We start from the raw sequence: 56,781 nt of genomic DNA, 5'->3' as shown, positions 1-56,781 counted from the left end.
ACCCCGTAGGACAACAGGCACAGGCCCATCACCACCTGGAATGTCCGGGGGCGCAGGATCAGCCAGACGCCCGAGGCCGCCAGGACCCCAATGGCAATTGCGATGACTTCTTCCATCAGGCGGCTCCTTCCGTTGCGGCAACCACTTTGGCCTGGTTGCTCGGTTTATGGGCACGTACTGACTGGTGACCGAGGGCGGTAAGCATCAGCAGGGTGGAACCGACCACCATGGCATAGACGCCGACGTCGAAGAACAACGCACTGGCGACATGAATATCGCCCAAAACCGGCAGGCTGAAATGCCAGGTGTGGGTGGTCAGGAACGGGTGCCCGGCAAACAGCGCGCCGAGGCCGGTGAGCGTGGCCGAGAACAGCCCGAAGCCCATCCAGCGCATCGGCCGCAGGCTCATCTGCGCCTCGACCCACTGCGTACCCGCCACCATGTATTGCAGGATGAACGCCACCGACATCACCAGCCCGGCGACAAACCCGCCGCCTGGCTGGTTGTGGCCGCGCATGAAGAGGTAGAACGACACCACCAGCGCAATCGGCAGCAGCAGGCGCACCAGCACCGCCGGCACCATCATGAAGCCCAGCGCGGTGTCGCTGGCCTGGCGCGGGTTCACCAGGTCGGTGGCCACGTCTGGCGCCAACTGGCGCTGTTGCGCGGGCAGTTGCATGCTTTCTTTCGAGGGGCGGAAGCGCCGCAGCAAGGCATACACCGTCAGCGCCACGGCGCCGAGCACGGTGATTTCGCCCAAGGTGTCGAAGCCACGGAAGTCCACCAGCATCACGTTTACCACATTGCTGCCGCCGCCTTCTGGCAGGGCGCGGCTGAGGTAGAACGAGGAGATGTCATTGGGGGTCTGGCGGGTCAGCATGGCATAGGACAGCAACGCCATCCCGCCACCCACCACGGTGGACAGCAGGAAGTCGCGCACCCGGCGAATCCGCGCCTTGCGCAGCGAGCCTGGCAGCGGCGAGACCTCTTCGATCCGCCGTGGCAGCCAGCGCAGGCCGAGCAGGATCAGCACGGTAGTCACCACTTCGACCACCAGTTGGGTCAGGGCCAGGTCCGGCGCCGAGAACCACACGAAGGTGATGCAGGTCATCAGGCCACACACACTGACCATGGTCAGGGCCGCCAGCCGGTGATACTTGGCTTGCCAGGCGGCGCCAAGGGCACAGGCGATCGCTAGCAGCCACAGGGTCACGAACACGATGGAGCCCGGGATTTTCGGCCGGTCGCCCCAACTGAGGCTGCTGTTGAGCATCGGGATCACACCGGCAATGACCGCCGCGAGCACCAGCAGGAACAATTGGGTCTGCAGGCGCTTGGTGCTGATGCGTTTTTCGATGCGGCGCACGCCGCGCATCATCACCACCAGGCTGCGCTCGAAACCGCGCTTGCCGTTGAAGTAGCTGATGAGCGGCGGGTACTTGAAGCGGCCGCGCTTGAGTTGCTTGCGCAGCAGCAGGTAGAGCACCACGCCGCCGGACATCGCCACCAGGCTCATGATCATCGGCGCGTTCCAGCCGTGCCAGATCGCCAGACTGTATTCCGGCAGCACGCCACCGACGATCGGCAGGGCCGCTGCGGCAAGGATCGAGCCGACGACCTGCGCGGGGAAAATCCCCACCAGCAGGCAGGTGAATACCAGCAGCTCAACCGGTGCGCGCATCCAGCGCGGCGGCTCGTGAGGTGTGTGCGGCAGGTTGGTGGCCGTGGGGCCGAAGAACACATCCACGGTAAAGCGCAGGGCATAGACCACGCTGAACGTGCCCGCAATGGTCGCGATCACGGGCAGGGCGAATTCCACCCAGGCGGTGGAGGAGATGAACACGGTTTCGGCGAAGAACATTTCCTTGGACAGGAAACCGTTGAGTAACGGCACCCCGGCCATGGACGCACTGGCGACCATCGCCAGGGTGGCGGTGAACGGAATCAGCCGAACCAGGCCGCTGAGCTTGCGAATATCGCGGGTGCCGCTTTCGTGGTCGATGATCCCGGCCGCCATGAACAGCGAAGCCTTGAAGGTGGCGTGGTTGAGGATATGGAACACCGCCGCGACCGCCGCCAGCGGGCTGTTGAGGCCGAGCAGCAGGGTGATCAAGCCCAGGTGGCTGATGGTGGAATAGGCCAGCAGGCCCTTGAGGTCGTTCTGGAAGATGGCGCAATACGCGCCGAGGATAAGGGTGATGGCGCCGGCACCGCCGACGATATAGAACCATTCTTCGCTGCCCGACAGCGATGGCCACAGGCGGGCCAGCAGGAACACGCCGGCTTTCACCATCGTGGCCGAGTGCAGGTACGCCGAGACCGGCGTAGGGGCCGCCATGGCGTGGGGCAACCAGAAATGGAACGGGAACTGCGCGCTCTTGCTCAGGGCGCCGATCAGCACCAGGGCCAGCATCGCCGGGTACAAGGCGTGGGCGCGGATCTGGTCACCCGCTGCGAGTACCTGGTCCAGGTCATAACTGCCGACGATATGCCCCAGCAACATCACGCCCGCCAGCAGGCACAAGCCGCCGGCACCGGTAACCATCAACGCCATGTAGGCGCCGCGTCGCGCATCGGCGCGGTGGTGCCAATAGCCGATGAGCAGGAACGAGAACAGGCTGGTCAGTTCCCAGAAGAACACGATCTGGACCAGGTTGCCGGAGATCACCAGCCCGAGCATCGCGCCCATGAACGCCAGGAAGAACGCAAAGAAGCGCGGCACCGGATCGTCCGGCGACATGTAATAGCGCGCATACAGCGACACCAGCGTGCCGATGCCCAGCACCAGCATCGAGAACAGCCAGGCGAAACCATCCATGCGCAACACGAAGTTCAAGCCCAGGCTGGGCAACCACATGAATTCTTCGCGGATCACGCCACCATGGGCGATCTGGGGGTAGAGCAGGGCGACTTGAATGGTGCCGACCAAGGCCACAAGGCCGGCCAACAGGGATTCGGTGTTGCGTGCGTTATGCGGCAGCAAGGCCGCCAGACAGCTGCCAAGAAACGGCAGAAGCAGTAGAACTATCAGGGACATAGGCTTCTAATCTGCGGGAGTTTGGGATGCATCATACGTGCCGCTTTCTCGATCACCAAACGGCAAGATGTGGCAGGATCCTACAAAGTAAGCCGAAAGCTCCCATTTAGCACGCTTGCAACCAGGCCAATGTTGGAATGCGGCCCCTGTGGGCGCCGGGCTTGCCCGCGATAGCGAGGTCAAAGGCGACGCATCACTGGGATTTTACCCCCTGACGTTCCAACTCATTCTCCAGTTCAACCGCCTTCTGCCTCTTGGTCTTCATCTCACTCACAATCACCGCCACCACAATCAACGCCGCCCCCAGCATCGCAATCGGCGGGAAACGCTCCCCGGCAATTCGCCCAACCACGCCTGCCCAGACCGGTTCGCCGGCGTAGATCAACGTGGCCCGGGTCGGCGAAACGCTCTGTTGCGCCCAGTTCATCGCGACCTGGATCACCGCGCTGGTCAAGCCCAACCCCACCGCGCTGAACAGCAGCAGCCAGGAGAACCCCGGCAGCGCCTCGCCCATCGGCACCACCATCATGAACGACAGCACCGACGCGGTGGCCAACTGCACCACGGTTACCCGACGTACATCCACTTGCCCGGCATAGGCGCCGATCAAGATGATTTCAGCCGCTATGGCGATCGCACCAATCAGGGTGGCGATTTCACCGGGACTGAAATTCAGCGAAGCGCCCGCCGGCCCGGTCAGCAGCATCAGCCCGGCAAACGCCAGCATGATGCCAATGCTCGGCATCAACCCCGGACGGCGCCCCAGCACCAGCCATTGCAGCAGTGGCACGAAAGGCACGTATAGCGCGGTGATAAACGCCGACTGGCTGCTCAGGATGGTTTGCAGGCCGATGGTCTGCAAACCGTAACCAAACATGATCGCAACGCCGATAAACACCCCGGCCTTGAATTCGAACAGGGTCAGGTCGCGCAGGGTCCGCAGGGAAAAGAAGCCCACGACAAGCGTGGCCGCGGCGAAGCGTAGGCCCACGAAAAACATCGGGCCGCTGACGCTCATGGCGTGCTGCACCAGCAAAAAGGTACCGCCCCAGATCATGGTGATGACCACCAGGATGCATTCGGCTTTGCTGAAACGGTTGAATCGCGAAGGGGAGGTGGAGGTGGTCATGGCGGCTCGGTCTTGCAAGGGAAGGGTACGGACCGCACAATGCGCCGCACGCTGGGCAGTATACTGCGCACACCCACCCATTGAGCAATATAGTGCACAAAGAAAATCCACAACGCGCTTCGGTCCTGCAGCACGTCAGCCAGAACGTTCGTCGTCTGCGTCACGCCGCCGACCTGAGCCAGACCGCACTCTCGGAAAAATCCGGGGTCAGCCGGCGCATGCTGGTGGCCATCGAGGCGGGGGAGAAGAACGTCAGCCTGTCCACCCTCGACCGCGTTGCCGAAGCACTCGATGTGGCGTTCAGCGACCTGATCCAGGCGCCTGAGGTGCGCGACCACAGCCGCATCAACGAACTGGCCTGGGCGGGGGAAATTGACGGCAGCAAGGCGGTTTTGCTCGCCAAGGCCAGCGCGCGTCGTGAAGTGGAACTGTGGGAGTGGCGCCTGGAACCCGGTGACCGCTATTGCCCCGACCCCGACCTGGAAGGGTGGAGTGAGCAACTGTTTGTGTTCGAAGGCAGCCTGACCCTGGTGGTGGCGGGTGTGGAAAATGTCATTGGTGCCGGCGAGTTCTTCATGTTCGCCAGCCATCAGCACCATATCTATCGCAATGACGCTGACGTGGCCGTGCGCTTTATTCGCAACGTGGTGATCTAACTGTTCGCCCGGCAACAGTGGATCGACACTTTGCTGGATTAAAACCGCCCGTCACCGCAAATTTATCAGCAACGTGCTGATTTTAATGATGATTACGTTCAGGCACGACTCCTGCAAACACTCCGTTATCCCCTCGGAGCCTGGAGTCGGCCCATGTCAGCCCACCCTCAACACCCTGCCCATATCATCCTCTCGGACGCGGAAGCCATCGAGGTCGCCACTCGCCTGGCCGCACGCTTTGCTGTCGAAGCCAGTGAGCGTGACCGTGAGCGGCGCCTGCCAGTGGCCGAACTCGACGAATTCTCCGCCAGCGGCCTCTGGGGCATCACCGTGCCCAAAGCCTACGGCGGTGCCGAGGTGTCCTATGTGACGGTGGCCGAGGTGATCAAACTCATCTCCGCCGCCGACCCGTCACTGGGGCAGATCCCGCAGAACCATTTGGGCGTGGTGGACATCCTGCTGCAGACCGCCACCGAAGAACAAAAACGCCACTACTTCGGCAAGGTGTTGGCGGGCTATCGCTTTGGCAACGCTTTTTCTGAGGCAAAGAGCAAAAACGCCGGCACCTTCGACACGCAGATCCGCTTGCATGGCGACACTGCGCGCATCAACGGCGAGAAGTTCTACTGCACCGGCGCGTTGTTCGCCCATATCGTGCCCACGGTGGGCAACAACGAAAAGGACCAGGCGTTTATCGCCTTCGTCGAGCGCGATGCCCATGGCTTGAGCGTGATCGACAGCTGGGACGGTTTCGGCCAGCGCACCACCGCCAGTGGCGGCGTGATCCTCGACGGTGTCAGCGTGCCGCTGAACGCGGTGATCCCGGCGCACCAGGCGTTCGACCAACCCACCGCCAACGGCCCGATCTCGCAGATCATCCAGGCCGCCGTCGACACCGGCATCGCCCTCGGCGCCCTTGAACAAGCCAAGCGCTTTGCGCGTCAAGCACGGCCCTGGATCGACAGCCAGCAGGATCACGGCTGGCAAGACCCGTTCACCATCGCCGCCATCGGCGATCTGGAATGGCGCGTGCACGGCACCGAGGCGATCCTGGCCAAGGCCGGTAAAGCGGTGGACCAGGCCCTCGCCGAGCCGAGTGAAGACACCGTCGCCCACGCCTCGCTGGTCGTTGCCCAGGCCAAGGTGCTGTCGGCCGAAACCGCCTTGCTCGCCAGCAGCAAATTGTTCGAGTTGGCCGGCACCCGCTCGGTCACCGGCAAGCACAACCTCGACCGTTTCTGGCGCAACGCCCGTACCCACACCCTGCACGACCCGGCGCGCTGGAAATACCACCTGATCGGCAACTTCGTGCTCAACGGCGTGAAGCCTGCGCGCCACGCCTGGAACTGAGGAACCGTACGCCATGACCGCATTGAACCTTGCACGCCAACTGCTGGACAGCACCCGCCGCCATGTCGGCAGCAGCGATGACCCTTACGTGATCAGCCGCTTCGGCGACTTGCAGATTCGCATCGACGTGGCCGACGCCTTGCTGGAGCGGGCTGACACCCACCCCAGCCCAGTGGCCGCCACCGAAGCGCAGATTGCTGCTGCCGAAGCGCTGATCGCGGCGAGCAACGCCGAATTCGAACTGACCGGCCAACGCACCGCACTGCCCTCGACCCTCAATGACCCGCTGCGCGCCAAATACCGGACCGTCGGCAACTACCACCTCAACGGAGTGCTCTGATGTCCCGTGAAATTCGCTTGAACGCTTTCGACATGAACTGCGTCGGCCACCAATCCCCCGGCCTGTGGGCTCACCCGCGTGACCGTTCATGGCAGTACAAGGACCTCGAATACTGGACAGACCTGGCTAAAATCCTTGAACGCGGCAAGTTCGACGGGCTGTTCATCGCCGACGTCCTGGGCATCTATGACGTGTACAACGGCAGCGGCGATGCCGCGATTCGCCAGGCCACACAGGTGCCGGTCAACGATCCGTTGTCGCTGATCGCGCCGATGGCACTGGTGACCGAGCACCTGGGCTTCGGGCTCACGGCTTCGTTGTCGTTTGAGCACCCGTACCCCTTCGCGCGCCGGCTCTCGACCCTGGACCATCTGACGAAGGGCCGCATTGGCTGGAACATCGTCACGTCCTATCTGGAAAGCGGCGCCAAGAACCTCGGCCAGAAGGCCCAGACCGAACACGATGCGCGCTATGACTACGCCGAGGAATACCTGGAGGTTTGCTACAAACTCTGGGAAGGCAGCTGGGAGGAGGGCGCCGTGCTGCGTGACCGCGAGCGCCGGGTGTTCAGCGACCCGAGCAAGATCCACGAGATCCAGCACGTCGGCACACACTTCCAGGTGCCCGGCATTCACCTGTGCGAGCCGTCGCCGCAGCGAACGCCGGTGCTGTATCAGGCCGGGGCGTCCAGCCGGGGCAAGCAGTTTGCTGCCGAGCAGGCCGAGTGTGTGTTCGTCGCTGCGCCCTCCAAGGTGCTGCTGAAAAAGACCGTGGCCGACATCCGCCGGCGTGCCGCCGAGGCTGGGCGGGACCCGAAGAAAATCCTGATCTTTAACCTGCAGACGGTGATCGTTGACGAAACTGACGCGAAGGCCAAGGCCAAGTTCGACGATTACAAATCCTACGTCAGCTACGAAGGCGCCATGGCGCTGATCTCCGGCTGGACCGGCATCGACTTCAGCCAGTTCAAGCCCGACGAGCCGCTCAAGCATGTGCACACCAATGCCATCCAATCGGCGGTGGAGGCCTTCTCCACGGCGGACCCGAACAAGGTCTGGACGCCCAATGAACTGGCGGAATGGGTTGGCATCGGCGGCTTTGGCCCGCTGTTCGTCGGCGGCCCGGAAACCGTGGCCGACCTGTTGCAGGAGTGGGTGGAAGAGACCGACGTGGACGGCTTCAACCTGGCGTATGCGCTGACCCATGAAACCTTTGTCGACGCCGTGGAATGGCTGGTGCCGGAATTGCAGAAGCGCGGCGTGTACAAGACCGAATATGCCCAGGGCACGTTGCGCGAGAAGCTGTTCGGCGACGGCGCTCGCCTGGGTGCCAACCACCCTGGTGCCAGCTATCGCGATTTATCGACCTTGCGTCATTCCAAGGTGGAAACGGGCTTGCCCCCCATAGCGGTGGGTCAGCAGAAGGTGGGCACCTGACACCCTGCCATCAGGATCAACCCCTCCCACAGGTTGATCAGCAGTGTCTGATCGAATAGGAGACTCACCCCTATGAGCGTGCACGCACTCGAACAACCACGGGTCCTGGAATGGCCCGCCGAACGGCTCGACTACCCGCCCACCGCCCTGGCGCAGTTGCATCATTGGGCGCAAGCCACGCCGCTGCACACGGCCTTGCGCCACAAGCGCCAGGGTCAGTGGCATGCCTGGCGGTGGATCGACGTCTCCAGGGACGTGGGGCGCGTGGCCGATGGTTTGCGCCAGCACGGTTTCAGCGAGGTGTCGCGGCTGCTGCTCAGCGGGGTGTTCGAGCCTAATCTATTGTTGCTGGCGTTGGCCGCCCAGTCAGTCGGCGGCCAGGTGTTGACCGTGGCCGATGAGGTGGCCGACGACGACCTGCTTCAGTCACTGGAACGCATTCAACCCACGCACGTTTATACGTACAAGGGCGCGCATTGGCCGGGCCAGCGTCTGGATTTCGCCGAACTGCTCGGCCCTGCGGAGCCGGCCGACCACCTGACGCGCTGGTGGCAACCTGTTGGGGAAACCGCGCTGTGGAGCGACCAGACGACGGGCTGTCGAGGCGCGCTGGCGCTGCTGTTGGAACAGTGGCTCAGCAGCGGGCAAGGCCTGGCGTTTCCCGAAAGCCCGGCTTCGGCCGAGCGTGACCGCCGTGAAGTTGCACCCCTCGACACGTGGCGCCGATTATGTGACTGGGCCACGGCCAAGCGCTGAGGTACCGTCCTACTTTGGTACTGTTCGACGCGCCATCCATGGGTTTGGGGCCTATGATCGGGCATGACATTTATTCGGATAAACCGTAAAGGCGAACTTGCATGACTGACTCCATCCGCAACGCTGATGTCTTGATCGTCGGCGGCGGGCTAAGCGGCACAATGCTGGCGGTGCAGTTGCTGCGCCAGCCCGGCGAGCGACACATTCTGGTGATCGAACCGCGCGCCGAACTGGGCCGTGGCGAGGCCTACAGCGCCGTCGAGCTGGGCCATACGTTGAACGGCAATGCCGCGCGCATGAGCGTCGACCCGGACAACGCCGATGACCTGACCCAATGGCTCACCGATTACATCGGCGCTGGCGGCTGGCCGGAGTCGGGCCAGCAGCACGTGCCGATCAGTGAGCTGTTCCCGCCGCGCGGCATTTTCGGCCTGTATGCGCAGCAACGGCTGGCGCAGGCCAAGGTGCAGTCGGCGTCCACGTTAGAGCATGTTCGCGGTGAAGTGATCGACCTGCAGGTGCAGCACGATGCCACGTTGTTGACCCTCGACAACGGCCAGCAACTGAGGGGCGCCTGTGCCGTACTGGCCACCGGCATGTTCCCGGCGGCACGCACACCACAGACCGAGTCCAGCGGTTTGAACGCCGCAGCCGTCGACCCTTGGGACGTGCAAGCCATGACCCTTATCGACCCGCAAGGCACCGTGCTGATCGTCGGCTCAGGCCTGACCATGGTCGATGCCGTGGTGTCCCTGGAACTGGCCGGCCATCGCGGGCCCATCGATATTTTTTCGCGCCATGGCCTGTTGCCCCATGTTCGGCGACAGCCGCCGGGCTGGGTCGATTTCCTGGCCGAAGACCACCGGCTGCGCAGCCCCCGACAGTTGTTGCGCGAGCTGCGGCGTCAGTGCCAGGTCGCGCAGGCCGAGGGCGTCGACTGGCAAGCGCCGCTGGATACGGTGCGGGCGCATATCCCGCGGTTGTGGAGCCAGGCCAGCGAGCGCGAAAAACGTCAGTTCGTGCGGCATGTGCGGCCGTGGTGGGAAAGCCATCACCACCGCTCACCGCCGCTCAGTGCGCAGTTGGTGGCGCGGTTGCACGCAGAGGGCCGATTGCGGATTCGGGCGGCGTCCTTCAAGGGGCTGGAGCCGGCGGCCGACGGCGTGACGATTCGCTTGCGTGCGCGAGGCGAGCAGGTGCTGAGCCAGGTCTCGGGCGCAGCGTTGATCAATTCCAGTGGCATCGAATACGACTGGCGCCGCGTGGCCCGGCCGTTGCCGCAGCAATTGCTCAAACGTGGGTTGATCAAGCCTGGGCCATTGGCGTTGGGGATTGCGGCGGACAAGTCAGGGGCTGTGGTGGATTCGCAGGGGCAGGTCAGCCAGCGATTGTTTGCCATGGGCCCACCTTTGCGGGGCATGTGGTGGGAAAGCACGGCGGTCACGGACGTGGCGTTGCAAGCCAAGGCGCTGGCCTTAAAACTGACCACACTCTAAATGTGGGAGGCTTGCCTGCGATAGCGGTAGGTCAGCCATTGAAATGTTGACTGATACACCGTCTTCGCGGGCAAGCCTGCACACATTTGGGTCTCCATTTATCTTGAGGTTTTTACAAACCCGGGCTTCAGGCCGAAGACTTCCACGCCCTGCGCCGTCGATTGCCCGGTCGTCACCTTCACTCGCTCCACCGGTTTGTCCATCGCCTCGCGATACGCCACTTCACCGCCCTTGATCGCCTGCGCCGGCACCACCATCGCCTGCGCATTGCTGTAGGTGACGATGGTCAACCGTGCACTCATCCCCAGCCGCACCCGCTGCAACTGCTGGGGGGTGAGCTTGGGAATCGACAGGGTCACCGGAAACTGCGCGCTGCCCTGACTGTCGCTGGCAATCGCCAAGCCGCTCACCACGCTGACCGACCCGCTCAGCCGTTCGCCGTCGAATCCATCCCCCAGCACTTCCACGGCCTGGCCCTGGTGCAACTGATTGATGTCCAGTTCCGAGACCCTGGCGACGATCTTCAGCCGTTCGATATTCGCCAGCCCGAACAACACCTGGCCCTGGCTGACCTTGCTGCCGGCCTGTATGGGCACGTTGTTGCTGGCGCTGCCAGGAGGGGCGTTGTTGCCGGGGGCGGGTACCACAATGCCGGAGAACGGCGCCTTGACCTCGCGGCCCTCGAGCAATGTGTTCAGGGCCTCGTACTTCACCGTGGCGTTGGTCAGTTCCATGTCGGCGATCTGGCGGTATTCGCCCTGGCCCTGGCTCAGCGCCTGTTGCAGTTCGCTGCGGGCGGCGGCGAGGTCGAGCTGTTGTTGCCGGACCTGCTGCTTGAGATCGTCCAGCTCATTGCGCGGGATGATGCCGCGCTGGAACAGCGTTTCGCTCTCGGTCAGCTTGCGCTGGGTGTTGCCGGCGCTCATTTCAGTGGTGCGCAGGCTGCGGCGCGCGCGGCTGACGGCGGGGCTGCTGTCCCAGTCCTGCATCTCTTGCACCGTGCGCCGCGCCTTGAGCTGGGCAGACAGCGCGTCGCGCAGTTGCACCTGCAGGGTTGATGGGTCCATGCGCAGCAACACCTGGCCGGCTTCGACGCGCTGGCCTTGCTCCACCTGGTTGACCTCGACATTGCCGTCAAAGGGCGCGGTGAGGGTGAGGGTGGTGTCGGGCTCGATCTTGCCCACCAGCCCGATCTCGTGCACCAGCGGGTCGGGCTTGATCGCCAGCCACTGTTCAGCATCGCTGGCGGGCGCCTTTGCGGGCCAGCGCCAGCCGAGCCCCGCGCCGATCAGCAGCAGGATCACCACGGCACCGAGCAGGCGTTTCGTGTTAATAGTCATTGAGGGCGATTTCCCAACTTTCCAGCGTCATGCCCAGGGTCAAGTCGAGTTGCGTCTGGGCGTTCAGGTAAGCGATCAGCGCATTCAGCTGCGCGTTTTCGGCGTTGCGCAAATCGGTCTCGAAACTCAGCACCTGGAAGTTGGTGGAGCGCCCGGCGCTGAGTTTTTCCCGCTCGATCTCGATCTTGCGCCGCGACAGCTCCACGGCGCGCTGGGAAATTTCATATTGACGCCAGCGCGTGCCGAGGTCGCGCACCACGTCGTTCACGCTGCGCTCCAGCGCCTGGCGCGCATCGGTGATGCGGATCTGCTGGTCTTCGACGTTCACCCGCGCCCGCACTTCGGCCTGGCGCGTGCTGATGTCACCGATGGGGATTTGCACCTGCACCCCGGCGTAGCTGTCCCACGTGCGATTGTTGCTGCGGCCGGCGTCATTGTTGTAGGCATCGCGGACCTGGTTGGCACCGGCCACCAGGTCAACCTGCCAGCGCCCGGAGTCTTTGGCGATGACCAGGTTGAGGTCGGCCTGCTGGCTGCCCAGCAGGGCGGCGAGGTATTCGGGTTGCTGGTTTTGCGCCAGGTTGAAGGCCTGGCGCTTGTCGATCTGCATGGGCCGGGCCTCCAGGGCTTCGGTGGCGCGAATCGGCGTGGACAGGTCCAGGGCCAGCAAGCGCAGCAGCGCCAGGCGGCTGCTGTCGAGTTGGTTCTGGGCTTCTTCCACGCCCAATTGCTGGGTGGCGATGTCGGCTTCGGTCTGCACGATCTCGAATTCGGCCATGCGCCCGGCGTTGATCAAGGCCTTGTTGACTTCCAGCAAGGTGCCGGAGCGCTTGAGGGCCTCTTGCACGATGGTCAGTTGCTCCTGGGCGCGCAGCAGCTCGCGGTAGGTGGCGATGACCTGGCTGATGGTCTGTGCCACGGTGGCCTTGAGGTTCAGGCGGTTGGCCTGTTCGGAAAGACGCGACAGGCGCAGCGGCGCGGTGGTGGCGTCCCAGCCGGCGCCGCGCAGCAGCGGCTGGATGATCGCCAGGTCCAGGCCGTCGCTGCGGTAGCGCCCGGCGCGGTCGGCGGTGTTCAGTTGCTGGGTCCAGGCCATGCTCAGGCGCGTGCCGTATTCGCCGAGCAGGCTGGTGGCCGGGGCGACGTTGGCGTTGCGCGCATTGTCGGCAGAGCCCCGTGTGCTGCGGTAATAGCTGTTGAGGGTGAGCTTGGGGTTGAACACGTCTTCGGCTACGCGCAGGTCGAACTTCTGCGCCACCCGTTGCAGGTACGCGCTGCGGATCGCCGGGTTGTTGCGCAGGCCCAGATAGACCGCATCGCCGAGGGTCAGGGTGGTGGCCTGGGCGTTGAGCGACACGCTGCGGGAGGTGTTCGGCGCGGACGGATCGATGACGATGTTCGCCGCCGTGCCGGGCAGGCTCACCAGGGCGAGTAGCAGCAGCCATTTATTCATCGCGCAGGGCCTCCACCGGTTGCAACCGCGAGGCCGAGATTGCCGGGTAGAGGCCAAAGAACAAGCCCACCAGCAAGGTGCTGCCCACGCCCAGCGGCAGGGCCGCGGTGGCCAGGGCGAAGGTCCAGTCCGACAGCCATGCGTACAGCCAGGCGGCGGTCATGCCCAGCCACGCGCCACACAGTGCGCCGACGGCAGTGAGCGTCACCGCTTCGAGCAGGAACAGGTTGCGGATGTCCCGCTGGCGCGCGCCCAGGGCCATGCGGATGCCGATCTCGCGGCGGCGCTCGGAGACGTTCATCAGCATCACATTCATCACCCCGACGCCGCCGCCCACCAGGGAAATTGCGCCGAGTGCCAGCAGCAGGTACGCAAAGGTGCGACTCTGGCGCGTCATGCCGTCGATCATTTGCTGGGGCACCTGGATGTCGACCTTGTGCTCGCTCAGTTGGGCTTGCAGGGCGGCGGCGGCTTGAAGGGCGATGCGCTCCATGTCCTGGTCGGGCGCGGCGCGGATGATCACGTTGTTGACCTGCGGCGCGGCATAGATGCGGCGCATGCCTTCAGCAGGGATGAACAGCGACTCGCCGCCCTGGATCGGCATCAGCAGCGCGCGGGGCTGGTTGTGCAGGATGCCGACGATGAGGAACAGGTAGTCGTTGATGCGCACCCGGTCGCCCACCTGCACCGGGTCGCCGGGCGCGCTGAGGGCCTGGGCGACCTGATCGCCGATCACGGCGTAGGTTTCGTTGGCATCGAAGTCGGAAAGAAAACGCCCTTCGCGCAGGCTCAGGCGCATGGCGTTGTCGATGTCGGCGGTGCTGCCGACAAAGTTCGCGTTGGTGGTGCGGCCGTGGAATACCACGGGTCCGCTGAACAGGCTGAGGGCGCCGATATGGGCGATACCAGGGAGCGTCTGTCGCAGGGGCGCGAGGTCCACGCGCGCTCGGGCGTTGAGGTCACTGCCGGGCTTTTGGGCAATTTGTGCCACCAGGGTGTCGGTGCCCATGTCCTTGAAAATCAGCGCCGCTTCCACCGCTGCGTTATGGCCGATATTGATCAGCGCCACCACCGACGAGCTGCCGATGACGATGCCCAGCAGCGCCAGCATCGAGCGTTTGCCCAGGGTGCGCAGGCTGACGAGTGCCTCGTGCAGCAACTGGCTCAGGCTCTGCTCGACGCGCAGGCTCATGGGCGTGCGACCTCGTGCACCGCGCCGTTGCGCACCAGGATCTTGCGGTCCAGGCGGTCGGCGATGTGCGGGTCGTGGGTGACGATGATCAGCGTGACTTGTTGCTCGCGGTTGAGCGCCAGGAGCAGGTCCATGATGTCCTGGGCGGTGTGGCTGTCGAGGTTGCCGGTGGGTTCGTCGGCCAGGATCACCGAGGGTTTGCCCACCAGCGCACGGGCAATCGCCACACGCTGGCGCTGGCCGCCGGAGAGGTCGGCGGGGCGGTGGTGGGCGCGCTCGGCCAGGCCGACTTGCGCAAGCATGCGCAGGGCCTGTTCCACCGATTCATGGCGTGACAGCCCGCGATAACTCAGGGGCAGGGCGACATTGTCCAGGGCGCTGAGGCGCGGCAGCAGGTTGAAGCTCTGGAATACGAAGCCGATTTGCTGGTTGCGGATCGCCGCCAGTTCATCCGGGGTGGCGTTGAAAATATCGTGACCGGCGAAGTGGTACCGGCCGCAATTGGGCAGGTCCAGCAACCCGAGGATATTGAGCAGGGTGCTTTTGCCGGAACCGGACGCACCGAGGATGCCGCAGCTGTCGCCACGGTCGATGGACAGGCAGACATCATCGAGAATGGGCAGGTGTTGCCCGGCCAACTGATAGCGTTTGCCGATGCCTTGCAGTGAGATCAGGCCTGGATGCGCGGGAGTATCTGTCGTCATGACTACGCCTTCAGCCTCGACGCTGCCGCTCCACCCCCGGTAAATCCTTGTAACAAGTTCGGGAACGGCCTGTTCAGCGTCACGGACTGGTTTGATTTCTTATTTTTAAAATATTGTTTGAATACTAACCGCCTTACCCGCGCTTCGCCAGCCGTGGCGGTAGAGCGGTTTCACCCTTGGAAACGATTGTCCCAAGCCCCCTGATCCTAACGCAGAACCACCCCGATCTGCGCCGACAAGCCCGTGATGCAAGGCTTTGGATCATATGGCGGTGTGTCACTACTTGCTTTAAACCGACGCTCCCGGTATAAAAAATCAAATTATTTTTTAAAACAATATTTCCGTCGTGGAACCCATATGGCTGCGAAGAAGCTCAGCGCTCCAAACATTACCAAGACTCGATTGCTGGATGCGACAGAGGCGCTCTTCATTAAGTACGGATACGACGCGGTTTTGTTACGTCAGATTACCGAGCGCGCCCAGGTCAACCTGGCGGCAGTGAATTATCACTTCGGGGACAAGGATTCCCTGATGAAAACCCTGCTGATGCAGCGCCTTGAGCCGCTCAACGAGCAGCGTCTTGAGCTGTTGGCACGGTGTGAGGCCGAGTCTGACGGCCCGCTGGACTGCGACACCTTGCTCGGCGTGCTGTTCGCCCCGGCCATGGGCCTGGAGCGCAGCGATCCGGCGAGCGCCACTGGGGAAGGGCGTTCGTTCATTCGCTTCCTCGGCCGGGTGTACAGCGACACGTCGCCGTTTATTCAGGAATACCTCAAGGTGCACTACCAGCCGGTGTTCCAGCGCTTCTTCGAAGCCTTCGCCCTGGCGCTGCCGGACCTGCCGCGCAACGAACTGGGCGTGCGCCTGCAATTTGCCCTCAAGGCGATTTCCGGGGTAATGGCCGGTACCGAATTGCGCCTGCTGATGAATTCCATGAGCCTGGGCCGTCCGGCCACGGATGCGGAGGTGATGGCCAAGCTGATCACGTTGGTGTCGGCGGCCATTCGTGTGCCACAGCAAAGCCCGGAGGCGGAGAACGCCCTGGCCAAGGTGCTGGACACCCAGCGGGCAATACGCGAGCAGACGTCGCATTGATCACCCGTACGCGCGCGTTCCTTCGGGCAAAAAAAAGCCCGCTGGGGCGGCGGGCTTGATATGCAACATTTGTAACGGATGAGGCTTTACCTTACGTTTCGCCTTGTGAATAAATCGTGAAAACTTTGTAAGGAAAAGTGTGAAAATCGGCTTATTCCGAACTTTCATTTTTTTCTTCTACATTCAGATTTTCCAATGGGTGGCGCTCCTGGCCAGCCGCTGACGCATCGCGTCGACGTTCTGCGCCAGTTGCGACGTCAGCAATCGGTACCCATCCAGGGCACTGTAGACCGGTGTCTCCATTGCGGGCTCGACGCTACCGGCCTGGCCCGACCGCTCCAACCGCTCCGTCACCCCCGATTTCAACGCCCGCGCCATCCCCACCAACTGCACACGAATCTGCCGATGCTCGGACTTCAGCATCACCTGCATGCGCGCCATCGCTTGCTCGTCCCGAGGATCGGGCCGAGTGTTGCCGAGGATCTCCAACGTGCTGATGCACATGCGCAAGTGCCGCTGGATTGCGTCCAGCTCGGTCATGGAGATGCGCACTTCCTTGGACACTGAGGGCATCAGCGAACGCAGCTGCACCATCGATGCATTCAAGCGGTTGAGCAGCTTCAGGTGCTGGTCATCGGTCACCGACTCACCGTTGATGATCCGGCTGTAGATCGTGGCGCAGTCGCGCAACGCACTGGCCAGGTTGTAGCGCCAGGAATACACGGCGTACAGCGGCAGGGCGAAGGAAAAGGCCAGGGCCAGCACAATGCCGATGAGGATATCCACGGTGCGCCACAAGCCATCCGACACCGGGTTGTCGCCATGCCCAGCGACGATAAACACGGTGATCGCCGACAGCAGCGCGATGTAACCGCCTTTGCCGATGGCGTGATAGGAAAAGAACCCACATACCACTGACATCAGCAGGTACGTCAGCAACGGCTGGCCCAGCCACGCCTGCTGCAGCACCAGTGCCAGGCCGACACTGGCGCCGATCAAGGTGCCGTAGGCGCGCTCCACGGCTTTCTTGCCGATATTGCCGTGATGCTGCAGGCCGCCGATCACGATCAGCATGGTCACCGATGCCCACTCACCGTGGGGCAGGTTGATGCCGGTGGTCAGCAGGATGGTGGCCAGCAAGCCGATGGACACGCGCACGGCATGGATCAGCTTGGCGTGGCGAAAGCGCCGATACGGGTCGAGCAAGGGGCGCAGCAGGCGCCGGGCGAAGAGGGGCAGGTTCATCGGGAGTAAAGGGGCCTAATAGTCAGAAGTCACGCGCTAATGTCAGAAAATGTAATCGGTGGTTAAAAAGCTTGAGTCACGGTTTTTCAGGATGTCGCTGACCAGCGCCTTGTTGCTCTCCTGGAACTTGGTCGCCACCAACGTGCGGATCGAGAACACGCGCAGCGCATCATGCACCGACAGCGTGCCCTCGGCCGAGTTCTTGCGCCCGTTGAACGGAAACGTATCCGGCCCGCGCTGGCACTGGGCGTTGATGTTGATCCGTCCGACCTGGTTGGCGAACGTGTCCACCAGCTTGCCGACCTCTGCGGCGTTGGTACCGAAGATACTCAGCTGTTGGCCGAAATCCGAGTCCAGCACGTAGTCGATCACGGTCTCCAGGTCGCGGTAGGGCACGATCGGCACGACTGGGCCGAACTGTTCCTCGTGGTACACACGCATCTGCGGATTCACCGGGTACAGCACCGCCGGGTAGAAAAACGAGCCGCGACTTTCCCCGCCGTGGTCGTTCACCACTTGTGCACCGTGTTGCGCGGCATCGGCCACCAGGCCGTTGAGGTAATCCACCTTGCCCACTTCCGGCAGGGGCGTCAGCGCAACGCCGTCGTCCCAGGGCATGCCGGGCTTGAGCGTGGCCAGTTTGTGGTTGAATTTGTCGATGAAGCCTTGCACCACATCCTCATGCACAAACAGTATTTTCAGTGCCGTGCAGCGCTGGCCATTGAACGACAGCGAGCCGGTGACGGCTTCGTTCACGGCATTGTCCAGGTCCACCTCTGGCAACACGATGCCCGGGTTTTTCGCATCCAGGCCCAGGGCCGCGCGCAGGCGGTGCGGCTTGGGGTGCAGTTTCTTCAGGTCGCTGGCGGCCTTGTTGGTGCCGATAAACGCAAAGATGTCGATCTTGCCGCTGGCCATCAGCGCACTGACGGTCTCGCGGCCGCTGCCGTAGATCACATTGATGACGCCAGCGGGAAAGCTGTCGCGGAACGCCTCCAGCAGCGGGCGGATCAGCAGCACACCGAGCTTGGCCGGCTTGAACACCACGGTGTTGCCCATGATCAACGCCGGGATCAGGGTGGTGAACGTCTCGTTCAGCGGATAGTTGTAGGGGCCCATGCACAGGGCCACGCCCAGCGGCACGCGGCGGATCTGGCCGAGCGTGTCCTGCTCCAGCTCGAAGCGGCTGGAGCGACGGTCCAGCTCCTTGAGGGCGTTGATGGTGTCGGTGATGTAGTCGCAGGTGCGGTCGAACTCTTTCTGCGAGTCCTTGAGGTTCTTGCCGATTTCCCACATCAGCAGCTTGACCACGGCCTCGCGCTGGTCGCGCATGCGCCGCAGGAACGCTTCGACGTGCTGGATACGATCAGCAACGCGCATCGTCGGCCATTCGCCCTGGCCACGGTCGTAGGCACGCACGGCGGCATCAAGGGCGGTGAGGGCGGTGTCGGCGTCCAGCAGCGGTGTGCTGCCGATGTGCACGCGCTCATCACCGAATTGCACCGGGCTTTGGACTTTTGCGAGGGGGCCATTCCATCGTTGCAATTGGCCGTCCACCAGGTAATCGCGCTGTTCAATGGGCGCTCCCAGTCGGTATGGCTCGGGGACCTCGGCGGCAGAGGCGGGAAACAGCTGGGCGAGCAGGTGGCGGGTGGTCATATCGCTATCCCTGGAATAGTTGCAAAACATGACTAGAGAGTCACCCAACAACAGGCTTCATGGCAAGGCTTGCGCGCTTTCTTGTACGCAGGGTGGCGTCCGGGAGGTAAACTGCGCGGCTTTCTTGAAGGAGTTCACATGAGTCAGTACCAGCCGGGCATTCTTGCCGCACCGGTGCCGTTGCAGGCACGCCATCTGTTTTTTGCCTTGGATTCGTCGGCAGCCGTGCCCGCTGCGCTGGACGCACTGGTGCAGTTGACCGATTCCGCGGCAGTGGTGGGTTTTGGTGAACCGCTGGTAAAAACGTTAGGCGCGCGCATTGACGGCCTGCGCAGCTTTCCCGAAGTCAGCGGGCCGGGCGCGCACAACCCGTCCACCCAGCACGCGCTGTGGGTGTGGCTGCACGGCGTGGATCGCGGTGAGTTGTTGTTGCGCAGCCGCGCCTTCGAAAAAGCCCTGGCCCCGGCGTTCAACCTGGTGCAGATGACTGAAGGCTTTCGCTACAAGACCGGCTTTGACCTCACCGACTACGAAGACGGCACCGAAAACCCCCACGACGACGCCGCGGTCGAAGCCGCCCTGACCGACAGCGGCGCCAGTTTCGCCGCCATCCAGCAGTGGCAGCACGACCTCGACGGTTTTGCCGCGCTGCCGGCCCAGGCGCGCGACCACATCATCGGCCGGCGCCATGGCGACAACGAGGAGCTGGACGACGCCCCCGCGTCTGCCCACACCAAACGCACCGCCCAGGAAAGCTTCACCCCGGAAGCCTTTGTGGTGCGCCGCTCCATGCCGTGGGCCGAGAATGGCCAGGCCGGGTTGATGTTCCTCGCGTTCGGCCATTCCTTCGATGCATTCGAAGCCCAGCTGCGGCGCATGAGCGGTCTGGAAGACGGGATTGTCGATGGCCTCTATCGCATCAGCACGCCGTTGACCGGTGGCTATTACTGGTGCCCGCCCCTCAAGGACGGCCACCTGGAACTGAGCGCGCTGACCCGGCTGGCCGGCTGAGAGCGCTGATCGAGCGCTAGGCGATCCACTCCACCTGGCCGCTGCCAAGGCGGTAGATGCCGCCGACGATGTTCAGTTTTCCATCACGAATGGCATTGCCCAGTACCTTCGATTCACCCCGCAGTCGTGTGACGGAGTCCAGCACATTCTGGGCGATGGCGTTGTCGAGCAGGTCGCCGGGGGTCGTCAAGGCTTTCTTCACAGAGGGCTTGAGGGCCTCCGCCAACCCCTGGATTTTTCCCGGGAAGCGCGCGTCCTCCTGGAGCGCCTTGATCCCGGCTGACACGGCACCGCAACCGTCGTGCCCCAGCACCGCGATCAACGGTGTTCCCAGCACGGCCACCGCGTACTCAAGGCTGGCGAGGCCATCGTCGGTGACGAAGTTGCCGGCGACCCGCACGGCAAAGAGGTCGCCGCGAGTCGTGTCGAACGCGTGCTCCGGTGCGATCCGCGAGTCCGCACAACTCAATACCGCGGCAAACGGATTCTGCCCACCGACCAGCGCTTCTCGCTCTGTCATGAAGTCATGGCGCTTGGTGACACCGGCAACGTAACGTTGATTGCCCTCCTTTAACCGATCCAGTGCCTGCGCGGCATTGATGGCGTTGGCCGGTTTGATCGGCAAGGAAGGCGCCGCCTCAGCGAGGCTGACGGGCAGGGCGCCCGCCAGCAGCATCCCTCCTGCACCCAGCGTGGCGAGTTGCAGGAAACGTCGACGTTCAATCAATGAAGCGGGCGCGGCAGGTTTATGAGCAGTGCACATCGGTTGGATTCTCTGGTGAGTGGAGGAGAACTCAGCCCAACGATGCAAAGATTCGGGAGTAAAATAAGTAGGTGTTTTCCGCTTGTTTGCGTGTTTGTGCCCTGGAATTTGAATAGGCAGAAGACCGGGCCCTGGCTGTGCGGTGTTGTGCTGAAAGGCAACGTGATTCAGCCGCTTTTAAGAACCTCAATCCAGCTGGGATCCAAGCGATTCTGCTCGGTGTCGATTCCCAGTGCCTGCATCCTGGATTCGTGTGCCTCGATCTCGCCGACCAACTGCGCCTGAGCGCTGGAGTTGGCATCCAGCGCGTGCATCTGCGTCAGCCCAAGGTGGTAGAACCGCAGCACCTTGATCGCAATCGGATCGTTGGTCTGAACCCGCTCCGTGACCTTGTGCATCACATTGGTAATGCTCATCAGGCTGCGCTTGAGTTGCCAGCCATAGACCGCTGCCGCCATCCACGGCTGGGTCCAGAAGGGCCCGCGCACCAAGGCGAGGGTGATCAGCACGCCGGCAAACACGCCCCCCACGTTGAAGCGCAGATTGTCACCCCCGGGCTCACCGAACAGCATCACCGCAAGGCTCGACAGCAGCATCGCCAGGGCCAGGAACACCACGGCCACAATCAGCGTGCTGCGTCGGGTTTGCTGGCGGAAAGTCACGGGGTCGCAGGGTTTGAGCTCGAACATCCGGGGCATTTCTCCTGAGGGGGCGGGCATCATCGCACGCCTGGTCGATCCAGTTGAACGATGTTGAGCGGTGTTTTCTCTAAATCTTTACAGGCCACCAACCCCCTGAGGTGAACCATCATGACCGATTACAAACAGCCGCCGCCCGGAACGCCGGACCCCAACCGTACACCGGGTGAAGAAGAACGGGACAACGATGCGTTGCGCCCCAACGACCCCAAGGAGCGTCACGATGACCCGGGATTCGACCCGGAATCCCCTGACGTATCGGATCCACAGGTGGACCCGGTGGGTGCCGCCATCGCCCCGCTGGATAGAAAACCGCAGTCCGAAAACGAAAAAAAGCCGCCCTACGATCCGTTGGGCGACTTGAAGCAGTGACATAGGCCTGAGGCGAGGAGCGATGTCCCTCGCCTCAGCTTATTTGGGTGCCATTTATTTGGGTGCTATCCAGGTCACGTCGGTCACGCCGAATTTCTCGGCCCATGGGCGGGTGGTTTTTTTCACCTGTTCGTGGCCAACACGACCGATGCGGCTGACATGGGCAATGTCGGCATCGACCGCCGCCCAGTGCCATGCTTCGGCGTTGTTCATCACTTCGGCGCGCACCACAAAGGTTTTGGCCTGGCCGTGCAGCTGATAGTGGATGGTGTAGATTTTTGCGGTACTCATGTTGCCTCCCTGTCTTGTTATAGATGGATAGGGCAGCGTTGGAAAAGGTTCATTCAAAATGACAAAGCGCAGGCGCTAACGGCATAGTGAGGCATTCGTCATCTGCCTGAGGAGTGCCCATGGCCCGCCTGACTCATCGCCAGCTGTACCTGCAACGCCTGGGTTACGACACGCCCCCGGTTCCGTCGCTGCACACCTTGCACGATCTCCAATTGCGCCATGTGTGCGCCTTCGCCTTCGAAAGCCTGTCGACGTTTTTGCACCTGCCGGTGCCAATCGATCTGCCGAGCGTTGAGCAAAAGGTCTTGGTGGATGGGCGCGGCGGCTACTGCTATGAGTTGAACCAGATGTTCCTGGCCTTGTTGCAGGACCTGGGCTTCGACGCACGCGGCATCACGGGCCGGGTGGTCATGGGCGGCCCGCCGGATGCCCGGACGGCGCGTACTCACCGCCTGAGCCTGGTGACCCTCGACGGTGTGCGCTACATCACCGACGTCGGCTTTGGCGGCATGGTGCCCAGCAGTCCGTTGCAGCTGGATAGCGAGGCAGTACAGGCCACCACTCACGAACCCTACCGCTTGACCTGTGATGGGCAGGGCAGCTACACCCTGTGGGCCCAGGTCGCCACGCAATGGCGTGGCCTCTACGTGTTCGACCTGCAAGAGCAGGGCGATATCGACTACGAAATCGGCAATTGGTACGTCTCCACCCACCCTCAGTCGCCCTTCGTGGGGCAATTGAAAGTTGCGCGGTTGGCGACGGGTCAACGTCATACCCTGAACAACGCCAACTATGCCGTGCACTACCTGGATCGACCGAGTGACAAGCGGGTAATCGAAAGCGCCGAGGAAGTGTTGGTGCTGTTGAGCGAGACCTTTGGGATTCGCGTGCCTGGGCAATTGGGACCTGCGCTGGATGAGATGTTGGCCGCGAAGACTTGAAAGAAACGCTGCGGTGAACGGGCGTTCGATGAAGCGGACCTTGCTTAATCTTCAAGTGCCCTCAATCACCTGTTCTGAAACGCAAAACGGCGCCCTAAGGCGCCGTTTTGTGTATTCCGTCCCGCTAAGCGATCAAACGCCCAATACCGCGTGCTGCACCAGGGTGAGCAACGGTTGTGGGTACACGCCCAGGAAGAACGCGAGCAGGGCGATGGCCAGCAGCATCACGCCGCCTGCCTTCTGTTCCCAATGCAGCTCGGCGTCGACACGGCGCAGGTTTGGCTCGATCAGGTACAGGGTGACCATCACGCGCAGGTAGTAGAACACGCCGATGGCGCTGCCCAGTACCAGCGAGGCCACCAACCACCATTCATGGGCTTCAACACCGGTAGCGACGATGTAGAACTTGCCGATAAAGCCAGCGGTCAGCGGAATACCGGCCAAGGACAGCATCATCACGGTGAGCACGGCGGTCAGGTACGGACGGCGCCAGAACAGGCCACGGTATTCGTACAGGGCGTCGGCGTCCCGGCCTTTGAACGGCGAGGACATCAGCGTAATCACGCCGAACGCGCCAAGGCTGGTAATTACGTAGGTGACCAGGTACACGCCCATGGCTTCCACGGCCAGGCCTTTGCTCGCCACCAGGGCGATCAGCAGGTAGCCGAAGTGCGCGATGGAGGAATAACCCAGCAGACGCTTCAGGTTGTTCTGCGTCAGGGCCAGCAGGTTGCCGAACAGGATCGACGCAATGGCGATCACGGTCAGCACGTCGTTCAGCACGCCGGTGTTGGCAGCAGGGGAGATCTGGAACAGACGCACCATCACCGCAAACACTGCAACCTTCGACGCAGTGGCCAGGAACGCCGCCACCGGCGCCGGGGCGCCTTCGTATACGTCCGGGGTCCACAGGTGGAACGGCACCAGCGACAGCTTGAACGCCAGGCCGATCAGCATCATCGCCAGGCCCAGTTGGGCAATCGGCGCAGGCATGCTGGTGGCAGCCAGGGCGTGGCCGATACCGGTGAAGCTCAGGCTGCCGGCTTCGGCGTAGAGCAGCGCCATACCGAACAACAGGAACGCGGAACCGGCCGCCGACAGCACCATGTACTTGATGCCGGCTTCCAGGGAGCGTTTGTTGAAGAAGGCATAGGCGACCAGACCGTAGGTCGGGATCGACAGCAGTTCCAGGCCAATGAACAAGCCAGCCAGGTGCTGTGCGCTGACCAGCACGATGCCACCGGCCGCAGCCAGCAGGATCAGCAGGTACAGCTCTTCGCGGTTGCCTGGATAGCCAGTGCCGCCTTCGCCGAGGTAGGCGTGGGCGAGGGTGACGCAGGCCAGTGTGGCCACCAGGATCAGCGCGATGTACAGCAGGGCAAAGTCATCGACCATCATCAATGGCGTGACCGCCAGTGGCGCGACCTTGAGGGCCGGGATGATCGACAGCAGGGCCAGGTTCAGACCGGCACAGGACAGCAGGAACGTTTGCGAGTGATTGCGGCGCCAGGCGATGGCCAGCATCACCACCACGATGGTGAGGCTGGTAATCAGCAGCGGCGCAAGCGCGATAAAGTGTTGGATCGTGAATTCCATAGCGCTCTTACCGGGCCGAAGCGAGTTGAGAGAAGGCGGTGCCGAACCACTGCTGCACGCCATGCATCGTTGCGGCAGAAGTGTCCAGGAACGGTTGCGGGTACACGCCGATGTAGATCAGCAATACCGCAAGGCCGAGCACCATGATCAGTTCGCGAGCATCCATCCCTTGCAGGACGGTGTCGGACTTGGCCGGGCCGAAATAGGCGCGGTGGATCATGATCAGCGAATACACCGAACCGAATACCAGGCCGGAGGTGGCAATGGCGCTGATCCACGGTGTCTGCACGAAGGCGCCCATCAGGATCAGGAACTCGCCGATGAAGTTACCGGTGCCCGGCAAGCCCAGGGACGCGGCGGCGAAGAACAGGCTGATGGCCGGCAGGTACGCGATGCGGGACCACACGCCACCCATTTCACGCATGTCACGGGTGTGCAGGCGCTCGTACAACTGGCCGCTCAGGATAAAGAGCGCAGCGGCCGAGACACCGTGGGCCAACATCTGGATGACCGCGCCTTGCAGCGCCAGTTGGCTGCCGGAGTAGATACCGATCAGTACGAAACCCATGTGGGAAACGGACGAGAAGGCAATCAGACGCTTGATGTCGGTTTGTGCGAAGGCCAGGAACGCACCGTAGAAGATCCCGATCAGACCCAGGGTCATCGCGATCGGCGCGAACTCGGCCGAGGCATTCGGGAACAGCGGCAGGGCAAAACGCAGCAGGCCGTAGGCCGCGGTTTTCAGCAAGATACCGGCCAGGTCGACGGAACCGGCAGTCGGCGCCTGGGCGTGAGCGTCAGGCAGCCAGGAGTGGAAAGGCACCACTGGCAGCTTCACCGCGAACGCGATGAAGAAGCCCAGCATCAGGATGTACTCGGTGGTCATCGACATCTTGGTTTTCAACAGGTCGGCGTAGTTGAAGGTAATCACGCCAGTGTTGTTGAAGTTGACCAGTACCAGACCCAGGATCGCCACCAACATGATCAGGCCGGAAGCCTGGGTGAAGATGAAGAACTTGGTCGCCGCGTAGATCCGGGTTTTCTTGCCGTCCGAAGAACTGTGACCCCAGAGCGCGATGAGGAAGTACATCGGCACCAGCATCATTTCCCAGAAGAAGAAGAACATGAACAGGTCGAGGGCGAGGAACACGCCGACCACGCCGCCCAGGATCCACATCAGGTTCAGGTGGAAGAAGCCCACGTGACGCTGAATCTCTTTCCACGAGCAGAGTACCGAGAGGATACCCAGCAGGCCGGTCAGCAGGATCATCAGCAGCGACAGGCCGTCGAGGGCCAGGTGCACGTTGATGCCGAAGCGCTGGATCCAGACGTGCTTGAACTCGATGGCCCAGGTCGGATCGGCGCCAGGCGCCGGAGCAAATGAATAGTCGCCATGGGCCCACAGCCAGAGGCCGAGTGCGAGTTCCAGGGACATGGTCAGCAACGCAATCCAGCGGGGGAGGGTGGCGCCGAAGCGTTCACCCATCCAGCAGAGCAGGCCGCCGATGAAGGGGATCAGGATTAGCCAGGGCAGAATCATGACAGGCTCGTTTCCTTTCGCAAGTTCGCAAAGTTGGCAGTGTTCATAGTCAGACCGCTACCACGACAATGGCGCCGATCACCAGAACGGCACCGGCAGCCATGGACGCGGCATACCAACGCAATTGGCCAGTCTCGCTGCGGCTCAGGGCGGTGTGACCGGCCTTGGCGGCACGCGGGATCAAACCGATGGTCTGGTCGAGCGGGTCTTTGCGCAGTACGTGGCTGATGGCCAGGTAAGGTTTGACGAACAGTTTGTCGTAGATCCAGTCGAAGCCCCAGGCAGCGAACCACCAGGCCGACAGGAAACGGCCAATGCCACTGTTGGCAACCGCAGTCACGAAGCGACGCTTGCCAAGGAACAGCAGCGCGGCCAGCAGGATACCGGCGATAGCGATGGCGCCCGAGGCGATTTCCAGGCTGTGCTGGGCGGCGCCGCCGGCATGGCCGACGCTTTGTGGCAGTACGCCGTGCAGTGGCGGAGTGATCATGGCACCGACGAAGGTCGACAGCACGATCAGCACCGACAGTGGCAACCAGTGGGAGATGCCGTGACCCGCGTGTGCTTCGGTCTTGGCTTCACCGTGGAAGGTGATGAAGATCAGGCGGAAGGTGTACAGCGAGGTCATGAACGCACCCACCAGGCCTGCGTAGAGCAGGTTCTGGTTACCGCTGGCAAAGGCTTCCCAGAGGATTTCATCCTTCGAGTAGAAACCGGCGGTCACCAGCGGCAGGGCGGCCAGGGCGGCACCACCGACGATGAAGCTGGCGTAGGCCAGTGGCAGTTTCTTCCAAAGGCCGCCCATCTTGAAGATGTTCTGTTCGTGGTGGCAGGCAACGATCACCGCACCGGAAGCGAGGAACAGCAGAGCCTTGAAGAAGGCGTGGGTCATCAGGTGGAAGATCGCCGCGTCCCAGGCGCCAACGCCCAGGGCCAGGAACATGTAGCCGATCTGGCTCATGGTCGAGTAGGCGAGGATTCGCTTGATGTCGGTCTGCACCAGCGCGGCGAAGCCGGCCAGTACCAGGGTCACGCCGCCAACGATGCCCACCAGGTGCAGGATGTCTGGCGCCAGGGTGAACAGGCCGTGGGTACGGGCGATCAGGTAGACACCGGCGGTTACCATGGTTGCGGCGTGAATCAGTGCCGACACCGGGGTAGGACCGGCCATCGCATCCGCCAGCCAGGTTTGCAGCGGCAGTTGCGCGGATTTACCCACGGCGCCGCCCAACAGCATCAGGGTCGCCAAGGTGATCCAGAAATCGCCAACCTGGAATTTCTGCGGTGCCAGCACCAGCAGTTCCTGGATGTTCAGCGTGCCCACCTGTTGGAACAGAATGAACAGGCCGATGGCCATGAACACGTCGCCGATGCGGGTCACGATGAAGGCCTTGAGTGCCGCGTTACCGTTGTTGCGGTTGCTGTAGTAGAAACCGATCAACAGGTACGAGCACAGGCCCACGCCTTCCCAGCCGAAGTACAGGAACAACAGGTTATCGCCGAGCACCAGGAACAGCATGCTGGCGATAAACAGGTTGGTGTACGAGAAGAAGCGCGAGTAGCCCGCTTCACCGCGCATGTACCAGGACGCGAACAGGTGGATCAGGAAGCCTACACCCACCACCACGCCGAGCATGGTGATCGACAGGCCGTCGACGTAGAGGGCGAAGTCAGGCTTGAAGCCTTCTACCGACATCCACTGCCACAGCACCAGGGTGTAGTGGCCGCCTTCTGGCGGCGCCACGTTGAATTGCCAGATGACGTAGGCGGCGACGATGGCCGACAGGCCAATGGAGCCCACGCCGATCAAGGCCGAGAGGTTTTCCGACCAGCGTCCACGGGAGAACGACAGCAGCAGGAAACCGATCAGGGGAAATACGAAAGTCAGAAAGATCATGTTCATCCGCGCATCTCACTGGCAGCGTCGATATCAAGCGTGTGGAAGCGACGATACAGTTGCAGCAGGATCGCCAGGCCAATACTGGCCTCGGCGGCTGCCAGGCTGATCACCAGGATGAACATGACTTGTCCATCCGGCTGGCCCCAGCGTGCACCCGCAACGATGAACGCCAGTGCGGCGGCGTTCATCATGATTTCCAGGCTCATCAACACAAACAGAATGTTACGGCGAACCATCAGGCCGACCAGGCCAAGGCAGAACAGGATGCCGGCGACCGCCAGACCATGCTCCAAAGGGATAGCAGGCATCGTCATTGCTCCTTGGCTTCGTTGCGGCCCAAGTGGAAGGCGGTGATGGCTGCAGCGAGCAGCAGCATCGACGCCAGTTCGACCACCAGCAGGTACGGGCCGAACAGGCTGATGCCCACCGCCTTCGCATCTACGGTGGTGTGGCCGATGGCCTGGCCGCTCTGGTGAGCGAACAGCACATACAGCAGCTCACCCAGCAGCAGGGCTGCGAGGATAACCGGGCCGAGCCAGATGCCGGGCTTGAGCCAGACGCGTTCCTGGGCGACCGAAGCCGGCCCCAGGTTGAGCATCATCACCACAAACACGAACAGCACCATGATGGCGCCCGCATAGGCGATCACTTCCAGCACGCCGGCGAACGGAGCGCCGAGTGCGAAAAAGGTCATGGCCACGGCGATCAACGAAATGATCAGGTAGAGCAGGGCGTGCACAGGATTGGTGTTGGTGATCACGCGAAGCGTGGACACCACTGCAATACCGGACGCGAAATAGAAAGCGAATTCCATCTTTCTTCCTTAAGGCAGCAAGCTCTTCACGTTGATCGGCTCGGCTTCGTTTTGTGCGGCGCCTTTCGGCTTACCGGCAACGGCCATACCTGCAACACGATAGAAGTTGTAATCAGGGTTTTTACCGGGACCAGAGATCAACAGATCTTCTTTCTCGTACACCAGGTCCTGACGTTTGAACTCGGCCATCTCGAAATCCGGTGTCAGCTGGATCGCGGTGGTCGGGCAAGCTTCCTCGCAGAGGCCGCAGAAAATGCAGCGCGAGAAGTTGATGCGGAAGAAGTCCGGGTACCAGCGACCGTCTTCGGTTTCAGCTTTCTGCAGGGAGATGCAACCCACCGGGCATGCCACGGCGCACAGGTTGCAGGCTACGCAACGCTCTTCGCCATCGGGGTCGCGGGTCAGCACGATGCGGCCGCGATAGCGCGGCGGCAGGTACACCGCTTCTTCCGGGTATTGCAGGGTGTCGCGTTTGCGGAAGCCGTGACCGAACACCATCACCAGGCTTCGCAACTGGGTACCGGTACCCTTAACGATGTCGCCAATATATTTGAACATGGGTCAAATCCTCACTGAACCGCGGCCGCTGGCGTGTTCAACAACACAACGGCAGCAGTCACCAGCAAATTGATCAGGGTCAGTGGCAGGCAGAAGCGCCAGCTGAAATCCATCACCTGGTCGTACCGTGGACGCGGAATGGAAGCGCGCAGCAGGATAAACAACATGATGAAGAACGCGGTCTTCAGGAAGAACCAGAAGAACGCCAACTGCGGCAGGATGCCGAACGGACCGTGCCAGCCGCCGAAGAACAGCGTGACCAGCAGGGCCGAGATCAAGATGATGCCGATGTACTCGCCAACGAAGAACATGCCCCATTTCATGCCGGCGTATTCAATGTGGTAACCGTCGGCCAGTTCCTGTTCCGCTTCCGGCTGGTCGAACGGGTGACGGTGAGTCACGGCCACGCCAGCGATGAAGAAGGTACAGAAGCCGAAGAACTGCGGAATGATGAACCACAGGTTCTGCGCCTGGTACTCGACGATGTCGCGCATGTTGAACGAGCCAACCTGCACCACGATGCCCATCAGCGCGAGGCCCATGAACACTTCGTAGGACACGGTCTGGGCCGAGGCCCGCAAGCTGCCCAGCAGGGCGAACTTGTTGTTACTGGCCCAACCGGCGAACAGCACCGCGTAGACCGACAGACCGGCCATGGCGAAGAAGAACAGCAAGCCGATGTTCAGGTCCGCGACGCCCCAGGTCGGGGTGATCGGGATGATCGCAAAGGCGATCAGCAAGGCGCTCATGGCCACGACCGGTGCCAGGGTGAAGATCACCTTGTCGGCAAACGGCGGGGTCCAGTCTTCCTTGAAGAACATCTTCAGCATGTCGGCCGCGATCTGGAACATGCCGAACGGGCCAACGCGGTTCGGACCGTAACGGTCCTGCCACCAGCCCAGCAGGCGACGTTCGACGAAGCTGAGCAGGGCGCCCGCAACGACCACGGCCAACAGGATCACGATGGCCTTGACCACCGAGATGATCACGTCGATCACTTCAGGAGTGAACCAAGTCATTGCGCTGCCTCCTGCAGACCGTCAACGGTTTTGCCGAAGATCGCCGCTGGAATGCCAGCGATGCCCTTAGGCAGTGCAACCAGGCCGGCGCCCAACTCTTCGTTGATGCGCAGCGGCAGACGCAGGGTCTGGCCGGCCACGTTCAGACTGAGCAGTGCACCGTCGTTGACGCCCAGGCGGTCGGCCTCGGACTTGGCCACGGACACGTAGGCGCGTGGAAGGCGCTCTTGCACCGGTGCGGCTTTGGAAGAGTTCTCTTCGCTGCCGAACAGGTGGAAGAACGGCACAACCTGCCAGGTGCCTTGGGCCGGGTTGAACGGACGCGGCACGGCAGCGAACCAGTTCAGCGAATCACCGGTGCTTTCGATCAGGCGGGTGCCCGGGTCGCCAGCGCGGATGTGACCACCGACTTCGTCCTGGAACTTGTTCCAGGCCTGTGGCGAGTTCCAGCCCGGCGACCAGGCGAACGGCACCTGTTGACGCGGCTCGGCCGAACCCGAGTAGCCTTCCATGGAGAAGGCGAACGCGGTGTCGTTGTCTTGCGGGGTACGCGGTTCGTGCACGCTGATGTTGGCGCGCATGGCGGTACGGCCGGAGTAACGCAGCGGTTCACGGGCCAGTTTCATGCCCTTGATGCGGAACGCGGCGGACGGTGCAGCGTCGACGATGCGTGCCAACTGCGGCGCGCTGGCGGCGGTCGCGGCGGTCACGTGGTCGAGCTGGGTCCAGTCGATCGGCTGGTTCAGCAGGGTCGCGCGCAGGGCATGCAGCCAGCGCCAGCCTTCGTGAACCAGGATGCTGGCGTCCATGTACTTCGGATCGAACACCTGGAAGAAGCGCTGGGCGCGGCCTTCCTGGCTCACCAGTGTGCCATCGCCTTCGGCGAAGGTGGCGGCTGGCAGGACCAGGTCGGCACGCTCGCTGGTGGCGGTTTTCTGGTGATCGGCAACGATCAGTACCTTGGCGGCGTCCAGCGCAGCGTCAACCTTGGCGGCATCGGTGCGGGTGTACAGGTCATTTTCCAGGACCACGATAGCGTCGGCACGGCCTTCGGTCACGGCTTGCAGGGCTGCGTCCAGGGATTCGCCACCGAGCATGGCCAGGCCGAGGCTGTTGGCTTCCGGCACGACCAGGCTGATGGAACCGTTCTTGTCGCGCAGCTTCAAGGCCTTGGCGATGTTGGCAGCGGCCTCGATCAGTGCCTTGGAACCCAGGGAGGTACCGGCAATGATCAATGGACGCTTGGCGGCCAGCAGGGCGTCGGCGATGCGTTGGGCCAGTGCGGCCGCTTCGCTGTCCAGGCCTTCGACGGCAGGGGCGCTGGCGTCGAGGGCGTGGGCCACGGCGAAACCGATGCGAGCCAGGTCGTCCGGCGCGGCGTGCACGCACTCTTCGGCGATGTCGTCGAGCTTGGTCTCAGCCAGGCTGGCGATGAACAGCGGGTTCAGCGCGTGCTGGCCGATGTTCTTCACGGCGGCGTCGAGCCACGGCTGTACGCGCATGGCGTCGGCCATTTCTTCGGCCTTGCCTTTCACCGACTGGCGCAGCGACAGGGCGATACGGGCAGCGGTCTGGGTCAGGTCTTCACCGAGCACGAAAATGGCGTCGTGGTCTTCGATGTCGCGCATGTTCGGGACTGGCAGCGGGCTGTCGTTCAGCACTTGCAGGACCAGGCGGATGCGCTCCAGCTCGCCGGCTTCGATACCGGAGTAGAAGTGCTCGGCACCGACCAGTTCGCGCAACGCGTAGTTGCTCTCGAGGCTGGCGCGAGGCGAACCGATACCGACGATATTGCGACCACGCAGCAGGTCGGCGGCTTTATCCAGCGCGTCGTCCAGGCTCAGCTTGGCGCCACCGGCCAGCAGTGGCTGGCGCGGACGGTCTTCGCGGTTGACGTAGCCATAGCCAAAACGGCCACGGTCGCACAGGAAGTACTGGTTGACCGAACCGTTGAAGCGGTTTTCGATACGACGCAGTTCACCGTAACGCTCACCCGGGGAGATGTTGCAACCGCTGGAGCAGCCATGGCAGATGCTCGGGGCGAACTGCATGTCCCACTTGCGGTTGTAGCGCTCGGAGTGCGTCTTGTCGGTGAACACACCGGTCGGGCAGACCTCGGTGAGGTTGCCGGAGAACTCGCTTTCGAGGACGCCGTCTTCAACGCGACCGAAGTACACGTTGTCGTGGGCGCCGAAGACGCCGAGGTCGGTGCCGCCAGCGTAGTCCTTGTAGAAGCGTACGCAGCGGTAGCAGGCGATGCAGCGGTTCATTTCGTGGGAAATGAACGGGCCGAGGTCCTGGTTCTGGTGGGTACGCTTGGTGAAACGATAACGGCGCTCGTTGTGGCCGGTCATCACCGTCATGTCTTGCAGGTGGCAGTGACCGCCTTCCTCACAGACCGGGCAGTCGTGGGGGTGGTTGGTCATCAGCCATTCGACGACACTGGCGCGGAACGCCTTGGATTCTTCATCGTCGATGGAGATCCAGGTGTTGTCGGTGGCTGGGGTCATGCAGGACATGACGATACGACCACGGGTGTCGTTCTCGTCGGTGTACTGCTTGACCGCGCACTGGCGGCAGGCCCCGACGCTACCAAGCGCGGGGTGCCAGCAGAAATACGGGATGTCGAGACCGAGTGACAGACATGCCTGTAACAGGTTGTCTGCCCCATCGACTTCGAGCGCTTTGCCGTCTACGTGGATAGTGGCCATGGTTCAAAGTTCTTCGTTGGCCCGTTGTCAGCGGGCGTGGCTAATGGAATCTTGTTATTCATGTGCATCTACACAGCCCCGAAAGGCGTCAGCACATGAGAAGGCGAAGGGCACGGACCCTTCGCCTTTGAAGCGTTACGCGCCGACTACGATCGGCTTTGCCAGAGGCGGGACGGCGGCGCTGGTGGGCGCGATGCCGGCTTCGAACTCCGAGCGGAAGTACTTGATGGCGCTGCCCAATGGCTCCACGGCGCCCGGTGCGTGGGCACAGAACGTCTTGCCAGGGCCGAGGAAGCCGACCAGGCCGAGCAGGGTTTCGATATCACCCTCGCGGCCTTCGCCATTTTCCAGGGCCATCAGCAGCTTCACGCTCCACGGCAGACCGTCGCGGCACGGGGTGCAGAAGCCGCACGATTCACGGGCAAAGAACTGCTCCATGTTGCGCAGCAGCGAGACCATGTTCACCGTGTTGTCCACCGCCATCGCCAGGCCCGTACCCATCCGGGTGCCGACCTTGCCGATGCCGCCGGCATACATTTGTGCGTCGAGGTGCTCAGGGAGCAGGAAACCGGTACCGGCGCCGCCGGGCTGCCAGGCTTTCAGGGTGTAGCCGTCGCGCATACCGCCGGCGTAGTCCTCGAACAGCTCGCGTGCGGTCACGCCGAATGGCAGTTCCCACAGGCCAGGGTTCTTGACCTTGCCGGAGAAGCCCATGAGCTTGGTGCCCATGTCTTCGCTGCCTTCGCGGGCCAACGATTTGTACCAGTCCACGCCGTCGGCGATGATCGCCGGCACGTTGCACAGGGTCTCGACGTTGTTCACGCACGTCGGCTTGCCCCACACGCCTACGGCGGCAGGGAAGGGCGGCTTGGAGCGCGGGTTGGCGCGGCGGCCTTCGAGGGAGTTGATCAGTGCGGTTTCTTCACCGCAGATGTAACGCCCGGCGCCGGTGTGCACGAACAGTTCAAAGTCGAAACCCAAACCGAGGATGTTCTTGCCCAGCAGGCCGGCCGCCTTGGCTTCTTCCACCGCACGGTTGAGGTGCTTGGCGGCGGTGGTGTATTCGCCACGCAGGAAGATATAGCCACGGTAGGTTTTCAGCGCGCGGGCGCTGATCAACATGCCTTCGATCAGCAGATGGGGCAGTTGCTCCATCAGCATGCGGTCTTTCCAGGTGTTCGGCTCCATTTCATCCGCGTTGCACAGCAGGTAGCGGATGTTGATGGATTCGTCCTTGGGCATCAGGCCCCACTTCACGCCTGTGGGGAAGCCTGCACCGCCGCGACCTTTGAGGCCTGCGTCCTTGACGGTCTGGACGATGTCGTCCTGAGCCATGTCGGCGAAGGCTTTGCGTGCAGCCGCGTAACCGTTCTTGGCCTGGTATTCGTCGAGCCATACCGGCTCGGCATCGTCACGCAGGCGCCAGGTCAGCGGGTGGGTCTCAGGCGAACGCTTGATCAGGTTGGCCGGGCCGAAAGAGGTCAGGGTCATGGGTAGCCCTCGAGCAATTGGGTCACGCCAGCAGGCTGGACGTCACCGAATGTGTCGTCGTCGATCATCAACGCCGGCGCCTTGTCGCAGTTGCCCAGGCAGCACACGGGCAGCAGCGTGAAGCGGCCGTCCGGGGTGGTCTGGCCGAGGCCGATGCCCAGCTTGTTCTGGATTTCGCTGACCACGGACTCGTGGCCACCGATGTAGCAGACCATGCTGTCGCACACGCGAATGATGTGACGGCCGACCGGCTGGCGGAAGATCTGGCTGTAGAACGTGGCCACACCTTCAACGTCGCTGGCAGGGATGCCGAGGATCTCGCCGATGGCGTACAAGGCGCCGTCGGGCACCCAGCCACGTTCCTTCTGGACGATCTTCAAGGCTTCGATCGACGCCGCGCGCGGGTCTTCGTAGTGATGCAACTCGTGCTCGATGGCCGAGCGCTCGGTTTCACTGAGGGTGAAACGGTCTGTCTGGATAAGCGTGCTGTTCATGCTTAGCGGTCCACGTCGGCCATAACGAAATCGATACTACCCAGGTACGCAATCAAGTCCGCGACCATCTCGCCTTTGATCACCGAAGGGATCTGCTGCAAGTGGGCGAAGCTCGGGGTACGGATCCGGGTGCGGTAGCTCATGGTGCCGCCATCGCTCGTCAGGTAATAACTGTTGATACCCTTGGTCGCTTCGATCATCTGGAAGGACTCGTTGGCCGGCATGACCGGGCCCCACGAAACCTGCAGGAAGTGCGTGATCAGGGTTTCGATGTGCTGCAGCGTGCGCTCTTTCGGCGGCGGCGTGGTCAGCGGGTGATCCGCCTTGTACGGGCCGGCCGGCATGTTGCGCATGCACTGCTCGATGATCTTCAGGCTCTGGCGCATTTCTTCGACGCGCACGATGCAACGGTCGTAGGCATCGCCGTTGGCCGCCAGCGGCACTTCGAACTCGAAGTTCTCGTAGCCGGAATACGGACGCGCTTTGCGCAGGTCGAAATCGCAGCCGGTGGAACGCAGGCCAGCACCGGTGACGCCCCATTCCAGGGCCTCTTTGGTGTTGTACTGAGCGACGCCGATGGTCCGGCCTTTGAGGATGCTGTTATCCAGCGCGGCCTTTTGGTATTCGTCGAGACGCTTGGGCATCCAGTCGATGAATTCCTTGACCAGGCGCTCCCAGCCATTCGGCAGGTCGTGCGCCACGCCGCCGATGCGGTACCAGGCAGGGTGCAGGCGGAAACCGGTGATGGCTTCGATGACCTTGTAGGCGCGCTGACGGTCGGTGAACGTAAAGAACACCGGGGTCATGGCGCCAACGTCCTGAATGTAGGTACCCAGGAACAGCAGGTGGCTGGTGATCCGGAAGAACTCGGACATCATGATGCGAATCGTGTCGACCCGGTCCGGTACCTTGATACCGGCGAGCTTCTCGACCGAGAGCACGTACGGCAGGTTGTTCATCACGCCGCCGAGGTAGTCGATACGGTCGGTGTACGGGATGAAGCTGTGCCAGGACTGACGCTCGGCCATCTTCTCGGCACCACGGTGGTGGTAACCGATGTCCGGCACGCAGTCGACGATTTCTTCACCGTCCAGTTGCAGGATGATACGGAAGGCACCGTGGGCCGAAGGGTGGTTCGGGCCCAGGTTGAGGAACATGTAGTCCTCGTTGGTGCCGGAGCGCTTCATGCCCCAGTCTTCCGGACGGAAGCGCGCGGCCTCTTCTTCAAGCTGTTGCTTGGCGAGGTTGAGGCTGAACGGGTCGAATTCAGTGGCGCGGGCAGGGAAGTCCTTGCGCAGCGGGTGACCTTCCCAGGTCGGCGGCATCATGATGCGCGTCAGGTGCGGGTGGCCGGGGAAGTCGATGCCGAACATGTCCCAGACTTCACGCTCGTACCAACTGGCGTTTGGCCAGATGCCAGTGACGGTCGGGATGCTCAGGTCGCTTTCGCTCAGCGCGACCTTGATCATCACGTCGCTGTTACGTTCCAGCGACATCAGGTGGTAGAACACGGTGAAATCGGCGCCGCTCGGCAGCCCTTGACGCTTGGTGCGCAGACGCTCGTCCACGCCATGCAGGTCATAGAGCATGACGTATGGCTTGGGCAGGTTGCGCAGGAAGGTCAGGACTTCGACGAGCTTGGCGCGCGCCACCCACAGCACCGGCATACCGGTGCGTGTGGCCTGGGCGGTGAAGGCGTCAGGGCCAAAACGGTTATTGAGTTCGACGACCACATCCTGGTCGTCTGCCTTATAAGGCGGGATGTACAGAGCGCTGCCTGTAGTCATGGTTTTTTATCGCTTTCGGTCAACGTAAAGAATGAAGCCAGGTGTTCGTTCTATGAAAGAAGCGGTGCTGGATCAGACTTCGTCAGGGCTGCGCAGGTTGGTGACTGCGATTCGCTGTTCGCGGCGCTCTTCCTTTTGCGACGGCATCTCGGCGCGGTACACGCCTTGATCACCGACGACCCAGGACAGCGGGCGACGCTCCTTGCCAATCGATTCCTGCAACAGCATCAAGCCTTGCAGGAATGCTTCAGGGCGAGGCGGGCAGCCAGGCACGTAGACGTCAACGGGCAGGAACTTGTCCACCCCCTGGACTACGGAGTAGATGTCGTACATGCCACCGGAGTTGGCGCACGAACCCATGGAGATAACCCACTTCGGCTCGAGCATTTGCTCGTAGAGACGCTGGATGATCGGCGCCATCTTGATGAAGCAGGTACCGGCGATAACCATGAAATCCGCCTGGCGCGGCGATGCCCGGATAACTTCGGCGCCAAAGCGCGCGATGTCGTGGGGCGCCGTGAAGGCGGTGGTCATTTCCACGTAGCAGCACGAAAGACCGAAGTTGTACGGCCACAGGGAGTTTTTACGCCCCCAGTTGACCGCGCCACTCAGCACGTCTTCCAGCTTGCCCATGTAGATGTTTTTGTGGACTTGGTCTTCTAACGGGTCGGAAACGGTTTCCCGTTCGCCGATGGGGTACTGCTCGTTAGGAGCATCCGGGTCGATCCTGGTGAGATTGTATTGCATCGCCAAAGCCTCATTGTTTCAGCTTCGCTTGCCGCTTACGACGAGCTTCCGGAGCCCAGTCAAGGGCGCCCACTCGGAATAGGTAGACAAGGCCTGCCAACAGAATTGCTATGAAAACGAGAGCTTCGACGAATCCGGTCCAGCCGCTTTCGCGGACGGACACAGACCAGGCAAAGAGAAAGAGGGCTTCGATATCGAAGATCACGAACAGCATCGCGACCAGATAGAATTTGGCTGAGAGCCGCAAGCGGGCGCCACCTGTAGGCAGCATGCCGGACTCGAACGGTTCATTCTTGCTGCGGCCCCAGGCTTTTGACCCGAGGAGGCTGGACACGCCAAGCATGAAGGCACAAAGGCCGACAACACCGAGGAGGAAAATGGCAAAGCCCCAGTTGTGGGCCATGAGTCCTGTCGCGTCGGTCATGCTGGAAGTCCTTAACAGAGAGCAAAGGTCTCTGAGCTCGAAAAATTAACGATGCAGTGACGATATGTCGCAGTGCAATCAATCGCGGTGATTTTATGGCTAAACACCGGGCAAGTAAAATTCCTATAGCGAAATTATTCGATGGAATAAGGACATAGTGCACCTTCTTGGGGCTGCAGCCCTTGTGTGGTGGGCATTAGCGGGCTTTTAATCAAATATGTTTTGTTTATCCGGTAACGAAGTTTTCAAGCCCTAAATGATAATGAATATTGTTTGCGTGGGGTTTAAGCGAATGTTTCTCGTGTAGCGGGGGAAGTTGTCGTTACTTGGTTGATTGCGGCTTAGTTGCCGGCGGGGATCTTTTAACTGATCCAGACGAGGCGGGTACCGCTCTGGATCAATGTTTTGCGCAATAAACCCACTGTCGCCACCTTTCCAGTGTGAGAGGGGGCAAGCCCCCGGTGGCAGTGGATGAGCTTGCACATATGCTGTCTGACCCACCGCTATCGGGGGCAAGCCCCGTCCCACATTTTGATCTTCATTTTGCCAGGGCGGTTTTCACGACATAAAAAAACGCCCCGAACGAGTCGGGGCGTGATTGTTGTGCGGCACTGCGGTTAGCTCTTAGTGGTTCCGCTGTGGCCGTGTACGCATTGCTTAGTGAAACTGCTCTTCCTCAGTCGAGCCGGTCAGCGCGGTCACGGACGAGGTGCCGCCCTGGATCACGGTGGTCATGTCGTCGAAGTAACCGGTGCCCACTTCCTGCTGGTGCGCCACGAAGGTGTAGCCCTTCGAGGCGTCAGCGAACTCCTGCTCTTGCAGCTTCACGTAGGCGGTCATGTCGTTGCGGGCGTAGTCGTGCGCCAGGTTGAACATGCTGTGCCACATGTTGTGAATGCCGGCCAGGGTGATGAACTGGTGCTTGTAGCCCATGGCGGACAGCTCGCGCTGGAACTTGGCGATGGTGGCGTCGTCCAGGTTCTTCTTCCAGTTGAAGGAAGGCGAGCAGTTGTAGGACAGCAGTTGGTCCGGGTATTCCTTCTTGATCGCTTCGGCAAAGCGACGGGCCTCGTCCAGGTCCGGCTTGGCGGTTTCGCACCAGATCAGGTCGGCGTATGGCGCGTAGGCCAGGCCACGGGCAATCGCCTGGTCCAGGCCGGCACGGACCTTGTAGAAACCTTCCTGGGTACGTTCGCCGGTCACGAACGGCTGGTCGTATGGGTCGCAGTCCGAGGTCAGCAGGTCTGCGGCGTTGGCGTCGGTACGGGCCAGGATAATGGTTGGTGTGCCGGCAACGTCAGCGGCCAGGCGGGCAGCGGTCAGTTTCTGTACGGCTTCCTGAGTGGGAACCAGTACTTTGCCGCCCATGTGGCCGCATTTCTTGACCGAAGCCAGTTGGTCTTCGAAGTGCACGCCGGCAGCGCCAGCCTCGATCATGCTCTTCATCAGCTCATAGGCGTTCAGTACGCCGCCGAAACCGGCTTCGGCGTCAGCCACGATAGGTGCGAAGTAGTCGATGTAGCCTTCATCACCCGGATTCTTGCCGGCTTTCCACTGGATCTGGTCGGCACGACGGAACGAGTTGTTGATGCGCTTGACCACGGTTGGCACCGAGTCCACCGGGTACAGCGATTGGTCGGGGTACATGGATTCAGCGGAGTTGTTGTCCGCAGCCACTTGCCAGCCGGACAGGTAGATCGCCTGGATACCGGCTTTCACCTGCTGGACTGCCTGGCCGCCAGTGAGGGCGCCCATGCAGTTGACGAAATCTTTGTCGGGACGGAAGGACGGCTTGGCCCCTTGGGTGACCAGGTTCCACAGCTTCTCGGCGCCGAGTTTTGCAAAGGTGTGCTCAGGTTGAACCGAGCCACGCAGGCGGACGACGTCAGCAGCGGAATAAGCGCGGGTCACGCCTTTCCAGCGTGGGTTTTCAGCCCAGTCTTTTTCGAGGGCTGCAATTTGCTGTTCGCGTGTCAGTGCCATGGGAGTAAACCTCGTCGCGTCTTCGTGTGAAAAAACAGGTTGGAGAAATCCGTTTTCCAGCCGTGCATTCGATGCATGGGCAGGGCTGCTCGCTGACCAGAAGCTTAGGCGGTCATGTCGGGTTTGGCGGGGAAGGCGACGGGATGAACGATTGGCGAGAGGGGCGGTAGGTAAAGGCGGGCCGAGAACTGTCTTCAGGCGTCGTGGGCCCTTGGGTGTTCAGCAGCGTGTTGCCGGGTTACCTGGTTAGCTTCCGTCCCTCGGGACAACTTCGTTCCAGTCGCAACCTCGTCAAACACGCCTTGTGGGCGGTACAGACACGAATCGGCTCGGGTGGGTAACTTGGAGCGGCGATCCGAAGGCCCTTGCCAGGGCCCCTGATTAGCGGGAGCGAGGCCATCATGCCCATGCTTTTTTAGATCGTCAAATGTTTTGTAGTGCTATTTTTCAAGCACTACATCTTTGGTCGTAAACGACTCATCAGTCAGTTTTTGGTGCTTCAGTTCAGGGTATCGACCTTGACCCGTACCGTCAGGTCATCGCGCCCCTGAGTAGAGTAGCTGCGGGTTGTAGAGGATTTTTCGGCCTGGGTCTGGCGGTTGATGCCGGCCAGCGTGATCCACTCACCCAAGCGCCCGCTAACGGTTGTGTCGGTGCTTTGCACGTTCACTACATCGGGACGTTCCTGGCTCATTCGGTCACGATTGGTGCTGATGGCCAAGTGAACGGTCTCGCCGGTGACGCTGGCAGTCACGTAGAAGCCTTGGGTGACATTGCGATACTGGGTCTGGTTCTGCAGACGGCCGTAGCTGTCCTGTTGGGTGGTGGTGAGTGGCACGCTCTGGCCAACCTGGATCAGTGCGGGCACGCCTTCGCTGGCCTGGATCTGCTGGATGCCGCCGTCACGGCTGGTAGTGCCGTAGCTGATAATGCGGGTTTGGCTGTTGCCGGTGTTCTGCTGGTTGGATTCGTTGGTGTCGACGGTGATCAGCAGGCGTTTGGCGGGTGTGTCCAGCTGTGACAGCAGGGCGCGCAGGTCCTGGATCTTGCCAGCGTCGGCGTTGACGATCAGTTGGTTGCCGTAGGCGCTGACGGTACCGTCCTTGCCGATGAAATTCTGCGCGACCGGTAGCAGGTCTGCGCTGGTGCGGTTGCTCAGGTTGACCACTTCGGTGTCGGCCATGGCTGAGACGCTGGCGGTCAGGAGGAGGGCGGTGAGCAGGGTGCGTAGGGACATGTCCGTTATCTCTGCGAGTCATTAGGCTTGAGTTTGCCAGTTTGTCGGCCTGGCGGGTCGCAAGTTGAATCGTAGACGGCAAAATGCCCTGGCAAGGCAGGGCATTTTGGGGGTGTTGCTGATATCGCTATCGGGGGTAGGCCCCCTCCCACACTTGACCGCATTCCAGTGGACGTACTCGGTCAAAATGTGGGAGGGGGCTTGCCCCCGATGGCAGCGACGCGGTCTTGAGTCAGCCCCCGCGCACCATATCCACATGCGGAATCCCGACTTCCAGGAATTCATCGCTGACGATCTTGAAGCCCAGTCGCTCATAGAACGGCGCCGCGTACACCTGGGCACTCAGGAATTGCTTGGTCTGCCCGCGTTCCTCGGCCACCCCAATCACCGCTTCCATCAGCTTGTCGCCGACCTTCAGCCCGCGCCAATCCTTGAGCACCGACACGCGCCCAATTTCGCCGCTGGGCAGCAAGCGAGCGGTGCCAATCGGAAAATCGCCTTCGAACGCTAGGAAATGCACCGCATCCGAGTCGTCTGCGTCCCATTCCAGCTCGGGTGGAACCGATTGTTCAGCGATAAACACCGCTTCACGAATGCGCCGTATCTCGGCGATATCCTTATGCCAGTCCGCGACACTTACGTGAATCTTATTCATCGGCAAATCCCAGGCTTCCTTGCTTGACCAGTTCACACAGCAGATCGCGACCGTCTTCATCGGCCAGCCACACACCGAGGTTCTCGGCGTGCAGGGCGTCGGCGGCGCAGATCAGCTTCAGCAGTTCGCGCAGTTTGCCCGGCAGGTAACGGCTCTGGCCGCTGGCGAACAGCAGTACGTCATCGTCCACTTCCGACCAGGCCATGCGCGCGCTTGGGTTGCGCACCAGGATCGCGCCGTCTTGCAGGGCGCCGATGAAGTCATCCTCACCCAGCTCTTCGCCGGCCACCAGTTCCGGGTAGCGCGGTTCGGTCATGAACTGGCCGAACCAGGTCAGCAACATGCGCTCATCGCTCATGTGCTCGGCCAGCAGGCTCTTCAGGCGGTCGAGGGCGTCGCTCTGGATCTGGTGCGGGTCGCTGACCGGCTGGGCGTCGGCGTCGGTGTAGCGCTCTTCGTCAGTCAGGTACTGGCTGAGGAAATCGGTGAAGTGGGTCAGCACTTCAGCGGCGCTCGGTGCGCGGAAGCCCACGGAGTAGGTCATGCAGTCGTCTTCGGCGATGCCGAAATGCGCCAGGCGCGGCGGCAGGTAGAGCATGTCGCCCGGTTCCAGTACCCATTCGGCGCTTTCTTCGAATTCAGCGAGGATGCGCAGGTCGGCGTGCTGCAGCAGCGGGCTTTCGGAGTTGCACATCTGGCCGATCTTCCAGTTGCGCTTGCCCTGGGCTTGCAGCAGGAACACATCGTAGTTGTCGAAGTGCGGACCCACGCTGCCGCCCGGTGCGGCGAAGCTGATCATCACGTCGTCGATGCGCCAGCTTGGCAGGAAGCGGAACTGCTCGAGCAATTCGGCCACTTCCGGCACGAACTGGTCGACAGCCTGCACCAGCAGGGTCCACTCGCGCTCAGGCAGGGTGCCGAAGGCGTCTTCGGCGAACGGGCCGCGACGCAGCTCCCACGGACGCTCGCCGTGCTCGATCACCAGGCGCGATTCGACTTCTTCTTCCAGGGCCAGGCCGGCCAGTTCATCGGCGTCGATCGGGCTTTCGAAATCCGGGATGGCCTGGCGGATCAGCAGCGGTTTTTTCTGCCAGTAGTCGCGCAGGAATTCCCGTGCCGTGATGCCGCCCAGAAGTTGAAGAGGGATATCAGGATTCATGTGTAACCTATTGAAAGAAAGCACTTTTCAGACTGGAATAAAAACGCCCGGCGCGGCCGGGCGTCTCAAAGGGTCTTGCTTGGATCAGATGCGCTTGGCTTGCTCGACAGCGTTGCCGATGTAGTTGGCCGGGGTGAGCAGTTTCAGCTCGGCCTTGGCGGCGTCTGGCATGTCCAGGCCGTCGATGAAAGTTTGCAGCGCTTGCGGGCTGATGCCCTTGCCGCGCGTCAACTCTTTCAGCTTCTCGTACGGGTTTTCGATGTTGTAGCGGCGCATCACGGTCTGGATCGGCTCGGCCAGGACTTCCCAGCACGCATCCAGGTCAGCGGCGATCTTCTGCTCGTTGAGTTCCAGTTTGCTGATGCCTTTGAGGCTGGCTTCATACGCGATCACGCTATGGGCGAAGCCCACGCCGAGGTTGCGCAGCACGGTGGAGTCGGTCAGGTCGCGCTGCCAGCGGGAGATCGGCAACTTGCTGGCCAGGTGCTGGAACAGGGCGTTGGCGATGCCGAGGTTGCCTTCGGAGTTTTCGAAGTCGATCGGGTTGACCTTGTGCGGCATGGTCGACGAACCGATTTCGCCGGCAATGGTGCGCTGCTTGAAGTAGCCCAGGGAGATATAGCCCCAGATATCGCGATCGAAGTCGATCAGGATGGTGTTGAAGCGCGCGATGGCGTCGAACAGCTCGGCGATGTAGTCGTGCGGCTCGATCTGCGTGGTGTAGGGGTTGAAGCCCAGGCCCAGCTCGTCTTCGATGAAGGCGCGGGCGTTGGCTTCCCAGTCGATCTCAGGGTAGGCCGACAGGTGGGCGTTGTAGTTGCCCACTGCGCCGTTGATCTTGCCCAGCAGCGGAACGGCCGCGACTTGAGCGATCTGGCGTTCCAGGCGGTACACCACGTTGGCCAGCTCTTTGCCGAGGGTGGTCGGCGACGCCGGCTGACCGTGGGTGCGCGACAGCATCGGCACGTCGGCGAAACGGATGGCCAGTTCGCGGATGGCGTTAGCGGTCTGGCGCATCAGCGGCAGCATCACGTCATCACGGCCTTCGCGCAGCATCAGGGCGTGGGACAGGTTGTTGATGTCCTCGCTGGTGCAGGCAAAGTGGATGAACTCGCTGACCTGGGCCAGTTCCGGCAGCTTGGCCGCTTGCTCTTTGAGCAGGTACTCGATGGCTTTGACGTCGTGGTTGGTGGTGCGCTCGATCTCTTTCACACGCTCGGCGTGCTCCAGGGAGAAATTTTCCGCCAGGGTGTTGAGCACAGCGTTGGCTTCGGCGGAAAACGCCGGCACTTCGCTGATGGCAGGGTGAGCGGCCAGGCGCTGGAGCCAGCGCACTTCAACCAGAACACGAGCACGGATCAAACCGTATTCGCTGAAAATAGGGCGCAGGGCCTGGGTTTTGCCGGCGTAGCGGCCGTCAACAGGGGAAACCGCAGTGAGCGAAGAGAGCTGCATGGGGTGTTCTCGGACAGTCGGGCAACGAAATGGGGCGCGTATCATACATGAAAAAATCCGCCGGTCCGTCGCCAACTGACCGGCGTATTACGCGTAACGGCTTGAAAACAGCCTGCTGGTGCGACTTATTCGTTGCGCATCAACGGGTAAAGCTCTTTAAGCAATTTGCGACGGCTGATGACCAACTGCCAACGATGACCGCCCAGCTGACGCCATAGGCGTGCCGATCGGATGCCGGCCAGGAGCAGGGCGCGGATCTTCGAGGCATTGTTCGGTTGTTGCAGGTTGCGCATGTCGCCGTGCACCTGAATACGCTGGCGCAGCGTGCTCAGGGTGTCCTGGTACAGTGCGCCACAGGCGGCGATCACGTTCTCGTGGGCTGGGCCGAAATGTTCCACCTGGGATTGGATCTGCGGCAAGCGCTTGCCGATGATCTCCAGCATGTCCTCGCGCTTGGCCAATTGCCGCTCGAGGCCGAGCATCGACAGCGCGTAGCGCAACGGCTCGCGCTGCAAGGTGCTGGGGTCGCGCTCCAGGGCGCCGATCAACGCGCGGTAGCCTTCGCGCAGGGCGATATCGTCGCCGCCGTAGACTTCCAGGGTGTCCTTGGGGTCGCGGATCAGCAGGCTGCCGAGCATGCAGGTCAGGCCGGCTTCGGTGACTTGGCCGGTCTTGGCAATCTTGTCGACCAATACGGCGGCGAGGAACACCCCGCCGAGTGCGGTCAATTGCTCCTGGGTCGGGCTCATGCCGGGTTGCTCCAGGCTTCGGCCACTTCGATCACGCCGCCGCCCAGGCAGATTTCGCCGTCATAGAACACCACGGACTGGCCCGGGGTGACTGCGCGTTGCGGGTCACCGAACGTGGCACGATAGCCCGTTGCGGTTTTTTCCAGGGTGCAGGGCTGGTCGCTTTGGCGATAGCGGACTTTGGCGGTCAGGCGGCGCGGGCTGCTCAGGTCGATCGGATTGACCCAATAGATTTCCGAGGCCAGCAGCGCGCCGGAGAACAGCAGTGGGTGTTCGTTGCCTTGGCCGACGATCAGCTCGTTGTTCTCAAGGTCTTTGACCAGCACGTACCACGGCTCTTCACCGGCGTCTTTCAAACCGCCGATGCCCAGGCCCTGGCGCTGGCCGATGGTGTGGTACATCAGGCCATGGTGACGGCCGATGGCTTCACCCTCAGTGGTTTTGATCTCGCCCGGCTGCGCTGGCAGGTACTGCTTGAGGAAGTCGCTGAAGCGGCGCTCGCCAATAAAGCAGATGCCGGTGGAGTCCTTCTTCTTGGCGGTGGCCAGGCCGTGTTGCTCGGCAATCCTGCGCACTTCGGGCTTTTCCAGCTCGCCGACCGGGAACAGGGTCTTGGCGATCTGTTCACCGCCGACGGCGTGCAGGAAGTAGCTCTGGTCCTTGTTCGGGTCCAGGCCCTTGAGCAGTTCGGTACGGCCATCGATGTCACGGCGGCGCACATAGTGGCCAGTCGCAATCAGGTCGGCGCCAAGCATCATGGCGTAGTCGAGGAACGCCTTGAACTTGATTTCGCGGTTGCACAGGATGTCCGGGTTCGGCGTGCGACCGGCCTTGTATTCGGCCAGGAAGTGCTCGAACACATTGTCCCAGTACTCGGCGGCGAAGTTGGCGGTATGCAGCTTGATACCGATCTTGTCGCACACGGCCTGGGCGTCCGCCAGGTCGTCCATGGCGGTGCAGTATTCCGTTCCATCGTCTTCTTCCCAGTTCTTCATGAACAGGCCTTCCACCTCATAACCCTGCTCCATGAGCAGAACGGCGGAAACGGAAGAATCCACGCCGCCGGACATGCCGACGATGACGCGCTTCTTTTGTGTGTCAGAAGGGGCTGGATCACGCATAGGGTTTCAACGGGTGTCTTGAAAAAGGACGCGATTCTATCAGGCTCGGGCCGTCAAGGCTAAAGAGAAGGGCGGATCAATTCGAGACTGTGGCGCTGACCGGCCAGATAATCATCGATGCAGCGGATGATCAACTCGCTGCGCCAGTCGTCGCGCACGGCCATCAGCTCGTCGCGCGTCAGCCAGCGCGCGCGCAGGATGCCCTCGTCGAGTACGTAGTCCGGGTGGTGTTTCAGGGCCTTGGCGATGAAACAAACCCGTTGATAGGTCACGCCGTTGCTCGGGGCTGTGTACAGGTAGATGCCGACGATGCCGGTGGCTTCCACGTCCCAGCCGGTTTCTTCGAGGGTTTCGCGCACGGCGGCTTCGGTGAGGGTTTCATCCGGATCGAGGTGGCCGGCGGGCTGGTTGAGCACGGCGCGGCCACCCTTGAGTTCTTCGACCATCAGGAAGCGGCCGTTGTCTTCGACGATGGTGGCGACGGTGATGTGGGGTTGCCAGGTCATGGGATGCCTCTCGATTCTGAATGCAGCGCAGTCTTGGAGCAGGATTACAGTCAGTGTGGGAGGGGGCTTGCCCCCTCCCACATTTTGATTGGGTTTCGCCAGAGGCGATGCATAAGCAATCTGCATGATGCGCCTGACATTTAATGATTTTACCGATTTGAGCCCGTGGCGCAGCTTATCTCTCCAGAGCCTTCGTCCGGAGAGTGTCATGAAGCCGATTGCCCACAAAAACTATGAAGTGCGCCTTACATCGCCATTGCCCATTGCCTTCATCCTATTGTGGAGTTCGGGATACATCGGTGGCGCTTTCGGCGTACGTTATGGCGAGCCGTTCACCATGACGTTCTACCGGTTTGCCCTGGCGGCGCTGGTGTTCCTGGGAGTAGCGCTGGCGATCGAGGCTGAATGGCCGAAGCGACTTGCACCCTATCTTCACGCGGCGGCAGTGGGGTTGCTGTTGCAGGCCTTGCAGTTTGGCGGCCTTTACACCGGCATCAGCCAAGGTGTGCCAGCCGGGCAGGCGGCATTGATTGTCGGACTGATGCCGGTATTCGTAGTGATTGGCGCCCATTTCGTTCTGGGTGAGCAACTGAGCTGGCGCGACCTGCCAGGCTCCATCCTGGGCGTGGGTGGCGTGGCGATTGTTGTCGGCAGCAGTTTTTTTGGCCCTGAGGCGTCCATCGGCGGTTATGGCGCGGTGGGGCTGGCGCTGCTGGGCATCACCCTTGGCACGCTTTATCAGAAGCGCTTCCTTGGTGGCGTCAACCTGTGGGTGGGCTGCTTTGTTCAGATGCTCACCGCATCGCTGGTCATGTTGTTTCTGGCCTATACCTCCGAGACCATGCAGGTGACGCAGTGGTTGCCCTTCGCGGCCTCGGTAGCGTGGATCACGGTGATGAATTCAGTCGGCGCGCTGACCTTGCTATATCTGATGATTCGGCGAGGGGAGGCGAGCAAGGCGACCAACTTGTTTCATGTTATTCCCGCCGTCACCCAGATCATGGCATCGCTGGTATTAAGCGAAATGCCGAGTGCGTTGGCGATTGTGGGGTTTGTTGTTTCGGGGGTTGGGGTTTATTTGATGAATCATTCGAAGCTCAAGTAGATTGCAGTTCTGAGGGCGTCGTCACTTGCACGTGGGTGGGCCATGAGGATCAACCTGGATATCCAGTCGCTGCGCAGCTTTATCAAGGTTGCCGAATTGCGCAGCTTTACGCGGGCGGCCGAGGCCTTGAGCCTGACCCAGCCAGCGATCAGCCAGCAAATCAAGCGCCTTGAAGAGTTGCTGAGTGTTGACCTGTTCGTACGTGACAATCGGCAGGTTTTGCTGACACTTGAGGGTGAGCAATTGAGCGGCTATGCCCAGCAGATTCTGGCGGTCAACGACAGGGTGGGCGGGCTGTTCGACAAGAGTCGCGTACAAGAATCCGTGACCCTGGGAGTGCCTGAGTATTTTTGTGAGGGCGTGCTCAAGCGCATCATCGTGGCGGCAGCGGAGCATTTGCCGTCGGTACGGATTGGGGTAAAAGTGGCGCGTTCCAACGCGCTGTTGGAGGCGTTCAATGAGGGTCGAGTCGACGTCGGATTGGTGATTGACGTGTTATCGAGTGCTCAGGAGCCTCCTCTGCAATCACTGCCGCTGATGTGGTTCGTCGGCGAAGGCGTTGACTGGCTTGATGACCGGCGCGAGGTTGCGCTGGCCCTGTTCAAGGCGCCTTGCGGCTTTCGCAGCCTGGCGATTCGACAGGTCGAAGAGGGCGGGATTGCCTGGCGATGCGTGTATGAATCCGAGGATTTGAGGTCGCTGCGTTCGGCGGTTCAGGCGGGTGCGGGGGTAACGCTGTTGCCGCGTCTGGCTCAAGTGGAGGGATTGAGGGGGTATGAAACGCTTGCGGGTTTGCCGCAGTTGCTGGATTTCGGTGCCTGGCTAAGGCAGCGGGTTGGCTGGGAGCCCTGGTACAAAGCGCAATTGCTGGCGATCATCGGGCGGGCGTGGCATGAGGAATACGGCGCTGCGTAAACGCTGAAAACACAGACCCCGGCACATGGCCGGGGTCTGTGATGCCACCTTACAACCTTACTTCAACTTGGCAATCGCCGCATTGAGGGTGTTGCTTGGGCGCATGGCTTTGCTGGTCAGCTCCGGGCTCGGCGCGTAGTAGCCGCCGATATCCACTGGCTGGCCCTGGACGGCGTTGAGTTCGGCAACGATGGTTGCTTCGTTCGCGGTCAGGGTCTTGGCCAGTTCGCCGAACTGCGCTTGCAGTGCAGTGTCTTCGGTCTGGGCGGCCAGGGCTTGTGCCCAGTACAGCGCCAGGTAGAAGTGGCTGCCGCGGTTGTCGATGTTGCCGACTTTGCGCGATGGCGACTTGTTGTTGTCGAGGAACTGGCCGGTGGCCTGGTCCAGGGTCTTGGACAGTACCAGGGCCTTCGGGTTGTTGTACGTCACACCCAGGTGCTCAAGGGAAGCGGCCAGGGCCAGGAACTCGCCCAGGGAATCCCAGCGCAGGAAGTTCTCTTCGACCAGTTGCTGCACGTGCTTCGGTGCCGAACCGCCGGCGCCGGTTTCGAACAGGCCACCGCCGTTCATCAGCGGCACGATCGACAGCATCTTGGCGCTGGTGCCCAGTTCCATGATCGGGAACAGGTCGGTCAGGTAGTCACGCAGCACGTTGCCGGTCACCGAGATGGTGTCCAGGCCCTTGCGGGTGCGCTCCAGGGTGAACTTCATCGCGTCGACGGGCGACATGATGCGGATGTCCAGGCCTTCGGTGTTGTGGTCTTTCAGGTAGGCCTGAACTTTCTCGACCACGACGCCGTCGTGCGCGCGCTGCGGGTCCAGCCAGAAAATGGCTGGGGTGTCGCTGGCGCGGGCACGGTTGACAGCCAGCTTGACCCAGTCCTGGATCGGCGCGTCTTTGGTCTGGCACATGCGGAAGATGTCGCCGGCTTCGACTTTCTGTTCCATCAGCAGGTTGCCCTTGCCGTCGGTGACGCGGACAACGCCGTCAGCCTTGATCTGGAAAGTCTTGTCGTGCGAACCGTACTCTTCGGCTTTCTTCGCCATCAGGCCAACGTTTGGCACGCTGCCCATGGTGGTTGGGTCGAAAGCGCCATTGGCCTTGCAGTCTTCGATGACCGCCTGGTAGATGGTGGCGTAGCAGCGATCCGGGATCACGGCCTTGGTGTCGTGCAACTGGCCGTCGGTGCCCCACATTTTACCGGAGTCACGGATCATGGCCGGCATCGAGGCGTCGACGATGACGTCGCTCGGCACGTGCAGGTTGGTGATGCCTTTGTCGGAGTTGACCATCGCCAGGGAAGGGCGGGCGGCGTAGACAGCTTGGATGTCCGCTTCGATCTGCGCTTGCTGGTCGGCCGGCAGGGCCTTGATGCGGGCGTACAGGTCGCCGATGCCGTTGTTCAGGTTGAAGCCGATCTGCTCCAGCACGGTGGCGTGCTTGGCCAGTGCGTCTTTATAGAACTCGGCAACGATCTGGCCGAACATGATCGGGTCGGAGACCTTCATCATGGTGGCTTTCAGGTGCACCGACAGCAGTACGCCTTGCTTCTTGGCGTCTTCGATTTCGGCGGCGATGAAGCTGCGCAGGGCCTTCTTGCTCAGTACGGCGGTGTCGATGATCTCGCCAGCCTGTACGGAGGTTTTTTCCTTCAGGACGGTGGCGGTGCCGTCCTGGGCAATCAGCTCGATTTTGACAGCATCAGCGGCTTCGATCTGTACGGCTTTTTCGCTGCCGTAGAAGTCGCCGTTGCTCATGTGGGCGATGTGCGACTTGGAGTCGGCAGCCCATGCGCCCATTTTGTGCGGGTGCTTGCGCGCGTAGTTCTTGACCGACAGCGGTGCGCGGCGGTCGGAGTTGCCTTCGCGCAGTACCGGGTTCACGGCGCTGCCCTTGACCTTGTCGTAACGTGCACGGGTTTCTTTTTCCGCGTCGGTGGTTACGGTTTCCGGGTAGTCCGGCAGGGCGTAGCCCTGGGCCTGCAGTTCCTTGATCGCGGCTTGCAGCTGCGGGGTCGAGGCACTGATGTTAGGCAGTTTGATGATGTTGGCTTCAGGGGTAACGGCCAGTTCGCCCAGTTCGGCGAGGTGGTCCGGGATAGCCTTGGTGCCCAGTTGCTCGGGGAAGCTTGCGAGGATGCGCCCGGCGAGGGAAATGTCGCGGGTTTCCACGGCAATATCAGCGGAAGCGGTGAAGGCCTCTACGATAGGCAGCAGTGAATAGGTGGCGAGGGCAGGGGCTTCGTCGGTGAAGGTGTAGATGATCTTCGAGCGGGTGGGCATATTCGGATTAACTCTCTTCTTTGCTGAAAGCGTGCGCAGAAACTCGAGATGCGCCGGGTGGAGCGCGTTCGTTCAAAGTCATCCATGAGCGAAATGTCGAGGTTTCTTCGCGGTGATGTTGGGTTGCATCAGTCGAGCGTCAAGCGGGTGGACTATTGTAATAGTCCGGCTTCGTGGCTGAAGGCACCTGTTCCAGAGTGGTCAGCCGTCGTGACTCTTGGGTCAGCGGCGGCATTATACATAGGTCGCTATGCTTACGCCGAGCCTTCATACAAAAGGTGTGTCGTCCATTGGTCTAAAGGTCGCAGGTACCGGGTTACGTCCAACGTCGCATGGCGTGCTCAAGATTGGCGATTTTGCCTTTGCTTTCAGGCTTGTAGGAGACAAATTATGCTGTTTTCGATGCAAATGAGCATGGCGCGAGGTTTCAGTCGCCATTTATCTGGAGTAGGCTCGAACGCAGCCAGATGTTCAATCCATAGATGGAGTTCAGCATGGGATACAAGAAGATTCAGGTTCCAGCCGTCGGTGACAAAATCACCGTCAATGCAGACCATTCTCTCAATGTTCCTGACCAACCGATCATTCCCTATATCGAAGGTGACGGTATTGGCGTCGACATCAGCCCGGTGATGATCAAGGTGGTCGACGCCGCTGTTGAAAAGGCCTACGGCGGCAAGCGCAAGATCTCGTGGATGGAGGTTTACGCTGGCGAAAAGGCGACTCAAGTCTACGACCAGGACACCTGGCTGCCCCAGGAAACCCTGGATGCGGTCAAGGATTACGTCGTGTCCATCAAGGGCCCGCTGACCACGCCGGTGGGTGGTGGTATTCGTTCGCTGAACGTGGCCTTGCGCCAGCAGCTCGACCTTTACGTGTGCCTGCGCCCGGTGCGCTGGTTCGAAGGCGTGCCGAGCCCGGTCAAGAAGCCCGGGGATGTGGACATGACCATCTTCCGTGAAAACTCCGAGGACATTTACGCCGGCATCGAGTGGAAGGCGGGCTCCCCGGAAGCGATCAAAGTGATCAAGTTCCTCAAGGAGGAAATGGGTGTTACCAAGATCCGTTTCGATCAGGATTGCGGGATTGGCGTGAAGCCGGTCTCCAAAGAAGGCACCCAGCGTCTGGCGCGCAAGGCCCTGCAATATGTAGTGGACAATGATCGCGACTCGCTGACCATCGTGCACAAAGGCAACATCATGAAGTTCACCGAAGGGGCCTTCAAGGAGTGGGCCTACGAAGTGGCGGCTGAGGAGTTTGGTGCCACGCTGCTCGATGGCGGGCCGTGGATGCAGTTCAAGAACCCGAAAACCGGCAAGAATGTAGTGGTCAAGGACGCCATTGCGGACGCCATGCTCCAGCAGATCCTGTTGCGTCCGGCCGAGTACGACGTGATTGCGACCCTTAACCTCAACGGTGACTACCTCTCCGATGCGCTGGCGGCGGAAGTGGGCGGCATCGGCATTGCGCCGGGGGCCAACCTGTCCGATACCGTGGCGATGTTCGAAGCCACCCACGGTACCGCGCCCAAATACGCCGGCAAGGATCAGGTCAATCCGGGCTCGTTGATTCTGTCGGCAGAGATGATGTTGCGCCACATGGGCTGGACCGAAGCGGCCGACCTGATCATCAAGGGCACCAACGGTGCCATCTCGGCGAAGACCGTAACCTATGACTTCGAGCGCCTGATGGACGGCGCGAAGCTGGTGTCGTCATCGGGCTTTGGTGATGCGTTGATTGCGCATATGTAACAGCGGGCGATAAAAAACCGGCCATCTCCAGCGTGATGAGATGGCCGGTTTGGTTGCAGCATTTACACGCGTTCGGCGGCGGATTCAGGCCGTTTGCTTATTTTCATCGAGAACGGTGGAGGCTGCGATCTTTGCTGCTGCGTTCGTCGTGACTGCAGAGATGTTCACGGCGTGCAACCCTTTGGGTCCCTGGATGATTTCAAATTCCACATCCTGGCCCGCTTTCAGCGTCTTGTACCCATCCATGGTAATCGCTGAAAAATGCGCGAAAAGATCTTCCGCTTTATTGGTTTCGTTGATGAATCCATACCCTTTGGCATTGTTGAACCATTTGACCTTGCCACTGATCTTGACGCCAGACATAACCATATCCCTCTGCACCAGACTCCATCACTGGAGTATCATCCAGTTTATCCGTCCTAACCCGAATAAATTAAGGTTGACTGCGCGGACCTTTTTTACCCACTGTGGGTTCTATTGGTTGTAACACTGATTTGCCGATAGTCAAGGCGACCCATTGGTCAAAAGTTGAAATTCTGACAGGTCGCCCCCATCACGTATCTGAACCACTGACGAACCTTTCTTTCCATGCATGCAAACAGCCAGATTCGACTAACATTCAATCAGGATCGACCGGATCACGAACACGATGACGACGGTTCTGCAGGCATTGCTGTTCAGGAGGCCAAGCCTGCCTTACAGGCACCGCCGATGTACAAGGTGGTTTTGTTCAATGATGACTACACACCGATGGATTTCGTGGTCGAAGTGCTCGAGGTGTTTTTTAACCTGAACCGCGAGTTGGCGACCAAGGTAATGCTGGCCGTTCATACAGAAGGACGGGCAGTATGTGGAGTGTTTACCCGCGACATCGCCGAGACAAAGGCCATGCAGGTCAACCAGTACGCCAGGGAAAGCCAGCATCCGCTACTCTGTGAAATCGAGAAGGACGGTTAACGCCGACCACTTGGGTATGAGGTGAAGCTATGTTAAACCGCGAGCTCGAAGTCACCCTCAATCTTGCCTTCAAGGAGGCTCGTTCGAAACGTCATGAATTCATGACCGTCGAACACCTGCTGCTGGCACTTTTGGATAATGAAGCTGCCGCTACCGTTCTGCGTGCGTGCGGCGCCAACCTCGACAAACTCAAGCATGATCTGCAGGAGTTTATCGACTCCACCACGCCACTTATTCCAGTCCACGATGAAGACCGTGAAACCCAGCCAACCCTGGGCTTCCAGCGGGTGCTTCAGCGTGCCGTGTTCCACGTTCAGAGCTCCGGTAAGCGTGAAGTCACAGGCGCCAATGTGCTTGTGGCGATCTTCAGCGAACAGGAAAGCCAGGCAGTGTTCCTGCTCAAGCAGCAGAGCGTTGCCCGTATCGATGTCGTCAACTATATCGCCCACGGTATCTCCAAGGTGCCTGGGCACGGCGATCATTCCGAGGGTGAGCAGGATATGCAGGATGACGAGGGCGGTGAGTCTTCTTCTTCGGGCAATCCACTGGATGCCTATGCCAGCAACCTCAATGAACTGGCGCGCCAGGGGCGGATCGATCCGCTGGTGGGGCGTGAGCTTGAGGTGGAGCGCGTAGCGCAGATCCTCGCGCGTCGTCGCAAGAACAACCCGTTGCTGGTGGGTGAGGCTGGCGTGGGTAAAACCGCGATTGCCGAAGGCCTGGCCAAGCGCATCGTCGATAACCAGGTGCCGGACTTGCTGGCCAACAGCGTCGTCTACTCCCTTGACCTGGGCGCGTTGCTCGCCGGGACCAAGTACCGTGGCGATTTCGAGAAGCGCTTCAAGGCGTTGCTCGGCGAGCTGAAAAAACGTCCGCAGGCGATCCTGTTCATTGACGAGATTCATACCATCATTGGTGCCGGTGCAGCTTCCGGTGGGGTGATGGACGCGTCCAACCTGCTCAAGCCGCTGCTGTCGTCGGGTGATATCCGCTGCATCGGCTCGACCACGTTCCAGGAATTCCGTGGCATCTTCGAGAAGGACCGTGCCTTGGCGCGTCGCTTCCAGAAGGTTGACGTGTCCGAGCCTTCCGTCGAAGACACCATCGGCATCCTGCGCGGCCTCAAGGGGCGCTTCGAAGCGCACCATGGCATCGAGTACACCGATGAAGCCCTGCGTTCGGCGGCTGAGCTGGCGTCGCGCTACATCAACGACCGCCATATGCCGGACAAAGCCATCGACGTGATCGACGAAGCCGGCGCCTACCAGCGCTTGCAGCCGGTGGAGAAGCGTGTGAAACGTATCGATGTGCCTCAGGTCGAGGACATCGTGGCGAAGATTGCGCGAATTCCGCCGAAACACGTCAACAGTTCCGACAAAGAGCTGCTGCGTAACCTGGAGCGTGACCTCAAGCTCACCGTGTTCGGTCAGGACGCCGCTATCGATGCGCTGTCCACGGCGATCAAGTTGTCCCGTGCGGGCCTCAAGTCGCCGGACAAGCCTGTCGGCTCGTTCCTGTTCGCAGGCCCGACCGGCGTCGGCAAGACCGAAGCGGCGCGGCAGTTGGCCAAAGCCATGGGTATCGAGCTGGTGCGGTTCGACATGTCCGAGTACATGGAGCGCCACACTGTGTCGCGCCTGATCGGTGCGCCTCCGGGCTACGTCGGCTTTGACCAGGGCGGCCTGTTGACCGAGGCGATCACCAAGCAACCGCATTGCGTATTGCTGCTCGACGAAATCGAGAAGGCACACCCTGAAGTCTTCAACCTGCTGTTGCAGGTGATGGACCACGGCACCCTGACCGACAACAACGGGCGCAAGGCAGATTTCCGCAACGTGATCGTGATCATGACCACCAACGCCGGTGCTGAAACGGCCGCACGCGCTTCGATCGGCTTCAGCCATCAGGATCACTCTTCCGATGCCATGGAAGTGATCAAGAAGAGCTTCACGCCGGAGTTCCGCAACCGCCTGGACACCATTATCCAATTTGGTCGCCTCAGTCACGAGGTCATCAAGAGCGTGGTGGACAAGTTCCTTACCGAGCTTCAGGCGCAGCTGGAAGACAAGCGTGTGCAGCTGGATGTTACAGAGGCGGCGCGCAGCTGGATCGCCGAAGGTGGCTACGACGCGGCAATGGGCGCTCGCCCGATGGCGCGCCTGATCCAGGACAAGATCAAGCGGCCATTGGCCGAAGAGATCCTGTTCGGCGAACTGTCCGACCATGGTGGCGTAGTGCATATCGATCTGAAGGACGGCGAGCTGACCTTCGAGTTCGAGACCACGGCTGAAATGGCCTGACCGCTCTAAGCCTGTAGGAGCGAGCTTGCTCGCGAAGATCGTCAATGATAACGCATGCTGTCTGATTCCCTGCGTTGTCCTTGGGTTCTTCGCGAGCAAGCTCGCTCCTACAGTCGTTTTGCGGCCTCTATAAATCCTGCGCACACAAAAACGCCCGGTATAACCGGGCGTTTTGTATTGACTTGCTTAGCGAGCGCGGTAAGTGATGCGCCCTTTGCTCAAGTCATAGGGCGTCAGCTCGACGCGCACTTTGTCACCGGTAAGAATACGAATGTAGTTCTTGCGCATCTTGCCGGAGATATGCGCGGTTACGACGTGCCCATTTTCCAACTCCACACGAAACATGGTGTTGGGCAGGGTGTCGACGACAGTGCCTTCCATTTCGAAGCTGTCTTCTTTCGACATGCAGTAAAGCCCTCGGTATCCAGTGAATGGCCCGGTGCAACTGCGCCAGGCAAAAGCGGCGTGCATTGTGCCCGAAAAAGGGTGTTTAAGCCAAGGGGTTCTAGTTAAGCGTTACCCATCTTTGATTAATCAGCAGCTCAATGGGCCGATATTGG

The 56,781-nt window shown here is 61.3% G+C and carries 52 protein-coding genes (2 of these 52 only partly in view); 15 read left to right on the top strand and 37 right to left on the bottom strand.

Annotated elements, in window-relative coordinates:
- From CQ041_RS10860 to CQ041_RS10850, 3 genes are all read right to left on the bottom strand, one after another.
- On the bottom strand, positions 1 to 116 hold the 5' portion of the coding sequence (locus tag CQ041_RS10860; RefSeq protein ID WP_003192163.1) for a Na+/H+ antiporter subunit C. 229 nt of this gene lie to the left of the window's left edge; the window shows 116 of its 345 coding nt (coding positions 1-116); its start codon is at positions 114 to 116; its stop codon lies off the left edge, out of view.
- Positions 116 to 3,037: a monovalent cation/H+ antiporter subunit A gene (locus CQ041_RS10855; protein WP_105522738.1), complete on the bottom strand. Its 2,922-nt coding sequence runs from the start codon at positions 3,035 to 3,037 to the stop codon at positions 116 to 118. The genes CQ041_RS10860 and CQ041_RS10855 overlap by 1 nt, the downstream gene beginning before the upstream one ends.
- Before the next feature lie 193 nt (positions 3,038 to 3,230).
- Positions 3,231 to 4,166, bottom strand: a complete 936-nt coding sequence (locus CQ041_RS10850) for a DMT family transporter (protein ID WP_105522739.1) — start codon at positions 4,164 to 4,166, stop codon at positions 3,231 to 3,233.
- 92 nt (positions 4,167 to 4,258) lie between these two features.
- Here CQ041_RS10850 and CQ041_RS10845 point away from each other — a divergent pair, with 92 nt between their 5' ends.
- The 6 genes from CQ041_RS10845 (at position 4,259) to CQ041_RS10820 (ending at position 10,200) form a co-directional block, all read left to right on the top strand.
- A complete protein-coding gene (locus CQ041_RS10845; protein ID WP_105522740.1) occupies positions 4,259 to 4,822 on the top strand; it encodes a helix-turn-helix domain-containing protein in 564 nt (187 codons plus the stop codon).
- Between the two features lie 153 nt (positions 4,823 to 4,975).
- A complete protein-coding gene (locus CQ041_RS10840; RefSeq protein ID WP_105522741.1) occupies positions 4,976 to 6,172 on the top strand; it encodes an SfnB family sulfur acquisition oxidoreductase in 1,197 nt (398 codons plus the stop codon).
- 13 nt (positions 6,173 to 6,185) lie between these two features.
- Positions 6,186 to 6,512 (top strand): acyl-CoA dehydrogenase, encoded by a 327-nt coding sequence (locus CQ041_RS10835; RefSeq protein ID WP_105522742.1) that lies wholly within the window; start codon positions 6,186 to 6,188, stop codon positions 6,510 to 6,512.
- The gene (locus CQ041_RS10830; protein WP_105522743.1) at positions 6,512 to 7,948 is read left to right on the top strand and encodes an LLM class flavin-dependent oxidoreductase; all 1,437 of its coding nucleotides are present in this window, start codon (positions 6,512 to 6,514) and stop codon (positions 7,946 to 7,948) included. Before CQ041_RS10835 ends, CQ041_RS10830 begins: the two co-directional genes overlap by 1 nt.
- A 72-nt stretch (positions 7,949 to 8,020) precedes the next feature.
- Positions 8,021 to 8,704, top strand: coding sequence for an AMP-binding protein (locus CQ041_RS10825; protein ID WP_105522744.1), 684 nt, complete (start codon positions 8,021 to 8,023; stop codon positions 8,702 to 8,704).
- A 101-nt stretch (positions 8,705 to 8,805) separates the two neighbouring features.
- Positions 8,806 to 10,200: an FAD/NAD(P)-binding protein gene (locus CQ041_RS10820; protein ID WP_105522745.1), complete on the top strand. Its 1,395-nt coding sequence runs from the start codon at positions 8,806 to 8,808 to the stop codon at positions 10,198 to 10,200.
- Between the two features lie 98 nt (positions 10,201 to 10,298).
- On the opposite strand, the gene CQ041_RS10815 is transcribed toward CQ041_RS10820, so the two are convergent.
- From CQ041_RS10815 to CQ041_RS10800, 4 genes are read right to left on the bottom strand one after another with little or no spacing between them, the layout of a single operon-like run.
- Positions 10,299 to 11,540: an efflux RND transporter periplasmic adaptor subunit gene (locus CQ041_RS10815; protein ID WP_105522746.1), complete on the bottom strand. Its 1,242-nt coding sequence runs from the start codon at positions 11,538 to 11,540 to the stop codon at positions 10,299 to 10,301.
- Positions 11,530 to 12,993, bottom strand: a complete 1,464-nt coding sequence (locus CQ041_RS10810) for a TolC family protein (RefSeq protein WP_105522747.1) — start codon at positions 12,991 to 12,993, stop codon at positions 11,530 to 11,532. The genes CQ041_RS10815 and CQ041_RS10810 overlap by 11 nt, the downstream gene beginning before the upstream one ends.
- Entirely contained in the window at positions 12,986 to 14,185 is a 1,200-nt protein-coding gene (locus CQ041_RS10805) for an ABC transporter permease (RefSeq protein WP_105522748.1), read from the bottom strand. The genes CQ041_RS10810 and CQ041_RS10805 overlap by 8 nt, the downstream gene beginning before the upstream one ends.
- Positions 14,182 to 14,889 carry an ABC transporter ATP-binding protein gene (locus CQ041_RS10800; RefSeq protein ID WP_105522749.1) on the bottom strand — a complete coding sequence of 236 codons (708 nt, stop codon included), beginning with the start codon at positions 14,887 to 14,889 and terminating at the stop codon, positions 14,182 to 14,184. Before CQ041_RS10800 ends, CQ041_RS10805 begins: the two co-directional genes overlap by 4 nt.
- Positions 14,890 to 15,246: 357 nt before the next feature.
- On the opposite strand from CQ041_RS10800, the gene CQ041_RS10795 reads away from it, so the two are divergent.
- The gene (locus CQ041_RS10795; protein WP_105522750.1) at positions 15,247 to 15,984 is read left to right on the top strand and encodes a TetR/AcrR family transcriptional regulator; all 738 of its coding nucleotides are present in this window, start codon (positions 15,247 to 15,249) and stop codon (positions 15,982 to 15,984) included.
- 183 nt (positions 15,985 to 16,167) lie between these two features.
- Here CQ041_RS10795 and CQ041_RS10790 read toward each other — a convergent pair whose 3' ends face one another.
- The gene (locus CQ041_RS10790; protein ID WP_105522751.1) at positions 16,168 to 17,229 is read right to left on the bottom strand and encodes an FUSC family protein; all 1,062 of its coding nucleotides are present in this window, start codon (positions 17,227 to 17,229) and stop codon (positions 16,168 to 16,170) included.
- 42 nt (positions 17,230 to 17,271) lie between these two features.
- Positions 17,272 to 18,888, bottom strand: coding sequence for an NADP-dependent glyceraldehyde-3-phosphate dehydrogenase (locus CQ041_RS10785; protein ID WP_105522752.1), 1,617 nt, complete (start codon positions 18,886 to 18,888; stop codon positions 17,272 to 17,274).
- A gap of 138 nt (positions 18,889 to 19,026) precedes the next feature.
- Between CQ041_RS10785 and CQ041_RS10780 the strand changes: the two genes are divergently transcribed.
- Positions 19,027 to 19,899 (top strand): Dyp-type peroxidase, encoded by an 873-nt coding sequence (locus CQ041_RS10780; RefSeq protein ID WP_105522753.1) that lies wholly within the window; start codon positions 19,027 to 19,029, stop codon positions 19,897 to 19,899.
- Positions 19,900 to 19,915: 16 nt separating this feature from the next.
- Here CQ041_RS10780 and CQ041_RS10775 read toward each other — a convergent pair whose 3' ends face one another.
- Both CQ041_RS10775 and CQ041_RS10770 read right to left on the bottom strand, forming a co-directional pair.
- Positions 19,916 to 20,662 (bottom strand): carbonic anhydrase, encoded by a 747-nt coding sequence (locus CQ041_RS10775; RefSeq protein WP_105522754.1) that lies wholly within the window; start codon positions 20,660 to 20,662, stop codon positions 19,916 to 19,918.
- 167 nt (positions 20,663 to 20,829) lie between these two features.
- A complete protein-coding gene (locus tag CQ041_RS10770; RefSeq protein ID WP_105522755.1) occupies positions 20,830 to 21,351 on the bottom strand; it encodes a DUF3087 family protein in 522 nt (173 codons plus the stop codon).
- A gap of 120 nt (positions 21,352 to 21,471) precedes the next feature.
- On the opposite strand from CQ041_RS10770, the gene CQ041_RS10765 reads away from it, so the two are divergent.
- Positions 21,472 to 21,732, top strand: coding sequence for a DUF6021 family protein (locus tag CQ041_RS10765; protein ID WP_219847729.1), 261 nt, complete (start codon positions 21,472 to 21,474; stop codon positions 21,730 to 21,732).
- 54 nt (positions 21,733 to 21,786) lie between these two features.
- Here CQ041_RS10765 and CQ041_RS10760 read toward each other — a convergent pair whose 3' ends face one another.
- The gene (locus tag CQ041_RS10760) at positions 21,787 to 22,023 is read right to left on the bottom strand and encodes a DUF6555 family protein (protein WP_105522756.1); all 237 of its coding nucleotides are present in this window, start codon (positions 22,021 to 22,023) and stop codon (positions 21,787 to 21,789) included.
- Positions 22,024 to 22,142: 119 nt separating this feature from the next.
- Here CQ041_RS10760 and CQ041_RS10755 point away from each other — a divergent pair, with 119 nt between their 5' ends.
- Positions 22,143 to 22,964: an arylamine N-acetyltransferase gene (locus tag CQ041_RS10755; RefSeq protein ID WP_105522757.1), complete on the top strand. Its 822-nt coding sequence runs from the start codon at positions 22,143 to 22,145 to the stop codon at positions 22,962 to 22,964.
- 132 nt (positions 22,965 to 23,096) lie between these two features.
- Here CQ041_RS10755 and nuoN read toward each other — a convergent pair whose 3' ends face one another.
- From nuoN to CQ041_RS10650, 21 genes are all read right to left on the bottom strand, one after another.
- On the bottom strand, positions 23,097 to 24,560 hold the full coding sequence (gene nuoN / locus CQ041_RS10750; protein WP_105522758.1) for an NADH-quinone oxidoreductase subunit NuoN: 1,464 nt from the start codon (positions 24,558 to 24,560) through the stop codon (positions 23,097 to 23,099).
- Between the two features lie 7 nt (positions 24,561 to 24,567).
- Positions 24,568 to 26,100, bottom strand: a complete 1,533-nt coding sequence (gene nuoM, locus CQ041_RS10745) for an NADH-quinone oxidoreductase subunit M (protein ID WP_105522759.1) — start codon at positions 26,098 to 26,100, stop codon at positions 24,568 to 24,570.
- Positions 26,101 to 26,149: 49 nt separating this feature from the next.
- Complete coding sequence (nuoL, locus tag CQ041_RS10740) at positions 26,150 to 28,003, bottom strand: NADH-quinone oxidoreductase subunit L (RefSeq protein WP_105522760.1); 1,854 nt, start codon at positions 28,001 to 28,003, stop codon at positions 26,150 to 26,152.
- Entirely contained in the window at positions 28,000 to 28,308 is a 309-nt protein-coding gene (gene nuoK / locus CQ041_RS10735) for an NADH-quinone oxidoreductase subunit NuoK (RefSeq protein ID WP_003174727.1), read from the bottom strand. Before nuoK ends, nuoL begins: the two co-directional genes overlap by 4 nt.
- A gap of 2 nt (positions 28,309 to 28,310) precedes the next feature.
- Positions 28,311 to 28,814 (bottom strand): NADH-quinone oxidoreductase subunit J, encoded by a 504-nt coding sequence (gene nuoJ, locus CQ041_RS10730; RefSeq protein ID WP_016974946.1) that lies wholly within the window; start codon positions 28,812 to 28,814, stop codon positions 28,311 to 28,313.
- A gap of 9 nt (positions 28,815 to 28,823) precedes the next feature.
- On the bottom strand, positions 28,824 to 29,372 hold the full coding sequence (nuoI, locus tag CQ041_RS10725; protein ID WP_003174725.1) for an NADH-quinone oxidoreductase subunit NuoI: 549 nt from the start codon (positions 29,370 to 29,372) through the stop codon (positions 28,824 to 28,826).
- An 11-nt stretch (positions 29,373 to 29,383) separates the two neighbouring features.
- Positions 29,384 to 30,391 (bottom strand): NADH-quinone oxidoreductase subunit NuoH, encoded by a 1,008-nt coding sequence (nuoH, locus tag CQ041_RS10720; protein WP_003192116.1) that lies wholly within the window; start codon positions 30,389 to 30,391, stop codon positions 29,384 to 29,386.
- A complete protein-coding gene (gene nuoG / locus CQ041_RS10715; protein WP_105522761.1) occupies positions 30,388 to 33,102 on the bottom strand; it encodes an NADH-quinone oxidoreductase subunit NuoG in 2,715 nt (904 codons plus the stop codon). Before nuoG ends, nuoH begins: the two co-directional genes overlap by 4 nt.
- A gap of 135 nt (positions 33,103 to 33,237) precedes the next feature.
- Positions 33,238 to 34,593: an NADH-quinone oxidoreductase subunit NuoF gene (gene nuoF, locus CQ041_RS10710; protein WP_105522762.1), complete on the bottom strand. Its 1,356-nt coding sequence runs from the start codon at positions 34,591 to 34,593 to the stop codon at positions 33,238 to 33,240.
- A complete protein-coding gene (gene nuoE, locus CQ041_RS10705; RefSeq protein WP_003174721.1) occupies positions 34,590 to 35,087 on the bottom strand; it encodes an NADH-quinone oxidoreductase subunit NuoE in 498 nt (165 codons plus the stop codon). The genes nuoF and nuoE overlap by 4 nt, the downstream gene beginning before the upstream one ends.
- A 2-nt stretch (positions 35,088 to 35,089) precedes the next feature.
- Positions 35,090 to 36,874, bottom strand: a complete 1,785-nt coding sequence (gene nuoC / locus CQ041_RS10700) for an NADH-quinone oxidoreductase subunit C/D (RefSeq protein WP_105522763.1) — start codon at positions 36,872 to 36,874, stop codon at positions 35,090 to 35,092.
- 72 nt (positions 36,875 to 36,946) lie between these two features.
- Complete coding sequence (locus tag CQ041_RS10695; protein WP_016969249.1) at positions 36,947 to 37,621, bottom strand: NADH-quinone oxidoreductase subunit B family protein; 675 nt, start codon at positions 37,619 to 37,621, stop codon at positions 36,947 to 36,949.
- A gap of 10 nt (positions 37,622 to 37,631) precedes the next feature.
- Entirely contained in the window at positions 37,632 to 38,045 is a 414-nt protein-coding gene (locus tag CQ041_RS10690; protein WP_003192109.1) for an NADH-quinone oxidoreductase subunit A, read from the bottom strand.
- A gap of 657 nt (positions 38,046 to 38,702) precedes the next feature.
- Positions 38,703 to 40,028, bottom strand: a complete 1,326-nt coding sequence (gene aceA / locus CQ041_RS10685) for an isocitrate lyase (RefSeq protein ID WP_034120253.1) — start codon at positions 40,026 to 40,028, stop codon at positions 38,703 to 38,705.
- A gap of 499 nt (positions 40,029 to 40,527) precedes the next feature.
- The gene (locus tag CQ041_RS10680) at positions 40,528 to 41,265 is read right to left on the bottom strand and encodes a secretin N-terminal domain-containing protein (protein WP_105522764.1); all 738 of its coding nucleotides are present in this window, start codon (positions 41,263 to 41,265) and stop codon (positions 40,528 to 40,530) included.
- Between the two features lie 232 nt (positions 41,266 to 41,497).
- Positions 41,498 to 41,920, bottom strand: a complete 423-nt coding sequence (locus CQ041_RS10675) for a GNAT family N-acetyltransferase (protein WP_105522765.1) — start codon at positions 41,918 to 41,920, stop codon at positions 41,498 to 41,500.
- Positions 41,913 to 43,079: a cupin domain-containing protein gene (locus tag CQ041_RS10670; protein ID WP_105522766.1), complete on the bottom strand. Its 1,167-nt coding sequence runs from the start codon at positions 43,077 to 43,079 to the stop codon at positions 41,913 to 41,915. Before CQ041_RS10670 ends, CQ041_RS10675 begins: the two co-directional genes overlap by 8 nt.
- Before the next feature lie 84 nt (positions 43,080 to 43,163).
- Positions 43,164 to 44,534 (bottom strand): adenylosuccinate lyase, encoded by a 1,371-nt coding sequence (gene purB, locus CQ041_RS10665; protein WP_105522767.1) that lies wholly within the window; start codon positions 44,532 to 44,534, stop codon positions 43,164 to 43,166.
- Positions 44,535 to 44,659: 125 nt separating this feature from the next.
- Entirely contained in the window at positions 44,660 to 45,283 is a 624-nt protein-coding gene (gene hflD, locus CQ041_RS10660) for a high frequency lysogenization protein HflD (protein ID WP_105522768.1), read from the bottom strand.
- Positions 45,280 to 46,404, bottom strand: a complete 1,125-nt coding sequence (mnmA, locus tag CQ041_RS10655; RefSeq protein ID WP_105522769.1) for a tRNA 2-thiouridine(34) synthase MnmA — start codon at positions 46,402 to 46,404, stop codon at positions 45,280 to 45,282. Before mnmA ends, hflD begins: the two co-directional genes overlap by 4 nt.
- A gap of 59 nt (positions 46,405 to 46,463) precedes the next feature.
- Positions 46,464 to 46,910: an NUDIX hydrolase gene (locus CQ041_RS10650; protein WP_105522770.1), complete on the bottom strand. Its 447-nt coding sequence runs from the start codon at positions 46,908 to 46,910 to the stop codon at positions 46,464 to 46,466.
- Positions 46,911 to 47,034: 124 nt separating this feature from the next.
- Between CQ041_RS10650 and CQ041_RS10645 the strand changes: the two genes are divergently transcribed.
- Positions 47,035 to 48,015 carry a DMT family transporter gene (locus CQ041_RS10645; RefSeq protein ID WP_105522771.1) on the top strand — a complete coding sequence of 327 codons (981 nt, stop codon included), beginning with the start codon at positions 47,035 to 47,037 and terminating at the stop codon, positions 48,013 to 48,015.
- 42 nt (positions 48,016 to 48,057) lie between these two features.
- Positions 48,058 to 48,930, top strand: coding sequence for a LysR family transcriptional regulator (locus CQ041_RS10640; RefSeq protein WP_105522772.1), 873 nt, complete (start codon positions 48,058 to 48,060; stop codon positions 48,928 to 48,930).
- Positions 48,931 to 48,987: 57 nt separating this feature from the next.
- On the opposite strand, the gene CQ041_RS10635 is transcribed toward CQ041_RS10640, so the two are convergent.
- A complete protein-coding gene (locus CQ041_RS10635; protein WP_105522773.1) occupies positions 48,988 to 51,213 on the bottom strand; it encodes an NADP-dependent isocitrate dehydrogenase in 2,226 nt (741 codons plus the stop codon).
- A 494-nt stretch (positions 51,214 to 51,707) separates the two neighbouring features.
- On the opposite strand from CQ041_RS10635, the gene icd reads away from it, so the two are divergent.
- On the top strand, positions 51,708 to 52,964 hold the full coding sequence (icd, locus tag CQ041_RS10630; protein WP_105522929.1) for an NADP-dependent isocitrate dehydrogenase: 1,257 nt from the start codon (positions 51,708 to 51,710) through the stop codon (positions 52,962 to 52,964).
- A gap of 84 nt (positions 52,965 to 53,048) precedes the next feature.
- Here the strand turns inward: icd and cspD are convergent, their stop codons facing one another.
- Positions 53,049 to 53,327, bottom strand: coding sequence for a cold shock domain-containing protein CspD (gene cspD / locus CQ041_RS10625; RefSeq protein ID WP_105522774.1), 279 nt, complete (start codon positions 53,325 to 53,327; stop codon positions 53,049 to 53,051).
- A gap of 225 nt (positions 53,328 to 53,552) precedes the next feature.
- Between cspD and clpS the strand changes: the two genes are divergently transcribed.
- Together clpS and clpA are read left to right on the top strand one after the other, a co-directional pair.
- On the top strand, positions 53,553 to 53,921 hold the full coding sequence (clpS, locus tag CQ041_RS10620) for an ATP-dependent Clp protease adapter ClpS (protein WP_101271708.1): 369 nt from the start codon (positions 53,553 to 53,555) through the stop codon (positions 53,919 to 53,921).
- 29 nt (positions 53,922 to 53,950) lie between these two features.
- Positions 53,951 to 56,221, top strand: a complete 2,271-nt coding sequence (clpA, locus tag CQ041_RS10615; protein WP_033896823.1) for an ATP-dependent Clp protease ATP-binding subunit ClpA — start codon at positions 53,951 to 53,953, stop codon at positions 56,219 to 56,221.
- Positions 56,222 to 56,407: 186 nt separating this feature from the next.
- Here the strand turns inward: clpA and infA are convergent, their stop codons facing one another.
- Both infA and CQ041_RS10605 read right to left on the bottom strand, forming a co-directional pair.
- Positions 56,408 to 56,626: a translation initiation factor IF-1 gene (infA, locus tag CQ041_RS10610; protein ID WP_002553999.1), complete on the bottom strand. Its 219-nt coding sequence runs from the start codon at positions 56,624 to 56,626 to the stop codon at positions 56,408 to 56,410.
- A 100-nt stretch (positions 56,627 to 56,726) separates the two neighbouring features.
- Positions 56,727 to 56,781: the end of an arginyltransferase gene (locus CQ041_RS10605; RefSeq protein ID WP_105522775.1), read on the bottom strand. Its footprint extends 653 nt past the window's final position; 55 of the gene's 708 nt are visible here — the last part of the coding sequence; its start codon lies beyond the right edge, outside the window — the gene reads right to left on this strand; it ends in the stop codon at positions 56,727 to 56,729.

The organism is Pseudomonas sp. MYb60, from assembly GCF_002979555.1.
GTDB lineage: Bacteria > Pseudomonadota > Gammaproteobacteria > Pseudomonadales > Pseudomonadaceae > Aquipseudomonas.
This window is presented reverse-complemented; position numbering and strand designations above follow the sequence as displayed.

Coding starts and splice junctions, on each gene's coding strand:
- CQ041_RS10850 (WP_105522739.1), bottom strand. CDS start 4,166: ATGACCACCTCCACCTCCCCTTCGCGATTCAACCGTTTCAGCAAAGCC.
- icd (WP_105522929.1), top strand. CDS start 51,708: ATGGGATACAAGAAGATTCAGGTTCCAGCCGTCGGTGACAAAATCACC.
- CQ041_RS10785 (WP_105522752.1), bottom strand. CDS start 18,888: ATGACCACCCGCCACCTGCTCGCCCAGCTGTTTCCCGCCTCTGCCGCC.
- CQ041_RS10790 (WP_105522751.1), bottom strand. CDS start 17,229: ATGAACCTGCCCCTCTTCGCCCGGCGCCTGCTGCGCCCCTTGCTCGAC.
- CQ041_RS10810 (WP_105522747.1), bottom strand. CDS start 12,993: ATGAATAAATGGCTGCTGCTACTCGCCCTGGTGAGCCTGCCCGGCACG.
- CQ041_RS10690 (WP_003192109.1), bottom strand. CDS start 38,045: ATGACCGACGCGACAGGACTCATGGCCCACAACTGGGGCTTTGCCATT.
- CQ041_RS10780 (WP_105522753.1), top strand. CDS start 19,027: ATGAGTCAGTACCAGCCGGGCATTCTTGCCGCACCGGTGCCGTTGCAG.
- nuoI (WP_003174725.1), bottom strand. CDS start 29,372: ATGTTCAAATATATTGGCGACATCGTTAAGGGTACCGGTACCCAGTTG.
- nuoF (WP_105522762.1), bottom strand. CDS start 34,593: ATGACCCTGACCTCTTTCGGCCCGGCCAACCTGATCAAGCGTTCGCCT.
- CQ041_RS10855 (WP_105522738.1), bottom strand. CDS start 3,037: ATGTCCCTGATAGTTCTACTGCTTCTGCCGTTTCTTGGCAGCTGTCTG.
- CQ041_RS10760 (WP_105522756.1), bottom strand. CDS start 22,023: ATGAGTACCGCAAAAATCTACACCATCCACTATCAGCTGCACGGCCAG.
- CQ041_RS10680 (WP_105522764.1), bottom strand. CDS start 41,265: ATGTCCCTACGCACCCTGCTCACCGCCCTCCTCCTGACCGCCAGCGTC.
- CQ041_RS10640 (WP_105522772.1), top strand. CDS start 48,058: ATGAGGATCAACCTGGATATCCAGTCGCTGCGCAGCTTTATCAAGGTT.
- CQ041_RS10695 (WP_016969249.1), bottom strand. CDS start 37,621: ATGCAATACAATCTCACCAGGATCGACCCGGATGCTCCTAACGAGCAG.
- CQ041_RS10795 (WP_105522750.1), top strand. CDS start 15,247: ATGGCTGCGAAGAAGCTCAGCGCTCCAAACATTACCAAGACTCGATTG.
- nuoJ (WP_016974946.1), bottom strand. CDS start 28,814: ATGGAATTCGCTTTCTATTTCGCGTCCGGTATTGCAGTGGTGTCCACG.
- CQ041_RS10815 (WP_105522746.1), bottom strand. CDS start 11,540: ATGACTATTAACACGAAACGCCTGCTCGGTGCCGTGGTGATCCTGCTG.
- nuoC (WP_105522763.1), bottom strand. CDS start 36,874: ATGACTACAGGCAGCGCTCTGTACATCCCGCCTTATAAGGCAGACGAC.
- CQ041_RS10675 (WP_105522765.1), bottom strand. CDS start 41,920: ATGAATAAGATTCACGTAAGTGTCGCGGACTGGCATAAGGATATCGCC.
- mnmA (WP_105522769.1), bottom strand. CDS start 46,404: ATGCGTGATCCAGCCCCTTCTGACACACAAAAGAAGCGCGTCATCGTC.
- aceA (WP_034120253.1), bottom strand. CDS start 40,028: ATGGCACTGACACGCGAACAGCAAATTGCAGCCCTCGAAAAAGACTGG.
- CQ041_RS10645 (WP_105522771.1), top strand. CDS start 47,035: ATGATGCGCCTGACATTTAATGATTTTACCGATTTGAGCCCGTGGCGC.
- CQ041_RS10825 (WP_105522744.1), top strand. CDS start 8,021: ATGAGCGTGCACGCACTCGAACAACCACGGGTCCTGGAATGGCCCGCC.
- nuoM (WP_105522759.1), bottom strand. CDS start 26,100: ATGATTCTGCCCTGGCTAATCCTGATCCCCTTCATCGGCGGCCTGCTC.
- CQ041_RS10820 (WP_105522745.1), top strand. CDS start 8,806: ATGACTGACTCCATCCGCAACGCTGATGTCTTGATCGTCGGCGGCGGG.
- hflD (WP_105522768.1), bottom strand. CDS start 45,283: ATGAGCCCGACCCAGGAGCAATTGACCGCACTCGGCGGGGTGTTCCTC.
- clpS (WP_101271708.1), top strand. CDS start 53,553: ATGCATGCAAACAGCCAGATTCGACTAACATTCAATCAGGATCGACCG.
- CQ041_RS10755 (WP_105522757.1), top strand. CDS start 22,143: ATGGCCCGCCTGACTCATCGCCAGCTGTACCTGCAACGCCTGGGTTAC.
- CQ041_RS10650 (WP_105522770.1), bottom strand. CDS start 46,910: ATGACCTGGCAACCCCACATCACCGTCGCCACCATCGTCGAAGACAAC.
- CQ041_RS10840 (WP_105522741.1), top strand. CDS start 4,976: ATGTCAGCCCACCCTCAACACCCTGCCCATATCATCCTCTCGGACGCG.
- CQ041_RS10775 (WP_105522754.1), bottom strand. CDS start 20,662: ATGTGCACTGCTCATAAACCTGCCGCGCCCGCTTCATTGATTGAACGT.
- nuoK (WP_003174727.1), bottom strand. CDS start 28,308: ATGCCTGCTATCCCTTTGGAGCATGGTCTGGCGGTCGCCGGCATCCTG.
- purB (WP_105522767.1), bottom strand. CDS start 44,534: ATGCAGCTCTCTTCGCTCACTGCGGTTTCCCCTGTTGACGGCCGCTAC.
- CQ041_RS10765 (WP_219847729.1), top strand. CDS start 21,472: ATGACCGATTACAAACAGCCGCCGCCCGGAACGCCGGACCCCAACCGT.
- clpA (WP_033896823.1), top strand. CDS start 53,951: ATGTTAAACCGCGAGCTCGAAGTCACCCTCAATCTTGCCTTCAAGGAG.
- nuoN (WP_105522758.1), bottom strand. CDS start 24,560: ATGGAATTCACGATCCAACACTTTATCGCGCTTGCGCCGCTGCTGATT.
- infA (WP_002553999.1), bottom strand. CDS start 56,626: ATGTCGAAAGAAGACAGCTTCGAAATGGAAGGCACTGTCGTCGACACC.
- nuoG (WP_105522761.1), bottom strand. CDS start 33,102: ATGGCCACTATCCACGTAGACGGCAAAGCGCTCGAAGTCGATGGGGCA.
- CQ041_RS10805 (WP_105522748.1), bottom strand. CDS start 14,185: ATGAGCCTGCGCGTCGAGCAGAGCCTGAGCCAGTTGCTGCACGAGGCA.
- CQ041_RS10830 (WP_105522743.1), top strand. CDS start 6,512: ATGTCCCGTGAAATTCGCTTGAACGCTTTCGACATGAACTGCGTCGGC.
- CQ041_RS10770 (WP_105522755.1), bottom strand. CDS start 21,351: ATGTTCGAGCTCAAACCCTGCGACCCCGTGACTTTCCGCCAGCAAACC.
- nuoH (WP_003192116.1), bottom strand. CDS start 30,391: ATGACTTGGTTCACTCCTGAAGTGATCGACGTGATCATCTCGGTGGTC.
- CQ041_RS10670 (WP_105522766.1), bottom strand. CDS start 43,079: ATGAATCCTGATATCCCTCTTCAACTTCTGGGCGGCATCACGGCACGG.
- nuoE (WP_003174721.1), bottom strand. CDS start 35,087: ATGAACAGCACGCTTATCCAGACAGACCGTTTCACCCTCAGTGAAACC.
- CQ041_RS10800 (WP_105522749.1), bottom strand. CDS start 14,889: ATGACGACAGATACTCCCGCGCATCCAGGCCTGATCTCACTGCAAGGC.
- CQ041_RS10835 (WP_105522742.1), top strand. CDS start 6,186: ATGACCGCATTGAACCTTGCACGCCAACTGCTGGACAGCACCCGCCGC.
- CQ041_RS10635 (WP_105522773.1), bottom strand. CDS start 51,213: ATGCCCACCCGCTCGAAGATCATCTACACCTTCACCGACGAAGCCCCT.
- cspD (WP_105522774.1), bottom strand. CDS start 53,327: ATGTCTGGCGTCAAGATCAGTGGCAAGGTCAAATGGTTCAACAATGCC.
- nuoL (WP_105522760.1), bottom strand. CDS start 28,003: ATGAACATGATCTTTCTGACTTTCGTATTTCCCCTGATCGGTTTCCTG.